Origin of the sequence: Gordoniibacillus kamchatkensis (assembly GCF_000829455.1) — a bacterium.
Lineage (GTDB): Bacteria > Bacillota > Bacilli > Paenibacillales > NBRC-103111 > Gordoniibacillus > Gordoniibacillus kamchatkensis.
The window spans coordinates 57,672-115,342 of the sequence record NZ_JXAK01000010.1; the positions used below are offsets into that span (position 1 = coordinate 57,672).

General features: G+C 54.5%; 51 protein-coding genes, 1 pseudogene and 1 riboswitch (2 of these 53 cut by a window edge). Of the genes and pseudogenes, 12 read left to right on the forward strand and 40 right to left on the reverse strand.

What is annotated here, in order from left to right:
* Both SD70_RS40245 and SD70_RS34625 read right to left on the reverse strand, forming a co-directional pair.
* On the reverse strand, positions 1-186 hold the 5' portion of the coding sequence (locus SD70_RS40245; protein WP_394297945.1) for an FIMAH domain-containing protein. 183 nt of this gene lie to the left of the window's left edge; only the first 186 of its 369 coding nucleotides appear in the window; the start codon lies at positions 184-186; its stop codon lies beyond the left edge, outside the window.
* Positions 187-273: 87 nt separating this feature from the next.
* A pseudogene (locus SD70_RS34625) lies at positions 274-2,776 on the reverse strand (OmpL47-type beta-barrel domain-containing protein); the annotation flags it as partial.
* Between the two features lie 246 nt (positions 2,777-3,022).
* Here SD70_RS34625 and SD70_RS07715 point away from each other — a divergent pair.
* The 3 genes from SD70_RS07715 (at position 3,023) to SD70_RS07725 (ending at position 5,069) form a co-directional block, all read left to right on the forward strand.
* Entirely contained in the window at positions 3,023-3,898 is an 876-nt protein-coding gene (locus tag SD70_RS07715; RefSeq protein ID WP_052487157.1) for a hypothetical protein, read from the forward strand.
* 149 nt (positions 3,899-4,047) lie between these two features.
* Positions 4,048-4,554: a GNAT family N-acetyltransferase gene (locus SD70_RS07720; RefSeq protein ID WP_041047039.1), complete on the forward strand. Its 507-nt coding sequence runs from the start codon at positions 4,048-4,050 to the stop codon at positions 4,552-4,554.
* Positions 4,555-4,721: 167 nt separating this feature from the next.
* Positions 4,722-5,069, forward strand: a complete 348-nt coding sequence (locus SD70_RS07725) for a GNAT family N-acetyltransferase (protein WP_331436737.1) — start codon at positions 4,722-4,724, stop codon at positions 5,067-5,069.
* Positions 5,070-5,748: 679 nt separating this feature from the next.
* On the opposite strand, the gene SD70_RS07730 is transcribed toward SD70_RS07725, so the two are convergent.
* The 11 genes from SD70_RS07730 to SD70_RS07775 all read right to left on the reverse strand — a co-directional run bounded on the left by SD70_RS07730 (position 5,749) and on the right by SD70_RS07775 (position 19,136).
* Positions 5,749-7,509, reverse strand: coding sequence for a glycoside hydrolase family 35 protein (locus SD70_RS07730; protein WP_041047040.1), 1,761 nt, complete (start codon positions 7,507-7,509; stop codon positions 5,749-5,751).
* A gap of 23 nt (positions 7,510-7,532) precedes the next feature.
* Positions 7,533-9,008, reverse strand: coding sequence for an arylsulfatase (locus tag SD70_RS07735; protein WP_041047041.1), 1,476 nt, complete (start codon positions 9,006-9,008; stop codon positions 7,533-7,535).
* Between the two features lie 5 nt (positions 9,009-9,013).
* Positions 9,014-10,351 carry an alpha-L-fucosidase gene (locus SD70_RS07740; protein ID WP_082053203.1) on the reverse strand — a complete coding sequence of 446 codons (1,338 nt, stop codon included), beginning with the start codon at positions 10,349-10,351 and terminating at the stop codon, positions 9,014-9,016.
* A gap of 63 nt (positions 10,352-10,414) precedes the next feature.
* On the reverse strand, positions 10,415-11,254 hold the full coding sequence (locus SD70_RS07745) for a carbohydrate ABC transporter permease (protein ID WP_052487158.1): 840 nt from the start codon (positions 11,252-11,254) through the stop codon (positions 10,415-10,417).
* A gap of 16 nt (positions 11,255-11,270) precedes the next feature.
* The gene (locus SD70_RS07750) at positions 11,271-12,155 is read right to left on the reverse strand and encodes a carbohydrate ABC transporter permease (protein ID WP_041047042.1); all 885 of its coding nucleotides are present in this window, start codon (positions 12,153-12,155) and stop codon (positions 11,271-11,273) included.
* A 219-nt stretch (positions 12,156-12,374) separates the two neighbouring features.
* Positions 12,375-13,598, reverse strand: a complete 1,224-nt coding sequence (locus SD70_RS07755) for a carbohydrate ABC transporter substrate-binding protein (RefSeq protein WP_052487159.1) — start codon at positions 13,596-13,598, stop codon at positions 12,375-12,377.
* Positions 13,599-13,743: 145 nt separating this feature from the next.
* Positions 13,744-15,351, reverse strand: a complete 1,608-nt coding sequence (locus SD70_RS07760) for a response regulator (protein WP_041047043.1) — start codon at positions 15,349-15,351, stop codon at positions 13,744-13,746.
* A complete protein-coding gene (locus SD70_RS07765; protein WP_041047044.1) occupies positions 15,329-17,155 on the reverse strand; it encodes a cache domain-containing sensor histidine kinase in 1,827 nt (608 codons plus the stop codon). Before SD70_RS07765 ends, SD70_RS07760 begins: the two co-directional genes overlap by 23 nt.
* 114 nt (positions 17,156-17,269) lie before the next feature.
* Positions 17,270-17,428 (reverse strand): hypothetical protein, encoded by a 159-nt coding sequence (locus SD70_RS39710; protein WP_331436738.1) that lies wholly within the window; start codon positions 17,426-17,428, stop codon positions 17,270-17,272.
* On the reverse strand, positions 17,407-18,288 hold the full coding sequence (locus SD70_RS07770; protein WP_331436739.1) for a Gfo/Idh/MocA family protein: 882 nt from the start codon (positions 18,286-18,288) through the stop codon (positions 17,407-17,409). The genes SD70_RS39710 and SD70_RS07770 overlap by 22 nt, the downstream gene beginning before the upstream one ends.
* On the reverse strand, positions 18,288-19,136 hold the full coding sequence (locus SD70_RS07775) for a sugar phosphate isomerase/epimerase family protein (RefSeq protein WP_041047045.1): 849 nt from the start codon (positions 19,134-19,136) through the stop codon (positions 18,288-18,290). Before SD70_RS07775 ends, SD70_RS07770 begins: the two co-directional genes overlap by 1 nt.
* Before the next feature lie 197 nt (positions 19,137-19,333).
* Here SD70_RS07775 and SD70_RS07780 point away from each other — a divergent pair, with 197 nt between their 5' ends.
* Positions 19,334-20,248: a helix-turn-helix domain-containing protein gene (locus SD70_RS07780; RefSeq protein ID WP_041047046.1), complete on the forward strand. Its 915-nt coding sequence runs from the start codon at positions 19,334-19,336 to the stop codon at positions 20,246-20,248.
* A gap of 2 nt (positions 20,249-20,250) precedes the next feature.
* On the opposite strand, the gene SD70_RS07785 is transcribed toward SD70_RS07780, so the two are convergent.
* The 8 genes from SD70_RS07785 to ftsW all read right to left on the reverse strand — a co-directional run bounded on the left by SD70_RS07785 (position 20,251) and on the right by ftsW (position 29,855).
* A complete protein-coding gene (locus SD70_RS07785) occupies positions 20,251-22,164 on the reverse strand; it encodes an APC family permease (RefSeq protein WP_052487173.1) in 1,914 nt (637 codons plus the stop codon).
* Positions 22,165-22,358: 194 nt separating this feature from the next.
* Complete coding sequence (locus SD70_RS07790) at positions 22,359-23,657, reverse strand: ABC transporter ATP-binding protein (protein WP_041047047.1); 1,299 nt, start codon at positions 23,655-23,657, stop codon at positions 22,359-22,361.
* Between the two features lie 11 nt (positions 23,658-23,668).
* On the reverse strand, positions 23,669-25,417 hold the full coding sequence (locus SD70_RS07795) for an ABC transporter permease (protein WP_231571100.1): 1,749 nt from the start codon (positions 25,415-25,417) through the stop codon (positions 23,669-23,671).
* Between the two features lie 286 nt (positions 25,418-25,703).
* Positions 25,704-25,872, reverse strand: a riboswitch (M-box (ykoK) riboswitch).
* A 50-nt stretch (positions 25,873-25,922) separates the two neighbouring features.
* On the reverse strand, positions 25,923-26,564 hold the full coding sequence (locus tag SD70_RS07800) for a DUF1345 domain-containing protein (RefSeq protein WP_231571101.1): 642 nt from the start codon (positions 26,562-26,564) through the stop codon (positions 25,923-25,925).
* 52 nt (positions 26,565-26,616) lie between these two features.
* On the reverse strand, positions 26,617-27,510 hold the full coding sequence (locus SD70_RS07805) for a polysaccharide deacetylase family protein (protein WP_231571102.1): 894 nt from the start codon (positions 27,508-27,510) through the stop codon (positions 26,617-26,619).
* A gap of 98 nt (positions 27,511-27,608) precedes the next feature.
* Positions 27,609-28,145: an FtsW/RodA/SpoVE family cell cycle protein gene (locus SD70_RS39170; protein ID WP_269432434.1), complete on the reverse strand. Its 537-nt coding sequence runs from the start codon at positions 28,143-28,145 to the stop codon at positions 27,609-27,611.
* Entirely contained in the window at positions 28,115-28,756 is a 642-nt protein-coding gene (locus SD70_RS39175; protein ID WP_269432435.1) for an FtsW/RodA/SpoVE family cell cycle protein, read from the reverse strand. The genes SD70_RS39170 and SD70_RS39175 overlap by 31 nt, the downstream gene beginning before the upstream one ends.
* The gene (gene ftsW / locus SD70_RS07815) at positions 28,749-29,855 is read right to left on the reverse strand and encodes a putative lipid II flippase FtsW (protein WP_041047048.1); all 1,107 of its coding nucleotides are present in this window, start codon (positions 29,853-29,855) and stop codon (positions 28,749-28,751) included. Before ftsW ends, SD70_RS39175 begins: the two co-directional genes overlap by 8 nt.
* A gap of 165 nt (positions 29,856-30,020) precedes the next feature.
* On the opposite strand from ftsW, the gene ytaF reads away from it, so the two are divergent.
* The 6 genes from ytaF (at position 30,021) to dltD (ending at position 35,231) form a co-directional block, all read left to right on the forward strand.
* Positions 30,021-30,632, forward strand: a complete 612-nt coding sequence (ytaF, locus tag SD70_RS07820; RefSeq protein WP_041047049.1) for a sporulation membrane protein YtaF — start codon at positions 30,021-30,023, stop codon at positions 30,630-30,632.
* A 295-nt stretch (positions 30,633-30,927) separates the two neighbouring features.
* Positions 30,928-31,089, forward strand: a complete 162-nt coding sequence (gene dltX, locus SD70_RS35845; RefSeq protein WP_156157928.1) for a teichoic acid D-Ala incorporation-associated protein DltX — start codon at positions 30,928-30,930, stop codon at positions 31,087-31,089.
* A gap of 12 nt (positions 31,090-31,101) precedes the next feature.
* On the forward strand, positions 31,102-32,619 hold the full coding sequence (dltA, locus tag SD70_RS07825; RefSeq protein WP_041047050.1) for a D-alanine--poly(phosphoribitol) ligase subunit DltA: 1,518 nt from the start codon (positions 31,102-31,104) through the stop codon (positions 32,617-32,619).
* 1 nt (position 32,620) lies between these two features.
* Positions 32,621-33,772 (forward strand): D-alanyl-lipoteichoic acid biosynthesis protein DltB, encoded by a 1,152-nt coding sequence (dltB, locus tag SD70_RS07830; RefSeq protein ID WP_041047051.1) that lies wholly within the window; start codon positions 32,621-32,623, stop codon positions 33,770-33,772.
* Between the two features lie 26 nt (positions 33,773-33,798).
* Positions 33,799-34,038 (forward strand): D-alanine--poly(phosphoribitol) ligase subunit DltC, encoded by a 240-nt coding sequence (gene dltC, locus SD70_RS07835; RefSeq protein ID WP_041047052.1) that lies wholly within the window; start codon positions 33,799-33,801, stop codon positions 34,036-34,038.
* Positions 34,035-35,231, forward strand: a complete 1,197-nt coding sequence (gene dltD / locus SD70_RS07840) for a D-alanyl-lipoteichoic acid biosynthesis protein DltD (RefSeq protein WP_041047053.1) — start codon at positions 34,035-34,037, stop codon at positions 35,229-35,231. The genes dltC and dltD overlap by 4 nt, the downstream gene beginning before the upstream one ends.
* Positions 35,232-35,278: 47 nt before the next feature.
* Here the strand turns inward: dltD and SD70_RS07845 are convergent, their stop codons facing one another.
* The 9 genes from SD70_RS07845 to SD70_RS07885 form a co-directional block, all read right to left on the reverse strand.
* Positions 35,279-35,776 carry a Chromate resistance protein ChrB gene (locus SD70_RS07845; protein ID WP_082053206.1) on the reverse strand — a complete coding sequence of 166 codons (498 nt, stop codon included), beginning with the start codon at positions 35,774-35,776 and terminating at the stop codon, positions 35,279-35,281.
* Between the two features lie 128 nt (positions 35,777-35,904).
* The gene (locus SD70_RS07850) at positions 35,905-37,209 is read right to left on the reverse strand and encodes a VTT domain-containing protein (protein WP_041047055.1); all 1,305 of its coding nucleotides are present in this window, start codon (positions 37,207-37,209) and stop codon (positions 35,905-35,907) included.
* A 95-nt stretch (positions 37,210-37,304) separates the two neighbouring features.
* Positions 37,305-40,013 (reverse strand): cation-translocating P-type ATPase, encoded by a 2,709-nt coding sequence (locus SD70_RS07855; RefSeq protein ID WP_156157929.1) that lies wholly within the window; start codon positions 40,011-40,013, stop codon positions 37,305-37,307.
* Between the two features lie 181 nt (positions 40,014-40,194).
* Entirely contained in the window at positions 40,195-42,879 is a 2,685-nt protein-coding gene (locus tag SD70_RS07860) for a phosphoenolpyruvate synthase (RefSeq protein WP_041047056.1), read from the reverse strand.
* 18 nt (positions 42,880-42,897) lie between these two features.
* Entirely contained in the window at positions 42,898-43,479 is a 582-nt protein-coding gene (locus SD70_RS07865) for a TetR/AcrR family transcriptional regulator (protein ID WP_041047057.1), read from the reverse strand.
* 138 nt (positions 43,480-43,617) lie between these two features.
* Positions 43,618-44,331 (reverse strand): 2OG-Fe(II) oxygenase, encoded by a 714-nt coding sequence (locus SD70_RS07870; protein ID WP_041047058.1) that lies wholly within the window; start codon positions 44,329-44,331, stop codon positions 43,618-43,620.
* Between the two features lie 266 nt (positions 44,332-44,597).
* Complete coding sequence (locus SD70_RS07875; protein WP_041047059.1) at positions 44,598-45,407, reverse strand: MBL fold metallo-hydrolase; 810 nt, start codon at positions 45,405-45,407, stop codon at positions 44,598-44,600.
* Positions 45,408-45,451: 44 nt separating this feature from the next.
* Complete coding sequence (locus SD70_RS07880; protein ID WP_041047060.1) at positions 45,452-46,075, reverse strand: hypothetical protein; 624 nt, start codon at positions 46,073-46,075, stop codon at positions 45,452-45,454.
* 15 nt (positions 46,076-46,090) lie between these two features.
* Entirely contained in the window at positions 46,091-46,399 is a 309-nt protein-coding gene (locus SD70_RS07885) for a DUF2653 family protein (RefSeq protein WP_041047061.1), read from the reverse strand.
* A 298-nt stretch (positions 46,400-46,697) separates the two neighbouring features.
* On the opposite strand from SD70_RS07885, the gene SD70_RS07890 reads away from it, so the two are divergent.
* On the forward strand, positions 46,698-47,528 hold the full coding sequence (locus tag SD70_RS07890) for an S-layer homology domain-containing protein (protein ID WP_052487161.1): 831 nt from the start codon (positions 46,698-46,700) through the stop codon (positions 47,526-47,528).
* Positions 47,529-47,603: 75 nt separating this feature from the next.
* Here the strand turns inward: SD70_RS07890 and SD70_RS32970 are convergent, their stop codons facing one another.
* From SD70_RS32970 to SD70_RS07920, 8 genes are all read right to left on the reverse strand, one after another.
* Positions 47,604-48,362, reverse strand: a complete 759-nt coding sequence (locus tag SD70_RS32970; protein WP_052487162.1) for a M1 family aminopeptidase — start codon at positions 48,360-48,362, stop codon at positions 47,604-47,606.
* A gap of 68 nt (positions 48,363-48,430) precedes the next feature.
* Entirely contained in the window at positions 48,431-49,102 is a 672-nt protein-coding gene (locus tag SD70_RS37720) for a hypothetical protein (protein WP_052487163.1), read from the reverse strand.
* A gap of 222 nt (positions 49,103-49,324) precedes the next feature.
* On the reverse strand, positions 49,325-50,131 hold the full coding sequence (locus SD70_RS07900; protein ID WP_041047062.1) for a pyruvate, water dikinase regulatory protein: 807 nt from the start codon (positions 50,129-50,131) through the stop codon (positions 49,325-49,327).
* A 3-nt stretch (positions 50,132-50,134) separates the two neighbouring features.
* Entirely contained in the window at positions 50,135-50,767 is a 633-nt protein-coding gene (locus SD70_RS07905; RefSeq protein WP_041047063.1) for a helix-turn-helix transcriptional regulator, read from the reverse strand.
* A 113-nt stretch (positions 50,768-50,880) separates the two neighbouring features.
* Complete coding sequence (locus tag SD70_RS34630; protein WP_197080961.1) at positions 50,881-51,060, reverse strand: GapA-binding peptide SR1P; 180 nt, start codon at positions 51,058-51,060, stop codon at positions 50,881-50,883.
* Entirely contained in the window at positions 51,039-52,085 is a 1,047-nt protein-coding gene (gene gap, locus SD70_RS07910) for a type I glyceraldehyde-3-phosphate dehydrogenase (protein WP_041047064.1), read from the reverse strand. Before gap ends, SD70_RS34630 begins: the two co-directional genes overlap by 22 nt.
* 14 nt (positions 52,086-52,099) lie before the next feature.
* The gene (gene pckA, locus SD70_RS07915; RefSeq protein ID WP_041047065.1) at positions 52,100-53,662 is read right to left on the reverse strand and encodes a phosphoenolpyruvate carboxykinase (ATP); all 1,563 of its coding nucleotides are present in this window, start codon (positions 53,660-53,662) and stop codon (positions 52,100-52,102) included.
* 206 nt (positions 53,663-53,868) lie between these two features.
* The gene (locus tag SD70_RS07920; protein ID WP_041047066.1) at positions 53,869-54,450 is read right to left on the reverse strand and encodes a TetR/AcrR family transcriptional regulator; all 582 of its coding nucleotides are present in this window, start codon (positions 54,448-54,450) and stop codon (positions 53,869-53,871) included.
* 227 nt (positions 54,451-54,677) lie between these two features.
* On the opposite strand from SD70_RS07920, the gene SD70_RS07925 reads away from it, so the two are divergent.
* Positions 54,678-55,880 carry an MFS transporter gene (locus SD70_RS07925; protein WP_041047067.1) on the forward strand — a complete coding sequence of 401 codons (1,203 nt, stop codon included), beginning with the start codon at positions 54,678-54,680 and terminating at the stop codon, positions 55,878-55,880.
* A gap of 52 nt (positions 55,881-55,932) precedes the next feature.
* On the opposite strand, the gene SD70_RS07930 is transcribed toward SD70_RS07925, so the two are convergent.
* On the reverse strand, positions 55,933-57,312 hold the full coding sequence (locus tag SD70_RS07930; protein WP_041047068.1) for a neutral/alkaline non-lysosomal ceramidase N-terminal domain-containing protein: 1,380 nt from the start codon (positions 57,310-57,312) through the stop codon (positions 55,933-55,935).
* Between the two features lie 20 nt (positions 57,313-57,332).
* A protein-coding gene (locus tag SD70_RS07935) for an AGE family epimerase/isomerase (protein WP_041047069.1) crosses the window boundary here: on the reverse strand, positions 57,333-57,671 show its final stretch. 915 nt of this gene lie beyond the right edge of the window; 339 of the gene's 1,254 nt are visible here — the last part of the coding sequence; its start codon lies beyond the right edge, outside the window; its stop codon occupies positions 57,333-57,335.

Here is a 57,671-nt window from a genome sequence, read left to right on the forward strand (position 1 = left end):
GAGCGAAGTTTGGATGCCCTGGTTTTTGAATTGGCCATTCGCGCCGAACTGCGCAATAAAGCTGTGCAGCGCAGCGAAGCTGGTGCCGATACGGAACTCGAAGCTCTGCTCCGTCTTGTTGCCGGCCGCATCCACGATCAGGAAGCTCACCGTATGTGTCCCCAAGCCGATAGCTTCGGCCTGCATCGTTTGGCCGGAAGCAATCTCGACGCCGTCCAGCTTCAGCGACTGTGAAGCTACGCCCGACAGCGCGTCTTGCGCGACAAGGGTAAATTGCACCGCAGCGTCCGCCGTCACGTCGTGCACCGGCTGCCCGGATTGCGTCAGCACTGCCGTCGGCGCCGTTTTGTCGAGTCGTACCTGTACCGTTTGCGGCGCTTCCGCGTTGCCGGCGACGTCCGTCGAATAAAACCGGATGGCGTTCGCACCTTCTTGCGAGATTGCGACCGGACCGGTATAAGCCGTCCAATCCCCATCGTTCACTGCGTACATAGTGGAAGCGACACCGGTGCCCGAATCCGTGGCCGTCAGCGTCAGCGTCACATCCTGATTGTACCAGCCTTGCTCGTTAGCCGCCCCGGAGAGCTGCGCCGCAGTGACGGGAGGCGTCGTATCGGCATAGAAGTCGGCAAGCCCTCTCGGTTTAAGCTGAAACACTCCTTTGAAAATCGAGGCGACGCCGCTGACGTTCACCACTTGCCCTGCGCGGTACGGGAACGCGTCCAGCGTCAGCCCGGTGCGTCCGTCGACGCGCACGTGATTGGTGACCGATCCGGCAACGGCATCGAACTCGAAAGAACCGGCCGGTGCAGCGCTGACGATATTGGCTATTTTCACGTTGTCGAGCTCAATCAGCTGGCCCTGGTTCGCGTCAGACACCGCAGCCGCCTTTTGCACAGCCGGCAGCGGCGCCGTCCCCGTCTTCGCGATCGCGACGGGATTCGCAAGCTCCAGCTCGGTGTTATAGTGCGTCAGCGATGCCGTTACCTTAACCGTATCGCCTTGGTGAAAGCCGCTCTGGCTTTGGAAGACGTAAATGCCGCCCGTCTCGTCCTGCAAGTAGAACGCCTGCCCGCCGAACGCTCCGGCTCCGTCGTAACGACGCCTTCCACTGTAACGAGCGTGTTGTCCGCTTTCGTCCGCGCGTCGCCGATCGCGATTCGGGCCGGCACCGGCGGCTGATCCGGGGGCAGCTGCTCGGCCGGGACGTTCGCCAGCGTGACCGCTTCCGTCTTCACGTTGTTGCTGCCTTGTCTCAGCCGCAAATTGGCGGCGCCGCTCGTGCCCGGCTTGATGCGGACGGTCAAATTTTTGTAAGCGTGGCCGAGTCCGTCCGCCGTCAAGCTGAACGACGAGCTGTAGCCGTACGACGCCGGCCACGTGCCATCGCTGTTCTGCACCATTGCCACTTGCGTCCCGCCGGACAAGTAAATGCCTACGGCCAAATCCGGTAACGGTCGCGCCTGCAGGCAAATTATCGGCAACGACGCGAAGCTGGAAGTCTTGCGCGTTCGGCAGCTGCGCTTGATGCACGAAGCTGTAAGAGACGTTCGCCGTCGCCGCAGGGCCGCCGTAGGAGCCCGGCTTGAACGTCGACGGATCGTACCATTTGTAGCCCGGATCGGGGGCTGCCCACGGCTCCGGCTGCGGTTCGGTCGAGGCCGCCGGGGCTTCGAACGGCAGCAGCGCCGTCGGCTGGTCAAGCTGCAGACCGTTTACTTGATCCAGGCTCGTGTAGCTTTCCTTCTTGGCCAGCCAGTTCACGATATTGACGAGCAGCGTACCGTCGTTCTGTTCCTTGAAGCCGTCGTACGTCGTTTTTTTTCTGGCCGTTGTCCTCGCGCAAATATTTCGGTGTCGCATCCTCGACCGGCGACGAATCGCCGATGAACGCCGCTTTGCCAGCGCCGGGCTTCGAGACCGCCACATAGGGGCCTTCGGCTGTGCCCCCGCCGTCGTAGACGCCTTGGTCGACGGCGTTGGCCCACGCCACGTTGGTCTGGGGCAAATACACGATCCCTTTCGCTTTCTTCGGGTCAAGCACCGCGAGCGTCGAGCCCGCATGCATGGCAACGGTAGATACGCCCGTCGTAATGCCGAACGCCTGCTCCGGTGCCACGACTTTGTCCGTTATAATGTCCCCGAGCGCATTGTACCGGAACCGGACGCCGAAGTTCTCTGCCAACCAGTCGGAGCTGGCTACGCCTTGCATCGCTGCTGAAGCCCGCTCTTCTGCGCTCATCCCTTTCGCCGGATCGTCCCACCCGCCGCGCCGATACCCGTTCATGACCTCGGAAGCGTCCCAACGGTTTTTGTTCCGGTCGGCGTTATAATGGTCGGCAATGAAGAAAATGCTGCCGCCGCCTTGTATGTACTGCTGCATCGCCGCTTGCTCGCTTTGCTTGTAAGGCACGTTAGCCTCGCCGATAACGAAGACGTCGTAATCTTTCAAATCGTCGTACGTGATCGGCGCCGTTTTGCGCAGCTCTTTCACGTAATAACCATTGTCGGCCAGAGCGTTCGCAAAATCCGAAAAGCCGCCGTCGATGACCCAATCGGCCGCTCCAGCCGTCTGGCCGTGCGTATTGTCGAACAGCACCTTTTTGCCGGCGTTCTCGTTCACCACCCGCGCATTGATGTACGGCGCCGGATCGCTCGGCCCTTCCGCCCAAGCTTGGTTCAAGCTTCCGGTAACCGCCGTTTGCAGCGGCAGGGCAAGCGTCAGCGCCAGCGCCGTTTTCCACAGCGCAGGTTTCCAGCCTTGCAGTTTTCCCATCATATCCCTCCATGGCATTGTTATGGAAATTATTATTCCGATCCTATTCTAGCATGAACCTGGGAGCGAAAATGATAGATTTTTGTAAAGACTGACGGACTATTTTCAGGGCGGCGCCTGAATAATATAAATCAGCAGCCTCGCTCCGCTACCGGGCAGATTTGAGCAGTAAATCCCAGGATATTCCACATTAATATCGAATATTGATTCTATATTGGATTTAACGATAAGGGGGTATCGACTAAAATGAGCCTAAATCAAATATTCTTACCCGCTGAATTCAAGCAGGATCGAATTTTTGTTCTGCCGCGTACGAAGGACGGTATAAAGCTCAATTTTATTATAGATACCGGTGGGGATATGTTTGTTACCCCAGATGGTGTAAATAGGGCTAACCTGGTTGTTTCTAAGATTGAATTAGACGGGCAATATTACGATGTAACTGCTTTACCGGAATTTGATGATAACGAATGGATTCCTCCGTTATTGATTGACGGAAAATCACCCAATTTGGCAGTGATTGAAAGTGAAATCTGCAACGACGGTTTACTAGGTCAAGCATGGTTTGCCGATCGTGTATGGACGTTTGATTATTTAAATCAGCGCCTTATATATCATCGTTATTGGGCTGGCCCCCTGATAAAAGGGGAACACTGTGTAACTCTTGGATTTATTAAAGATAATAAGGGATCCCGCAAACTGAATTTTCCCCGGATTCAAGCTGTTATTGATAATGAAACGATAAATTTTTTATTTGATACGGGTGCGACACTTAAACTATCTGCACAAGCATTGAATGAATTGGGTGATGGCCTACCCGATATTCGTGCAACTAGTTTTATAACGAAGCATTTATTCGAAAAGTGGAGAGAACTTCATCCCGATTGGAAGGTTATTAAGAACGCTGATGGGAAGTTCTCATTAATTGAAGTTCCGGAAATAATATTAGCGGGTTTCAAAGTTGGCCCAGTGTGGTTTACTGAAAGACCAGACGAAAATTTTCATCAATTTATGTCTCAATGGATGGATCAACAGATTGATGGTGCATTAGGTGGATCTGCATTCAAATTTTTTAGAATTACTGTAGACTATTCAAATGCAATCGCTTATTTTGAATGCTAACAAACGGTATTGAGCGAACGGGAACAATAGCGCAGCAATGGAAGATCCATCGCACTTTTTTTTACCGTACTCTTTGCGTAACAAACAGGCATCTGTTAAATGATGGTTTATTGGTATAAGTCCACAATTTTATTGTGAGGAGGGACCTAATGTATATACGAGAAGCGTGCATTGAAGATGCTGAAAAAATCGCAAAAGTTCATGTCGACAGCTGGAAAAGCACTTATCAAGGCATTATTTCCGAATATTATTTATCCAGTCTTTCTGTTGAAAAGAGATTAAAGAGTTGGTTATGGACATTTGAGAACTTAGAGATACATCAAAAAATATTCGTTGCAGAGGACACACCGGGTAATATCGTTGGATTTTCAAGTGGAGGCCGAAGTCGAAACAATGAATTTAAACACGATGGGGAGCTTTATGCAATTTATCTATTAAAGGATTATCAACGATTAGGGTTAGGAAAAATGCTATTTACTTCAATTGTAAGGTCATTAAAAGATAGTGGTTATTCAGCAATGATGTTGTGGGTTCTTAAGGACAACCCTTCTGTTGAATTTTATAAATTACAAGGCGGACAGATAATTGGGCAGAAGGAAATAACAATAGGAAGCGACAGACTAATTGAGTTGGCGATTGGATGGGATAGAATGTAACCGGTTTTTTTAAGCTGAACTAAGATTTATTCACAATTTGAATGTAGATTTGCCCCCATTAATTCCATTACTCAGATAACGGGTACTTGAGAGGAATGAGACCAATTGCTATATTCTACATCGCTTGATGGTATTTCCCCATCTATGTTAGATGGATTTTTTGTAGGTTGGCCAAAGCTCCATCCGTTCAAAGCCATTATGAACTTTTACGGAACAGCTATAAATTTGTACTTGCCATAGACAAACAGACAAATAGGGTCGTTGGTTTTATAACTGCAATTAGCGACGGGGTATTATCAGCGTATATCCCACTATTGGAAGTATTGCCCTCTTATCAGAAACAAGGTATTGGAGGCAAGTTAGTTCAGCTAATGCTTGAGGAGTTATCTAATATTTACATGGTGGACTTAATTTGTGACGAACATTTACAGGACTATTACGTACGGTTTGGATTACTTAAAGCAAAGGGAATGATAACTCGGAACTTTGCTTATCAAGCAGGTCGACTAAGCTAACGGATACGATAGTAAAATGATCATGTAGGAGAAGGCGACACGGCGAACTACTCCAGATCGTTGAAGTACTGATTAAATAGCTAGGACTCCCTATATACAAGGAGTCCCGGTCTATTACTATATTATCGCTGGACGGCTGTGCGGCACGGCGGCACGACGGTGCGTCGGTGCTGCCAGCAGCCAGCCACATTCAGCCCCCTCGGAATTGCAGAGTCTTGCGCACAAAGTCGCTAAATTGGGTCTCTGGTGGCGCTATCAAGGAATCACCATTCGCAAACAGCTGCTTGCGACCAGTTGTTCCGTCTTGAGCGAACAATCGTCGTTAACAGAGTCAACGCAGTCTCTACCACGTTATATTTCTCTTTTGGCCGCGGTAACAGCGTCACCATGTTCTCCAATTAGCGACTTTCGGCTGTATTTCCCCGACATTCAAACGGCAACATGGCTCTGCGGCCCAGTATTGACGTCTGACGACGCTTTTCTTGGGATGCTGCATAAGAGGCGCTATTACTGACACGCCGACGCACATGGCACGATAAGAGGAGACGTCTTACTCCGACTAAAGGATTAGCGCGTTTCCCGAACCGACGGAAGAGAAGCACCGTTATAGAGCTCAGCGACACGAAAAAACGGCCCGCGAGCCGGATCGTCGTCGATCCGCTGCAGGCCGTTTTGCCTGTTATTGCTCGGGGGCGCCCAAATCGGGCGAAGCTTCCAGCGAGACTTCCGCTTTCCCAGTGCCGTGCAGCTCCAGCACGACGATTTCGTTCGCGCCTTTGCGCAGCAAAGGTCCAGGCACGTACAGCGTACGCTGCGGGCCGCGCTCCCAATATCTTCCCAGGTTGAAGCCGTTGATCCAGACGACGCCCTTGGTCCATCCGTCCAGACGGAGGAACGTGTCGGCGATGTCATCCGCTTCAAACGTTCCGCGGTAAAAGACCGGTGTGCCGGAGCTCTGCTGTTGTCCCCCCGCCGCGAACTGCAGAGACTCCGTCGTCTTCAGCGGCAAAGGATGCATCGTCCACCCGAACAGGAACTGGTTGTCGAGGCGCACTCCTTCGGTGATGCCTTTGCTGTCTTTCAGCCGCGGGCCGTAATTGACGCGCCCCATATTTTCGACCAGGATATCCAGGCTCGCCCCGCCCGCGGGAATGTCGAGCGTTAAAGGCTGCGGCGCCCAGCGTTCGACGGTGCCGGCGAAGACGCCGTCCACATACACTTGCGCCCGGTCATGGACGTCCTGAAGATGCAGCTTTGCGCCTTTCCGCGGCCCGGATACGCGGGTGGAATACAGAATGAAGCCGTAATCCTGCCCCAGCTTCTCCATCGTCTCCGGACAGACGGCCTGCACCGGCCTGGCCAACCGTTCCAGGCTCGCAAACAAGTCCGCCGTCTCGCCGAGGGCGACAGTCCCGTAGCTTCGCTTCGCAATCGGCTCGGGCAGCGCGCAAGGCCCAATGTCCATATACTTCTCCAATACGCTCCGCACCCGGTAAAACTTGTCCGTCGGCTCCCCGGACTCGTCCAGCAGCACGTCGTAATCGTAACTGGTGATCGTAGGCTCGTATTTGTCGCTGTAATTGGCCCCGTTGTAAAATCCGAAATTCGTGCCGCCGTGGAACATGTAGAAGTTGACGGACGCCCCGGCCTGCAGCATTTGCTCCAGCGTGTCGGCCACGTCTTGCGCGTCGCGGGTGTGATGATGCTCGCCCCAATGGTCGAACCAGCCGTTCCAAAATTCCATGCACATAACGGGTTTGTCCGGTTGATATTCCTTCAGCTTGTCGAACGCTTCCGCCACCCGCGAGCCGAAGTTGACGGTAGCCAGCACGCCCGGCACCGTGCCTCCCTGCAGCATCGAATCGGTCGGCCCGTCCGAAGTAAAGAGCAGCACGTCGATTCCTCTGCGGATCATGCCCTGCTGCAAATATTCCAAATAGCCGGTGTCGTTCCCGTAGCTGCCGTACTCGTTCTCGATTTGCATGGCGATAATGGGGCCGCCGTTCGTGCACAGCAAGGGTGCAAGCCTCGGCAGCAGCTCGTCGTAATACGCGTCAACCTTGCGCAAATACGGCTCGTGATAGCAGCGCAGCTTGATGTCGGAGTCGGCGAGCAGCCAGGCCGGCAAACCGCCGAACTCCCATTCCGCGCATATGTACGGGCTCGGGCGGACGATGACGTACAAGCCGAGCTTGCCCGCGATCTCAATGAAGCGGCATACGTCCGCCAGCCCCTCGAAGCAAAACCGCCCTTCCTCCGGTTCGTGCAAGTTCCACGGCACATACGATTCCACCGTGTTGAACCCGCACGCTTTCAGCTTCGTCAAGCGGTCTTCCCAATACTCCGGGACGACGCGAAAATAATGAATCGCTCCCGAGATCAGCGTTACCGGTCGCCCGTCGTACGTAAAACGATTTCCTTCTACCGCGAATATGCTCATTATTTGTCTCTCCTCCGATTCGTTCACATCATATGGCTGAGGCATGCCTGCGGCCGCCTGCCGGCCGTCAGCTTTCCTTGCTGCACGTAGCCTTCCTCCCGGCCGTCCAGCTCTTCTGTTAAGCGCTTTCGCCAGCGCTCCAGCCTGGGCGCATGCCCGGGATGCGGCGCCAGATTGACTGTCTCCTGCCGGTCTTGCACGAGATCGAACAGCTGCTCTTCGCCCGTCTGCGAATACCAAATATATTTGTCGCGGCCATCGGTCATGTAGTGCACGGAGCGTTCGCCCGCTTCGTGCTCGCCGTGCAGCGCGTCGCGCCACCCGGCCGGAGCCTCCCCGCGCGCCAGCGGCAGCAAGCTGCTTCCGTCCACGGACTCCGGGATTGCCGCTCCGGCGGCGTCCAGCAGCGTCGGCATCACGTCGCGCAGCTCCGCCACCTCATATCGCGTCGAGCGCCGGGCCAGACCGAGCTTTCCGCCCGGATCGGCTACGATGAGCGGCACGTTGGCGCTGCCTTCGTACGGCAACGTTTTGCGGAACAGCCGATGGTCGCCGAGCAGCTCCCCATGGTCGGATGTGAACACGATGAGCGTGTTGTGCAGCACGCCGTACTCCTCCATCGCCTGGAACAAGCGGCCGAGCTGATGATCCACGTGCGTGATGAGCGCGTAGTAGGCCGCCCGGGCCCGCCGCAGTCTTGCCGCCGGGACGATGCCTTTCGCCGTCACCGGATTGAGCCCGTGGCGCTCCGGATCGCCCGCCGCCGCCCAGTCGCCGACAGGCGGTTCCGGCAGCTCCAAGTTATCGTACAGGTCCAGATACGCCTCCGGCGGGTCGAACGGCGGGTGCGGCCGCACGAACGACGTATACAGGAAGAACGGCTTGCGCGGGTCGCGCCTGCGCAGAAAATCGATCGACTGCGTCACGGTCCAATTCGTCGGATGGAGGCGCTCCTCCAAATGCCACGGGCGAGCCATCGTAGACGCGTTGCAATCGAGGCCGAGGTCGGTCAAATCCGCGTGTGCCCCGGCCTGCTGCCGCAGCCAAGGGAGATAGTCGTCCACTTGGTCGAACCATTCCGTCACGGTGTTCCGATGCTTGAACCGGTTATGGTGCAAATAGCCGTCGTGCAGCACTACGTTATGGAAGCCGCACAAGTTGCGCGCCGGGTAGACGTGCATTTTGCCGACGCATTGCGTATGGTAGCCTGCCGCCGCCAGCTCGCCCGCTATCGTATGAGGATAATTCCAGGGTACGCCTTCCTTGTAGCCGACCCGTCCGTGCGACGTCTGGCTCATCCCCGTCAAAAGCGCCGCCCGTGCAGGTATGCAGCTCGGCGTCGCCGAGTAGGCGTTGCGAAATGTGGCGCCGTTTCTCGCCAGCTGGTCGAGGTTCGGCGTCTCGACGACCGGATGGCCCAGACCGCTCAGGCAATCGCCGCGCATTTGATCCACGGTAATGAGCAGCAAATTGGGCCGATTATCTGCACCGCCGTTCATAACGATCAGGCCTCCTTCCCGGCGCCCGAAGCAACCGCCGCATCCAGCGCAGCCGTTTTCTCCGCCTCCGCAACAGCTTCCGCTGCAGCCGCTCTCGCCTCGAACAGCAGCAATTCGCGCAAGCTCGGCTCCGCCTCCCCGTCGCCCGCCAGTTCGACGGTGACTCCGCGCGCCTTGACCGGGGGCAGCGTGACAATCCGCTTATGGCCGATGGCCCGCCCCTCATGCATGAGAACCGAAGCTGCCGACTTCTCCGTCACGATCGTCACGGTAAAGCCTGTCACCAGCTCGCCGTCCTCCAGCGCCTCCTGCAAAACGACGCGCTCCAGCAAAAACGGCGCATCCGCCTCGTACACCCAGCGCCGCCCTTCGCGCCGCCAATCCGCAAGCCGTGCCCGCGGGCGCCCGTACCGCTGCCGGATCGCCGCGCCGAACTCGAGCAGCCGCGAAGCGTCCGGCTCCGGCAGCCGGCCGCTGCGGTCCGGCCCAATGTTCAGCAGCAAGTTCGCGCCCCTCCCGACCGACAGCTCGTAAAGCCCCATCAGCTCCGTTACGCTCTTCGTATCGGCGGCATTGCCGTCGCTGTAAAACCAGGTCGAGCGCATCTGGACGTCGCATTCGGCCGGCAGCCAAACGGATGCGACGAGCGACTCCCGGCGCTCGGTCAAAATCGAAACGCGGGTCGAATCGACGACGTTGCGGCAGTTCGACGGCGCGATGCCGTCCTCGTTGCCGACCCAGCGGAAGTTCGGATCGCCCATATTGAAAATGAGCAGATCCGGCGCCAGCCGCCGGATTTCGCCGATAATGCGCGGCCAGTCGTACTCATGGTTTTCCGAACCGCAGCCGTCGAACCACAAAATGTCGATCGGGCCGTACCCCGTCAGCAGCTCCGTAATCTGATGAATGAAATAGTCGTCGTACGCTCGCGCATCTTGGCTGTAAAAATCGGCCGAGCCGTCGTACGGCGAATAATACAAGCCGGGCTTCACCCCGTGCCGACGGCATGCCGCGACGAACTCGCCCACGACGTCGCCGCGCCCTTCCCGCCATGGCGACTGCGCCACCGTAAACGACGAATATCGGCTCGGCCAATTGGAGAAGCCGTCATGATGCTTCGCCGTCAGCACGGCATACTTCATGCCCGCCGCCGCAGCCGTGCGGATCCAGTCGTCGCAATCCAGCTCCGCCGGATTGAACTTGTCCGGAGACATCGGCCTCGAATCGAAATCTTCGTACCCTTCGTAAAAAGTCCGCAAGCCAAAATGGAGAAACAACCCGAATTCCCAATCCTGGAATTCGAGCTGCCTCGCCGTCGGCTTCGGACGGCTGCCGACTGCCATCGCCGCCATCAACTCCTTTGTTTTGTCGGGGTCAACTGTTATATATATTCGCTTCGGCACAGCTTATCCCTTCAACCCGCCGACGTTAAGTCCGGACGTGATTTGCTTTTGCAATAGCGCGTACAGCACCATCGTCGGCACCATCACGATCACGAGCCCGGCAAAGAGCGCGCCCCAATCCGTTGCGTACCGCTGCACTTCCATCAAGTAGGCGAGGCCGAGCGTCAGCGTGCGCTTGCTTTCGGTGGAAATAAACGAAAGCGCCATAATGTATTCGTTCCAGTACGACATAAAATTGAACACGATGACGGTTACGAGCCCCGCCCGCGCCATCGGCGCGATGATACGGAACAAAATGCCGAACCGCGAGCAGCCGTCCATCATCGCCGCTTCCTCGTATTCCTTCGATATGCTGCCGAGAAACCCGGTCATCAGAAATACGGTAAACGGAATCGAACTCGCCGCATAGACGATGACGAGTCCCCACAAGCTGTCGAGCAAATGAATCTGGTTCAGGAGCAGAAACAGCGGCACAATTTTGAACGCCACAGGAAAGAAAAGCGCGACCATGTACAGCTTGCGGATCCATTGAAACACCGGAAAATCGTACCGGGCGATGACGTAAGCCGCCATAAAAGCCAGCGTCGTGCTGATCGCCAGCGCCGCCGCCGTCACGAATACGGAATTCAAAAAATAGGCGCCGATGTTCGCCTTGTTGAAGGCGTTGATATAATTGCCCCAATGGAGCGCCTTCGGCAACGCCCACGGGTTTTTGTAAAACTCGGTCGTCGTCTTGAACGAAGCGGTAACGGTCCAAAACAACGGATACAGCACGATCACGCTGTACGCCAGAAGCACGATGCGCGCCGGCAAATTCGCCATAAAGCTTTTGAAGTTCGTCATGTTTGCCGCCTCCGGATCAGTATTGGATCGCCTCTCGCTTCATGAACGCTTCGCTGAGGAACGTCAGCACGACGGTGATGAGCAGCATGAAGACGCCGATCGCCATCGCGTAGCCGAAATTGCCGTTGCTGAATGCCTGGCCGTACAAATACGTCATCAGCACCTCGGAAGCATGGTCGGGTCCTCCGTCCGACATAATGCGGACGAATACGAAGGTGAAATTGAACACGCCGATAAGGAAAAAGACGACCGTAATGCGCAGCACGCTCCAGATAAGAGGCAGCGTAATGAGCTGAAACTGCTTGAATTGCGAAGCGCCTTCCAAATGCGCCACTTCGTACATATCCGGCGGAATGCCCTCGATGGCAGCCATATAAATCACCATATAGTAGCCGACCGCCTGCCATACCATCGGCGCGGCCAGCGCCCACAGCACCGTGCCCGACTCGCCGAGCCAGGCGTGCGTTAAGCCTGACAAACCGATGCCCTTCAGCATCGAATTCAATATGCCGAACGTCGGATGGAAAATGAACGACCACAGAATCGAAATGACGACAAGCGCCAACACGTTCGGAAAAAAGAACGTCGTGCGGTAAAACAGCCGCTCCTTGAGCTTGCTGCGCATCAGCATAACGGCGAACAGCATCGCCAGCCCCATTGTGACGACGGGCACGACGAGCAGGAAAAACAGGTTGTTCTTAAAAGACTTCCAGACGATCGGGTCGTGCAGCAGCGTGCGGTAATTGTCGAAGCCGATAAACGTTTTGACATCGCTGACCCCGCTCCAGCTGTAGAACGACATCAGTATGGCCCGGACGAACGGATACAGGTCGAACACGAGAAACAGCACAAGTGCGGGCAGCGTACACGTCCAAAGAAATGTTTTCAAGTTGCGGTTCATGTTCGTTCACATCCCGGTCGGAATCCAAGAAGCCGGCGAAGGACCCTCCACCGGCTTCTCCGTTTCCGTATTATTTTCCCGCTTTCGCTGCGGCGTCGCGCATTTTGGCAAGCGCTTGCTCCTCGCGGTCGATCCATTGATCCACCGTCAGCTCCTTGTTGATGAGCCCGCCGATCGGGGAAAACGTATCTTTATTGATTTTGATTTCCGTCGGCGGCGTTACTTTCCATTGGAAGGAAATTGCTTGACGCCGTTATCGAACACCTTCATCGCTTCGTACGTCGACTTCGGAATCGAGTCCTTCACCATGTCGGCTCCGCTTTTCACCGGCATGACGCTGCCCGACAGCTGCGCATTGAGGATGATGCTTTCTTTCTTGTACTGGTATTTGATAAATTCTTTGGCCAAATCTTTGTTTTTCGCTTTGGCCGGTACGACCATAATTTCGTTCGACGTCAGTGCATAGCGCTGGTCGCCTTTGTTAAATACAGGCGGCGCCATGAAGCCGAACTGGAAGCCTTCTTCGCGCGGAGCGTCCTTCATTTCGCCTTCGAACCAGCTGCCGTTCGGAATGAACAGCGCTTTGCCTTGCAAAAATTCCGTCTGCGCTTGCGTATGGTTCATGGCCACCGTCCCCGGCATCACATAGCCTTTTTTCGCCATCTGATCGTAGACCGAGAGCACTTTTTTGACCGGCTCGGAGCGGAACGAGCCTTCTTCGTAATCGGCAATTTTCTTCAGCAGATCGGGACCGCCCACGGAAGCGAGCGTTGGCCAGAACACCGACTCGTTGTACGACGGATACATGCCCTGGTACGTAAAGAGCGAACGGCCTTCCTTCTTGGCGGCTTCGCCGAGGGCGAGGAATTCGTCCCACGTTTCCGGCACTTTCCAGCCCTTTTGCTGGAACAGCGTTTTGTTGTACCATAAGCCGAGCACCGTCAAATTGGTCGGCGCGAGGTAAACTTTGCCGTCGCCGTACGGCTTGCCATTCTCGAGCACGCCGTCGATCAATTTGTCTTTGATTTTCTCGCTTTCGCCCGGCGCGGTAGCGTCGAACACGTCGGTGATGTCGGCGAACGCCTTGTCCGAAATCATCGCCTTGACGTCGTCCGTCACGTTAATGTACATGAAATCGGGCGGGTTGCCTGCGATCATTTGCGGCTTGATGACGTCAAGTATTTTCGGGTTGGAGGTGATGTTGACCTTCGTGCCCGGGTGATCGGCCTCGAATTTTTTGGATATGTCTTCCCAGTACTTTTTGCCGAAGCCGCCTTCGAATACGGCGATGTTCAGCTCCTGCTGCTTTTTCGCTTCCTGGCCGCCCGTCCCGGCTCCCTGCTTTGCGCCGGCTGCGCCGCTGTTGCCGCAGCCTGCGGCAAAGAGAGAGACGGCTGTCAGAACGCCGATGCCGGACAACCATGTTTTCGCCTGTTTGCTCATTTGTCTCGTGTGACCTCCGTTATGAAACCATGTTGATTTTGTACGCTTCAAGCTTATCCCATAACAAGCGGCCGGGACATTGACAGATTTGACGAAAAACTGGACGATTCCGACAACGCGGCCCGGTCGTGCCGCATAATGGCGGTTACCGTTTGCCCAGCGCTTTTTTGCGAAAATCGGACGGGCTGACCCCGATATATTTCCGGAACAGCCGGTTGAAATAAAACGGGTCGTCTACCCCTACCGCATCCGCCACGGCGCCGACCGTCATGTCCGGATCGCGCAGCAGCTCGACGGCCCGGTCCATCTTCCGCCGGTGAATGTGCTCGACGATCGTTCTGCCTGTCTCCTGCTTGAACAGGCGAGACAAGTACGTCTCGTTCAAATTGACGACGGCGGCAATGTCCGCCAGCGATATTTTCCCGGCGAGCCGCTGCTCGACCAGTTCCATGACGGCCAGCACTTCCTTGCGGTAACGGCGCTCCGACGCTTCGGCGAGCATCCGTCCGGCGGCTTGCAGCGCTTGTGCCCATGCTTCCTGCAGCCGCTCGAGCTTCACCGCACCCAGCAGCCCTGCTTCGAGCTCCCTGAGCGTCGGCTCGTGCCCAGCGGGAATGCGTTCCAGCAGCCGGTTGGTGAGCTCTCCCCACAGCAGCGTGCCGAACCGATTGAGCGCTTCGGGGTCAACCCGTCTTGCCGCCGCTTCCGCCAGCACGGCGCGAAGCGGATCGCCAACTTCCGACAACAGGCCCCGCTCCACCGCTTGCCCGATCAGCGGGATCAGCTCCGGCAGCCGATCCATCATCGTTTCCTGCGAGAAAACCGCGTCTTCGATATGAACAATTTGTCGCTCATCGTAAAAACGCATGTCCAGCGCTTTGGCCGTACGGCGTAACGCTGCCGGCACGTCGCCCCAGCCGCCAAACGCGCCGCCGACTCCGACGCTTACTTCCAGATTGAGGTACATCGTCAGCAAACCGGCCAAATGCGCGGCCAGATGCATTTGCTTGTCCTTGTTTATACCGTCCTCGGGAGGGGAGGCGAGGATGACGTACTCGCGAGGCGTCCATACCGCTGCACGCGCCGCCGCCTGTTCCCGCAGCGCCTCTTCGGCGATGTTGCATACGGAGAACGACAGCAGCTTCTGATCTTTGATTTTTCCTGTCGCGATCACTTCCTCGAACCGCTCGATGCGCAGAAACATGACGTACCCGGCGCCGAGCTCGGCGGACAGCCCGCATCTCTCGGCTTCGCGCCCGGCGCGGGCCGGCTCGAGCTCGCCCGCGAGCAGCTCCGCGTAAAACCGCTGCAGCTGCAGCTGGCGGCTGACGCTCCATTCCGAGCGAATGCGCAGCTGCTGCTGCCTTGCCTCCCGCTCGGCCAGCAGCTTGTCCCGGGCTTTGCCGAGCTTGTCCAGCAAATCTTCGGGCTGCAGCGTCACCTTCAGCAAATAATCGAATGCGCCGAGCTTCATCGCCTCCCGCACAAGCTCGAATTCGCCGTAATTGCTGAGCACGACGGCCATGCCGTCGTAACTGCGCTCCCGCATCCAGGCCAGCAAATCGAGCCCGCTGCGGCCCGGCATTTTGAGATCCGTAATGACAAGATCCGGCGCTTCCTTTTCCACCGTCTGCATCGCCGACTCCGCGTCGGACGCCGTGCCGATCAGCTCGAATCCGTGCGCCTCCCAGTTCACAATTGTCTTCAGAGCGATCCGGACGATAGCTTCATCATCGACGATCAATATGCGCATCGCCGCCATCTCTCCCTTCGCGTTCGCTCATCCACGGGACGATGAGGCGCACCTCGGTCCCTTCGCCGACGCGGCTGTCGATCTCGATGCCGCAAGGCTCGCCGAAATTGAGCCTGATCCGCTCCGCCACATTGTGCACGCCGATGCCGGCCAGCTGCGAGCGGTTCGCGCTGCGCGTCAGCGCTTCCATCGCCGCTTCGTCCATGCCTTGGCCGTCGTCCTTGACGGCGATGCGCAGCAAAGCGCGGTCGCGTGCCGCCGAGATGATGATGCGCCCTCCCGTTTCCCGGTCCCCGATGCCGTGAAGGATCGCATTTTCCACGATAGGCTGCAGCAGAAACTTGAGGATGAGGCCGTCCAGCAGCGCTTCGGGAATATCGTACTCGACGGCGAGCGACGACCCGTACCGCGCTTTCTGTATCGTCACGTAGTTGTCGATGTTGCGCATTTCCCGGCGCAGCGTCACGAGCTCGTTTTTCTCCACAATCGTGCTGCGCAGCAGCTCGGCGAGCGCTCCCAGGCCGCGGCTGACGCTGTCCGCCTGGCTCAGCATCGCGGTCCAGCGCAGCGAATTGAGCGTATTGAACAAAAAGTGCGGATTGATTTGCGCCTGCAGCATTTGCAGCTCGGTTTCCCGCTTCTGCTTTTGTTCGTCCTTCACTTGCTCGATCAAACGGCCGATTTGCCGGATCATGCTGTTGAAGGTTCGGGACAAATAGCCTAGCTCGTCGCGGTACGGATCGTCGACTTCGGACTCGATGTCGCCCTGCTTGACCCGTTCCATCCGCTTGACCAGCTTATCGAGCGGATTCGAGATGCTTCTCGCGATGAGCAGCGCCAGCAGCAGGCAAGCGGCGGCGAGCACGGCCAGCACGACGAGCAGGGCGCGCAAAAACTGATCCGACTCCCGCCCCAAATAAGAGAACGGCACCAGGCTGACGACGTACCAGTCCGCAATGTTGTTGTAATCCGAAGCGACGAGATACCGGCCCCCGGGCATATCCATCACGATGGTCGGTTCGCCTTGATGTCTGCTGGCGGTCAATTTGTTCATGAGCCCGTATCGCTCGCGTTCCCCGACTTTGTACAGAGGAGTCTCCAGACTGGACAGCACGGTTCCGCTGCCGTCGAGCACGGAGAGAACCGTGCCGGCCCCCATGTCGATATTCCTCATCAGGTTGTAGAACATGCGCTCGTCGACGGCGATCAAAATAAAGCCGATCGGCGTTCCCGATTGCGTCTGCGAATAGATGAGCCGGCCGTACAAAATGCAATCGGTGCCTTTGACCGTAGCGGCATACGTCCAAATGTCCTTTGTGATATTGCCGTCAATCTGTTTCATCCAGCGCTTTACGTCCTGTTGCTTTAGCGCTTCGTAACCGAAATCGTAGAGCACCTCGCCGTCGTACGTGTATATGCTCATCGTCCGCATGTTTTCCAGCAGCGACGACTTGTCCGACAGCATCAGATTGACCGTCGTGGCGAGAGACGCCTTATCCGCTTCCGTTAACGTCCGGTAGCTGGTCAGCGCTTGCTGGACCGCCCCCTGATAAATGATCTGGTTGCTCAGCAGCTCAACTTTTTGTTCCTCTGCGCGCATCGTCGTTTTGAGCAGCTTCATAATCTCGACGGAATACGTGCCGATCTTGGACTCGAGCGCCTCGGAAGATTGGCGGTAGGCGAAATAACCGATGATGCCGATAGGAACTAGCGACAGCAGCAAAAAAGAAGCGAGCAGCCGTCTCGGAATCCGGGTGCCGCGCAGCAAATTCGTCATTGGCCGGATCGGATGTTGTCGAATCATGATGAAAGGCCTCCTTGTTGGCTTCTATGGCACCCATCATATCACGAATCTTTTTGCGCGCGAAACGGACAAAAAAGCAGCCCGGCTCCGGCGCCGGGCTGCTTGCCATAATTCTTACTTCACCTTCACCCATTCTCCCAGCTTGTCGGCCGATTCGATCTCCGCCTCCATAATCTCGATGCTGCCCTTCGTGCTGGCCGGCGTCGCGGTAGCGACAGGCGTACCGCGGAGCAGCGATTCCACGAAATATTTCAGCTCGAAGTAATAGCCCATATCCGGGGAAAGCTCCGGAGCGAATCCTGGCGCGCGGCCGGGTTCACCCTCAGCCCGCTGCCGCCGAACACGATGTTGCCGCGCTCGAAATTGACGCGGAAGCTCATCTCGAAGCCGAAGTCGCCTTGCAGCGTCCAATCCGCCTGGGCACCCACCACTTTGCCGTCCGCGTATTTGTAATGAGCCGAGACGATATCGTAGCCGCTGCCCGGGATGACGTTACGCGCTTGGGCGGAAACCGCCTCGGGCTTGCCGAACAGCCAGTGAATCATGTCGATATCGTGGACGTGCATGTCCACCAAGGCGCCGCCGCTCTTCTCTTTCTCCAACAGCCACGGCCCCCACGTCGGCGTGCTGCCGCCGCGGAAAAAGTACCCGCCCGTCACTTTGCCATACGTGCCTTCGTCAACGGCCGCCTTCAAATATTCGTACGCCGGCCAGAAGCGCAAACATTGCCCGATCATGAGCTGCTTGCCATTCTTTTCCGCAGCGTGGATCATCGCGTCGCATTCGTCGGACGATAAAGCCATCGGCTTCTCGCAAAGCACGTGCACGCCGCTGTTCAAGCATTGTACGGTCACATCTTTGTGCAAATAAGTCGGCAGCGCAATGTCGACCATATCCAGCTGTTCGTTCTGCAGCATGTCCTCAACCGACACATATTTGGCGAAGCGGTCGTAATCGATCGCCGCGCCGCCCGTATCGATATTGCCGCCGGCAGACCGCCCTTCCAGCTTCTCTGCGTCGATGTCGCACAGCGCCGCGACGCGGATCGGCAGCCCTTCCCGCTCGAGGCGAAGATACGTTTCCAAGTGGGTTTTGCCCATAAAGCCAAGTCCGATTAATCCGATCGTGAGCATTAGCGCACCGTCCTTTCCAAAATAGCGTCCATCGCGCCCGACGTATTGTACACGATTTGCGTCGCGTGATGCTTATAAGGCGGAATCATCTCGGCGATCACATAGCCGTCGTAGCCGATTTCCCGCAGCGCCTTGACGACTTCCGGATAGTTCACGTCGCCTGCCAGCAAATCGACGAACCCGGACAAGCCCCCCGACTCGCGGCGGTAGTCCTTGAAATGGACTTTCTTGATCCGCTTGTTCAAGATGCGGATCCAGTGCTCCGGGTAGCCCGCGAACACCACGTTGCCGACGTCGAAATAAGCGCCGACGTAGTCGGAACCGATTTTATCGATAAAATCCCTCATCTCCAGCGGCGACAGCAAAAACTTGTTCCATACGTTCTCGACGCCGATCGCGACGCGATGCGCTTCGGCTTCGCGGGCCAGCTCCGACAGCGCCGAAAGCGCATAGTCGTAAGCGGCGTCGTAGGGGACGACTTCCGCATCCGGAATAAAGTCGACGCCGACCGCGCCGGGAACGACAAGAATCGTATCGACCCCGAGCAGCTCCGCAAACTCCAGCTGTTTCTTCACGATGTCCTTTGCCTTGCTGCGAACGTCCGCCCGGGTGCTTGTAAGCGGATAGCTCCAGTACAAGCCGCTCGCCAAGCTCGATAGCTCGATCCCGATATCGTCCGCCAGCTTGCGGTAACCGCGAATTTCGTCCGCGGTGCTTTCCAGGCTAAGCGGCCCGCTCTCGTTCAGCGCCAGCTCGATGCCTTCGAATCCTGCGTCCTTGGCGCACTTCATGCAAGCGGACACATCCATATTGCCGGGAAACGACCACATATTGATCCCTTTTTTCATCTCTAGCGCCTCCTTGGCGTTTAGCTGGCGGTGTTACGTCGCTTCATGTGCTCGACGTCATTCCTCCAGCTAAACGCCTCTTTACTCCTCATTATAGAAGAGGCGCGCCTGCTAGCCTTTATCCAAAAAGCCGATTTTTTTGCACTGTTGTTGTGCTAATATAATCATGTAGCCATGCGTTTGAAAGGATGGTCCGGATGCAAGGGGAATTCCAGAGGCTGCCGCTCACCGAATCGCTTTCCATTCCGAGGCTCGTTTCGTTCCATTATTTCGAATATGCGAAAGGATTCGCGTTCGAAGGCGAGCAGCACGACTTTTGGGAATTTTTATACGTCGATAAAGGCGAAGTGCGAGTCCGTGCGGACGACCGCACGTTCGATTTGAAGCAAGGCATGATCGTCTTTCATAAACCGGAAGAATTTCATACCGTTCATGTCGGCCACGACCATAAGCCGCCCAATTTGATCGTCATTTCGTTCGAGTGCGGCTCGCCGCTTATGCGTCATTTGGAAAACCGGATACTCTCGCTAGGCGACCAGGAGCGCAACTTGCTTTCGCTCATTTTGCAGGAAGGGTTCACCGCTTTTCAGCCCCCTTTCGACGACCCGGCCGTTCATACGCTGACGCGTAATCCGCAGGCGCCGCTGGCGAGCGAACAAGTGTTCAAGTCGTATTTGGAAATTTTAATGATTCGCCTGATCCGTCTTCGGCAAGAAGCTCCGGCGGCGCAGCCGGCGCGGCGGCCGTCTTCGCTGCAGCGGGACAAAGCCGAGCATCGCATCGTGCAGCAGGCCGTTTCCTACATGAAGAGCCGCCTGTCGGGCTCTTTGTCGCTCGAAGAGCTGTGCGGGGAAGTGCATCTGGGCAAAAGCCGGCTGAAAGAAATTTTTCAGGCCCATACCGGCTCAGGGGCGCTCGACTATTTCAAGCAGCTCAAAATCGAAGAGGCCAAAACGCTCATTCGCGAAAAACAGTACAATTTTACCGAAATCGCCGCCATGCTCGGCTACGCAACCATTCATTACTTTTCCCGCGACTTCAAAAAAGCGACGGGCATGTCACCGTCCGAATACGCCCGTTCGACGCTTGCGCGAACCGGCGCCGTCCGCTGAATTTACTTTTGAAGGTGATAGGGCACTGTCGTAATGATGACGTCTTTGTGCCTGAAGAGCCAGGCGCGAAGAAGCAGCGCGCTTTGATTATGAAGAATGTTGTGCCACCATTTTTTCGGTATAAATTGCGGGACAATAATATGGATATGGTCGGGCTTGCCGCCCTCCCACCGCTCCAGCGTCTGAATGAAGCGCGAGATCGGTTCGAGGATGGAACGGTACGAGCTTTTGAGCGTAACTAATCGGCAAGGGCTCCCCCACTCGTTCCATTTCGTTTCCATTTTGGCGATCGACTCGTCATCGAAACCTACGTATACAGCTATGACCTCGGTACCCAGGCTGTTGGCGAAAGTCACCGTATTGTTCACAACGCGATGTATCCCGGATACCAAAACAATGGAAATGACGCGATGCCGGGTCGGATGCGTTTCTTTGGGATCGATCCTTAGTTCCAATGCGACCTGGGTGTAATGCCGCTTCACAATGTACGAGAAGGTAATGATCAGAGGCAAAACAATCAGCACGACCCATGCGCCGTCAACGAATTTGGTAAAGGCAAATATGATCGCCACAACCGCAGTTAATCCCGAGCCTGCAAGGTTGATGGCAAATTTCAGGGGCCAATTCGGCCCCTTTACCCTTTTCCAGCGGCGAAGCAGTCCGATTTGGGCCACGGTAAACGAGAGAAAGACGCCAATCGCATAGAGCGGGATCAGGGCATTCGTTTGAGCGCGAAAAGATATAATCAATATGCTTGCCAGCGCGGCTAACACCAAAATTCCGTTCGAATACCCTAAACGGTCTCCCCGGTTCGTCAAGGCGCGCGGCAAATATCCGTCCGCCGCGACGATCGCCGACAGCTGCGGAAACCCGGTAAAAGTAGAGTTTGCCGCCAGGATCAAGACGACGAACGTTGACCAAATGATGATTTGATAAATTCCCCCGTGTCCGAAATAGCCTCCTGCCAACTGCGATAGCATCGTGTTTTTCGGGTCGGGAGCAATCCCCTTGACGTACAGATGGTACGCAAAGCCGAGCAATGTAACGGCTGTAATAACGCCTAGAGCGATGTACGTTTTGATCGCGCTTTTTTGTTTCGGCTCGCGAAAAATCGGCACTGCATTGGAGATCGTTTCGATGCCGGTCAGCGCCGAACAAGCCGAACTGAACGCCTTTAAAATCAGCAAAGTCGTCAAGCCTTGCGGAAATGTGCCGAAAGCGGGGGTAGTGCTCTGAACGAAACCGTGCCGGACTTCATCCAGCAAGCCGGTCGCGATCAAGACAACCATGCATGCCATGAAGATAAATGTCGGCCAGGCAAAAATAACGGCCGATTCGGCGACGCCGCGCAAATTGATGAGCACCAAGAGCAGCACGACGACCATCGCTAACGTCGTTTCAAACGGCTGGACGGCCGGATATGCGGAAGATACGGCTTCCACCGCCGCCGATACCGATACGGCAACCGTCAGCACATAATCCACCAATAAGGAACTGGAAGCTATTAACGAGGGCCATGCCCGCTTGAAATTGTCTTTGGCGATCGCGTAGGCTCCTCCGCCGCCCGGATACGCGATAACCCCCATAATATAGGACAAAATAAGAATTCCCAGCAATACTACTGAGGCAATGGTTATCGGAAGTATGAACCATTTTGCTGCAGGTCCCAAGCCGATAAGCTCGGTAACGCCGGCTTCCGGCCCGTATGCGACCGACGAATACAAATCGGCGGATAAAATGGGGAGCGCCAGCATCCAGAAAAGCTTCGTATGCTGCGCATTCAGCTCCTTGGTCCGCATCGGTCTGCCGATAAATATCCTTTTGATATTGGTGAAATTCGCAAATGAATACCAGATGGCGAGCAGCGCCAATATGCTAAAGATTACTTCCAGCATTCGGATCAGATGCACATGCATATGCACGAAAACCGCGCTCCCTTACGATTGCTTTTCGGTTGCTTCAACATCAGTCGAGCCGAGAATGACGAGTTCATACACGTATAGTTCTCCTTGGCATTGTTTAACATACACAAGGAATGGTTGTCGCCTCGTTCCAACCTTGTACCTTCATGAAAGGCCGGCAATCCGGCTAAAGGACGAACCGATGCGCCTCATTCCATTGCCGCTGCGTGCTCGTGTTCCAAATATAAAACTTTAGCCTTCTCGTCGTAAGCAATCAGCTCCGCGTATCTCCCCCAATCGATTAAAATATCGAGTTGGTGCGCCGCTTCTTCCGCGCCAAAGTGCTTTTCAAAAATTTCCGCGAAAAATTCCCGTTCCATTTTGTTGTTGGACTTCGACTGCAAAATCCAAATGATTTTTTCCATCATCGGCACATGCTGCAGCACCTGAGCTTTGAAAATGTCTTTCCGCATCAGGACGCTCGCGTCCGCAAACTGATGGCCGATGTCCGTCAATTCGATATCGCCTTGATGAATCGCGGCAAAACCGAGCATTTGGGCAGCCTCGACGATCGGGAGAAAATCTTCCAGATTGAGGCTCAATTGATCGGCTAATTTGTACAAATCGACCTTTTGCCCCAGATCGTCGATCAGCTCGATAAACCCGGTGAGCGCGCCTGCCGGAACCTCCTGGATTTTTTCTATTTTCCTTTTCTGTTCTCCCGGCGTGTCGACGGATTTCATTTCGCGTTTCGTCAAAATGGAATAGATCCGGTCGACGAGCGCCGTGAACTGCGGCTCTTGTTTATCCCGCCAATGCGGCATCGTAATGGCGATGTCGGAAATGACCCGCGCCGGATCCCGCGACAAAACGATCGCCCGATCCGACATGTAGACCGCTTCCTCGATGCTGTGCGTAACCATAATTATGCTTTTGGTCGGGATTTTTTTCTCCGTCCACAATTCGAGCAAGTCGCGCTTCAAGTTTTCCGCCGTCAGCACGTCAAGCGCCGAAAACGGTTCGTCCATCAAGAGAATGTCCGGCTCCATCACCAAAGCGCGCCCAATCCCTACTCTCTGCCGCATCCCTCCCGACAATTCTTTCGGATATGCCCCTTCAAACCCGTCAAGCCCGATCATATCGATCACGGAGAGCGCTTTGCGCAGCTTTTCCTCTTCCCGCAAAGGCCTGTTCTCAAGTCCCAGTTTTACGTTTTCCAGAACGGTTAGCCAAGGGAACAGCGCAAACGACTGAAACACCATGCCTACGCCCGGGTTCGTGCCGACAATGGGCTTGCCGTTATATACAACGGAGCCTTGGGACGGGGAAACAAGGCCGGCGATGATGCGAAGCAGCGTCGATTTGCCCGACCCCGACGGGCCGAGAATCGAAACAAGCTCCCCTTCCTTAACGTTGATATGGATGTCTTCCAAGATGCTTACGTTCGCTTGGCTCGGCAAATCGTACCGTTTGCTGATTTGTTTCAATTCTAACAGCGTTTTGCTCATGGCAGGCACCTCTATTCAAGATGATATTTCTTCTCGGCCAATGCATAAAGCCTGCGCCATATTAAGCGATTCACAATGACAACCAGCAAGCACATGACGATAATGCCCCAGATGATTTCGGGCCAGTTGCCGTTCGTCGTCGCTTGCGCGATAAATGAGCCCAATCCGGAAGCCCGCAGGTCGTTATTTTTCCACGATACGATTTCGGATACGATGCTCGCGTTCCACGCCCCCCCGCTGGCCGTGATGCACCCTGTCACAAGAAACGGAAACACTGCGGGAAGAATTAGCTTCGTCCATGTTTGAAAGCGTGTAAGCTTTAAAATGACAGTTGCTTCCTTGAGGTCGGAAGGAATCGCCATCGCACCGGCAATGACGTTGAACAATACGTACCATTGCGTGCCCAGCATCATGAGCGGAATGGCGCCGATCTCCAGTGAAATTCCCAGCTTGACGTACACGATTGCAATAATTGGAAACGCCATATTGGCGGGAAACGAGGCCAAAATCTGCACGATCGGCTGGGCAATGCGGGAAAGCCGCGGGTTCGTGCCGATCACGACGCCGACAGGCAGCGTCCAGATTACGGCCAGAATGGTAGAAACAAATACGCGCAATGCGGTTAGCAGCCCCAGCACCACGACGTGAACGATTTCGTTCCAGCTGAGCTTGACAATTTCAAGAACGCCTTCCGCCACATATTTCAAAACGAGCGCAGCGGCTATAAGCCCGATTGCCCATTGGGCAACGCTCCTGACTGGGGAACGCCGCTGCGATTGCGCGGTTCGCGCCCCTTTTGCAAAAGGACGTAACACCCAATCATGAAAGAGCGTTCGGAAGTACCGATTGAGAAAGCGTACGAATTGCGCTCTTTTTAAAATGTCGAATACCCACGAAGTCGGAGCTTCGCCTGCTTCCGTCTGTTCGTTTTTAAATTTCTGGCTCCAGGCGATGATTGGGCGCCAAAACAACTGATCGACAACGACGATTAGAACGATCATCGTCGCAATCGCGTACACGATCGCTTTAATATTGCCTTCGTCCGCCGCCAACGCCATGTACGAGCCGATTCCCGGCAAACGGATGTCCTGGTTCAGAACGCTGATGGATTCGCTGGCCGCAAGAAAAAACCAGCCTCCGCCAAAGGACATCATGCTGTTCCACACGAGTCCGATCATGGAGTACGAAACTTCCAGCTTGCTGAAGCGGTGCCACGCTCCGAGCCGGTTCATTTTGGCCGCCTCGTTCAAATCGCGGGGAATCGTGGCAAGGGAATGATAAAAGCTGAACGTCATATTCCATACCTGGCCGGTAAAAATGGCGAAAATCGAAGCGCACTCCACCCCGAGCAAGCTCCCCGGAAACAACGCCATAAACGCAAGCACGGTAGCCGAAAGAAAACCGAGCACAGGCACGGATTGCAAAATGTCGATAGCCGGGATCATCACTCTTTCGGCTATGCGGTTATAAGCCGCAATGCGGCCGTACACGAAAGTAAAGAGCAACGATGCGGCGAAAGCGATAAACATGCGAAGCAGCGATCGCCCCGCATAATAAGGGAGCCATATCGGATCGAGGCTTAAAGCAGGGTGCCGCTCCGGGGAAAAGGGCACTCGCATGCCGGAACCGAGCTTTGCCGCGGCATAGAGAATCGATAGCAGCAAACAAATGACAAGAACATCCGCCCAGCCGAATTTATTTCTCATGTTCACATTGTTGAGAATATTTCTTAACACGGTTAGCAGCCCCAATCTAGGCAAAATAAAAACTCCCTGCTTTTCAAGACAGGGAGGGTTGCGCATTCCTTCTGTGATGACAATCATGGGGTCCGCATTCAGTCATATGGGAGCAAAGGGCAGACTGAAAATAGGCAGACTCGACCTGCAACAGAGGAATTGCGAGCTTCCTTGCTTGAAAAATAACGCACAGCTTAATCTTTTGCACATTCGACTGCTACTGTCCATTTTCCAGTGTCCCCCTTCCTTACATAAATATGAAAAGCCCCGAGGTTTGGTCCCAAGGGGCATAAGGTCGCATCGAAATAAACCGTCTCCCCCAAGTCCAGCTTTGGCACTATACGACGTAAAGGACTGTTCCCTTAGCCACCTTATGAAAAGCCTTAATCCGGCAATTCCTGTTATACCCATTGGCATCTTTCGATGTTTCCGGGCAGTGGCCTATGTTCGTATAGGAGCCTCACCTAACGAGGACATATTTTATTACATGGGAATCGTACTCCTCCAAGCGAATGCTGTCAACAGTTTTTTATGCGATGTTGATGGCCCGGGCAGCCAGCACCGCCACAATGAGAAGCGAAATGGAGGACTGCATCATCATGAGCAGCTTCGCTCTTTTCGATAAAACCATCGTGTCCGTGGGGCTGAACGCCGTATTCGTGTTAAATGCCAAGTACAAATAATCCAAAAACGCAGGGGTCCAGCGTTCCCATTGCGGCGAACCGGACATGACTTGGGGAAATAAAAAATCGGACCGCTCCGGATGCCCGGAATATCTGCGAGCGGGGCCCCCTTGGTCCACTTCCCAATACCAGACGGCAAATACAGCGATGTTCACGGCCCACAGTACCCCCGCATCGCGAAATAAACCGGCGGCGGTAGCCGTATGGGCAAATAAGGCATAGATCAGAAACGACACGCTGCTGACCAGCCCCAACGTGATAATGCCCATGATCGTGAACGCAAATAAGCGCGTCCACCTGTGATGGCCGCGCAGAACCGCAACGATCATAGGAACCATCAGCACGATGACGATAGCAAGCACTGTCCAACTCGGACCTATAGTCAGGCTCTCCGACAGTACGCTCAGTAAAATGCCGATAACCAATACGACCGTCAAAAACGACAGGCGCGGCGGCGCTTTGACATTGGGCAGGTCCGAATGCTTCATGAAGCTTCCCCTCATCCCTCGGCAACGGATAACGTCCCATCCCGGCAAAGTTTTAAATACGCGAAGGCACTTTCAGGAGATCGGGTACGGTAGCAAACGTAAAACCGTTGCTTTTGAGATAAAAAATGATCTGCGGAAGCGCAGCAACGGTATTGGACAAGTTCTCGTTGCGCCCGCCTGCGCAATGCTGCAAAATAATGCCTCCCGGGGTCATCTCTTTCCTCACGAAATCCATGATTTGCGGAGTCGGAGTGCCGGCCCAATCCCGGGTGTCCACAGACCAATCGATAATTTTAAATCCGAGCCCCGCTATTTGTTGCAGCACAGCTGCATTCGCGTTTCCGTACGGAGGACGAAACAAGTCGGTACGGTAGCCGAGCGTTTGCATCAGCTGCTCTTCGGTCCGAAGCACTTCATCTTGCACCTGCTGCGGCGTCAGCTTGACCAAATTCGGATGATCCCATGTATGGTTGCCGACGGCATGCCCCTCCTGAACAATTCTCCGCACCATGTCCGGATGCTGTAAAGCCCGTTCGCCCACAATGAAAAAAGTGGCTTTAATCCCTTGCTGCTTTAGAATGTCCAAAATTTGACCGGTAAATGTAACGTCCGGGCCATCGTCGAAAGTCAGCGCAGCTACTTTGGCGCCGGAAGCGCCGGAATAAAACAGCACATTCGAGAATTGCTTGCCTAACGGAGTGCGGTGAAGCGGGACGCCGCTTCTGGAGTTCCTCTCGTTCCCGCCTGTCAGCTCGGGATTTTCCGGGTTGACAGGCTCCTTGACGGGAACCGGGGCAGGCGCCTTCACCGTCGTTCCAGGTGCCGCAGGGGCACCGGCGTTCGGGCTCCCGGCCGGCCCCGGCATGCCTTCCTGCCGGTTTGCCCGGCAAGATACAAGCAGTATGCCGATGGCGATCGCGGCGCAATGCAGGCCCCATTTTTTCATAAAAACGCTCCCCCCGTACATTACGTCAATATTAACGTGTACGGAAGGAGCGTTTTTATGAATGCGATCTCTTGTAAATGAATGGAAAGCTGTTCTGCCTACTCGTCCCCAAAAAACAACGGTTTCGACTGATGAATCTTGACGCTGAGCACCAGTCCCATGGAAATCATATTCGTGAGCAACGAGCTGCCGCCATAGCTGACAAACGGAAGCGCGATCCCCGTCAGCGGCATTAGCCCTGTATGCATCGCGATATTCTCGAAGATTTGCAGGGTAAACATCGATATGACGCCGGTAACGAGGTAAGAGCCGGCCAGATCCTCGCTTTCCATCACAATCCGGATCATGCGATAAATCAAGACAAAGTAGAGCAACAACAGCAACGAGGAACCGACAAAGCCAAACTCCTCGCCGATTACGACATAGATCGAGTCGGCGTAATCGTACGGTATGCGCCCCCCTTGCACCAGCAGGCCTTGAAGGTACCCTTCTCCCATTAATTGTCCCGCGCTTACGGCAGTAATCGAATTTACGACTTGATAGCTCATATCCGGATCGCTGGCCGGGTCCAGGAACGTTTGAATACGGTGCAGCTGATAAGGCTTTACAATTTTGTCGAATATAGGCTTATCCACAAATAAAGAGCGGTGACACAGCCGACAATCGCCGTGATGGTGATCAATCCGAGCAGCCCATGCTTGATTTTGATATTTCCGACCCATAGCATGCCGATAAAAATGCAAACGAACACGATCGCGGTTCCCAGATCGGGCTGCTTCATCACCAGAAAAAAGGGCAGGGCCACAACCCCAAGCATCGGAACAATATCCCGAACGATGTGAAGAGACTCTCCGCCACGCTTTTCCAGCATTCTGGCAAGCAGCAAAATGACAAATACTTTGACCAGCTCCGACGGCTGAAATTGCATAAAGTGCAAATTGATCCAGCGCTGCGAGCCGTTAATGTCCATACCCTTAAACATAACGAAAAGCAGCAGCAAAACGCCGAAAATATAGAGGCCCCACGATAAATGACGCACGATGAGGCGATAATCCACCAAGGTTAATCCGAGCATAGGCACAAACATGCATGCAAACATGACCAAATTGTTCATGTGCAGCCCTGCGAACTTCGTATTATGCGTAGCGCTGTAAATGACAAAAGTACTGATCGCCATAAAACACAACAAAATGACGATAATAAGAGGATCGATTTTCTGCGCTCGAGTGATTATCGTTTTAAACACGTTCGATCCTACCTTCTCTCGATATGTTCAATAAAATGCCGATGCTCGCCATACTGATTAACAACGATGATCCGCCGTAGCTGATTAGCGGCAGCGGGACTCCCGTAATCGGGATGCTCCCTGTCACTCCGCCCAGATTAATGAGAGCTTGAACGCCAAGAGTAGATATGATGCCTATGCCCAAATACATCCCGAAAGGCTCCGGGCATCGAGTCGCCGCCAGAAGCCCCCGCCATATCAAGATGAGATACAGAAGCAGAAAGACCGAGCACCCGATGAAGCCCAATTCTTCTCCGATCGTCGAGAAAATAAAATCGGTGTGCGCCTCGGGCAAATAAAACATTTTCTCCACGCCTTTCCCGAATCCCGCCCCCGTCAAACCCCCATGACCAAAGGCAGTTAACGACTGAGCCAATTGATATGAGGAATCTTGAGCATCGCTCCACGGATGAAGAAAAGAGGTGAATCTTTCAAGTCTGTAGGCTTTATTGAAAACGATGACGACTGCCAGAGGGACGGCGCATAAACCTATCCCTATGATTTGAAGAATGCTGGCTCCGCTGGATACAACAACGATGCCGGTAGAAATAAGAATTACGAGGTCGGAGCCGATATCCGGCTGCAGCATAATCAGTCCGGCCACGGTACCAATGATGAGGAGGACGGGAAGAAGCCCGTTTCTGAACTCGCGGATCCGCTCCCCTTTCTTGCTTAGCAAAGAGGCGACATATGTCAATAAACCTAACTTAGCAAATTCCGTTGGCTGGATTCCGAAAGACCCTACCCCAAACCAACTCCGGTGTCCGTTGATCTTGATTCCGACCAGAAGCACTAACAACAGCAAAATAAGCGCCGCCGCAAAGATGGTTCGAGCCCTCTTGTGAAGCTTTTGAAAAGGGACATTCATGAAGAATAGCATAGTTATAGTACCGGCTACACTCCACAAAATTTGTCTGTTCACAAAGTAAAAAGAAGAGTGATATTTTACTGAGGCAGATACCGCGCTAGTGCTAAAGACCATGAGCAAACCAAATCCAACAAGGGTAAAGGTGATCAACAACATAAGAAAATCGGGTCGGCCGCGCGTCGGTTTCTCCAAAGTGGTTGCCCCCAGATCATCATTTGATATCTTGATATAATCATAGGCTGTCGAATAAATTTATTCAATCATGTTCACAAAGCTTACTTTTTTAGACATCTCACTCAACGTAGGCAGGCCTTCTTCATATGCTATGGCACTAAGGCTTTACGGGAGGGATTTCGGATGAATGGGCAACAATTATTGGCTGTTCTTCTCATCGGTCTTGCATCCAATCTGGACAACGCCGGTGTCGGATTATCGTATGGGGTCAGGAACATTAAAATTCCGTGGTTCTCCAACCTCATCATAGCAGCGGTATCCGGGTTCTTTACACTGCTCTCCGGTATGGCGGGAAGCGTGTTAACCGCATGGCTTTCTCCTGTTGCCGCCCATTTGATCGGAACAGCAGTTATTGTCTTCGTCGGTGTCATGGTGCTGATCCAGCCGTTTATCGGAAAAGGTTCAACCAAGTCTCGGAATTCGTCTCATCTTCTGACCCGCATTTTGCGCAACCCGGAAGAAGCGGATTTCGACGGTTCACGATCGCTCAATTTGACGGAGTCGGTTGTCCTTGGCGTTGCGCTCGCCATTAACGCGTTAGCCGGCGGATTTGATGCGGGCATTACGAATATCAGCGTCGTCTTGACTTCGTTAACGGTAGGCTTGTTCAGCTTCGGACTTCTGGGCATCAGCGAATTTGTCGGAAAACGCTACGTGGCTAAACGCCTCGGTTCAAAAGCAACCGTCCTGGCAGGGCTTTTGCTGATTTTGATCGGAATTCACCAGCTTTTTTAATGTAATGTAACATCACACATGATATAGCAGACACGGTTCCGCAAGCATGAATTTCAAGCGATGCGGCCTTTTTCGATATATTGCTGGGTTGTTGGCGTTCTCGTGCTTCTGACCTTGGTTATATAAGATCGTATAAACGAACCTATCGAGGGACCCCTCGGTAGGTTCGTTTGCTTTATCGGCATTTGGGCATTCCGGTTAGGCTCCATGCGGCAGTTTGAAACATCCTTGCAACAATATCGTGCTTTAATTGAACCAACAGGAGCAAATGCGCGAAAGTTCAGGAGGAAAAGACATGAAGCTTTTTCTTCATTTGCGAAACATATGCTGGAGCAATTTTTATGCCCAGTCGATTTGGCGATTTCTTTACTATGTGCTTGTTTTGCTCGGCTTGTTATGGATTTACGGCCTGAACGACGGTCCGCCGCCAAGCCATTTTATTTATACCGAATTTTGAGGGGAACGCCGTATGGATATTTTGCAAAAAGTAGCGCATTGGGCAAAGCATAGCCCGGATCACCCCGCCTATCTGCATCGCAGCAAAGCCGTAACTTATCGTCAGCTTGAGGAATATTCCGACGCTTTGGCCTTTTGGCTGGAATCAAACGGCTCCTCCGGCCGGCCGGTCATTGTTTACGGCCATATGCAGCCCGAGATGCCGATAGCTTTCCTCGCCTGCGCGAAGGCGGGGCGCGCCTATATTCCCGTGGACGACTCTACGCCTCCGGCACGGCTTTCCTCCATTTTGAAACATGCGGACGCTGAATTGCTGCTCTCCGTTTCCGGCTTGCCGGGCGAAATCGACCTTCTTTCTACGTCCGTTGTTACGGACATTCCCGGCCTGATTCGTTCCAATCTGGGCCGCTGCCCGGACCCGAAATCCCGGGTCGCTCCTGACGACAACTTTTACATCATTTATACGTCGGGCAGCACCGGCGAGCCGAAAGGCGTACAAATTCCGCTGCGCTGTCTGCAAGCTTTTCTCGGCTGGATCGAAGCCGAATTCGGCGAACGGCGCGGCGACATTTTTATCAATCAGGCTCCGTATTCGTTCGATCTGTCCGTGATGGACCTGTATCCGGCGTTATCGAGCGGAGGCACCGTAAATGCGCTGGACCGGAATCATGTGGCAAAGCCAGCCGAGCTGTTCGCGGCACTGAATGAATCGGGCGCAACGGTGTGGACGTCGACGCCGTCTTTTGCCGAGTTTTGTTTGAACCATCCGGAATTCGGCCAGACGATGCTTCCCCGGCTGCATACGTTCCGGTTTTGCGGAGAAGTACTCACCCCGTCATGCGCGAAGCGTCTTCAGGAACGTTTTCCCGCCGCCGCGATCTACAACACTTACGGACCTACGGAAGCAACCGTAGCGGTCACTTCGGTCCGAATCGATCCCGAGATGGCAAGCCGTTACCCGGAGCTGCCCGTCGGGCGCTGCAAGCCGGACTGCCAAATCCGCATTGCGGATGAGCGCGGAACCCCCGTGCCCGAAGGAGAGAATGGCGAAATCGTCATCCTCGGGGCAAGCGTCAGTCCCGGTTATTACCGCAATCCGGAGCAGACGAAAGCGGCCTTTTTCGTTGAAAAAGACAAAGAGCAGCGTGCCGTTCAAGGGTACCGAACGGGGGACTCCGGATACGTTCGCAATGGCATCCTGTTTTATGGCGGAAGGCTCGATTATCAGGTAAAGCTGCACGGATACCGGGTCGAGCCGGAGGAAATCGAACACCAATTGCGGAGGCTTACAGGAATCAAGACAGCGGTCGTCGTTCCGAAAATGAACGGTCGCGTCTGCGAATATTTGACCGCATTCGTAGTGCCGGAAGCGATGCCCGACTCGGAATTCGCCTGGAGCATGGAGATCAAAAAGAAGCTGTCGCAATCGCTTCCCGCTTATATGGTCCCCCGCCGCTTCGTTGCCAAGGAACTGCTGCCGGTTACCGCAAACGGTAAAGCGGACCGCAAGAAGCTTGCCGAAGAGGTGTAGCATGGTTCCCTATACCAGCTTCGCTTACTTGGGCCTGTCTTTCCTTCTTCTGCTTCCTTCCATCGTCGCCGGACTGCTGGGCAAGCGGGTGCGGTGGTACGATTTTGCGCTAACTGTTGCCTTTGTCGGTATCATGTTCGCGGGCAACAGGGAGCAGCTGTTGTTCCTGATCGGGTATACCGTATGGCAATGGCTGCTTATCAAGGGAGCTTTGGCGGCTGCGAAAAAGCCCGGCAAAACGTATCTGCACTATTTGCTCGTCGGCCTTTCCGTTGCGCCGCTCGCCGCAGCCAAAATGATGGCTGTCAGCAACCCGCTCCAAACGTTCGCCTTTCTGGGCATCTCCTATTTGACCTTCAAATGCGTGCAAATGATTTTCGAGATTCGCGACGGCCAAATCCAAGAGGTCTCGGTTTGGAGCTTCTTATCGTTCCTCTGGTTTTTTCCGACACTGACGTCAGGCCCTATCGACAGATACAGGCGATACCGGAAAGATCTGCAAGAGCGGCTGAGCCCGGCGAGCTATCGTCTGCTGCTCTATGAGGGCATTCATCACATTTTTCGCGGCTTACTGTATAAGTTCCTTATCGGCTACTTGATCAAGACGTACTTGCTTTCGCTGCCGCTCTTGAAAGCTGCTACGTTTTACGGGATATGCTCGTATATGTACGCCTACAGCTTTTATTTGTTTTTTGATTTCGCGGGCTACAGCGCCTTTGCGGTCGGCTTCAGCTGCTTGCTCGGCATTCGAACGCCGGACAACTTTCGCTATCCGTTTCTGAGCCGCAACATGAAGGACTTTTGGAACAGATGGCATATCACTTTGTCGCATTGGTTTCGCGATTTCGTGTATATGAGAATCACGATGCTGCTCGCGCGGCGCAAGCTGATCAAGAACCGTTATGCCGTCTCTTCTGCCGGATACGGGGCGCTGTTTATCCTGATGGGCTTCTGGCACGGGCTGGAGCTGCATTATATCGTTTACGGCCTGTATCATGCCGTTTTGATGATCGGCTATGACGGATTTGAACGGCTGAACAAACGTTACAAGTTTTGGCCGGGCGATCGTGCGGCTGCGAGAGCCGTTTCGACCTTGCTCACGTTTCACGTCGCTTGCTTCGGATTTCTTATTTTTTCGGGAAGGCTGTTTTGATACGGATGGCGGGAGGAAGAAGGGGAATGGACCCATTTCGCGAGAAAGCGCTGAACATTATAGCTGACGTATGCAAGACGGACGAAGTAATCCGAAATCCGGATGTGCCTTTGTTCGAGAGCGGTCTTCTCGATTCGTTCGGCGTTGTCGAGCTGCTTGTTTTGTTCGAATCCGAGCTTCAGAAGAAAATTCCGATAACCGACTTCGACCGGGAAACATGGAATACGCCTAATCGAATCGTTGCCGAATTAGAGGGATCGAGATGAAGCGGACTTACTTTGCTTCTCTAGGTCTGGCATTCGCCTTTTTTTTGACCGTTCTCTTTTTGCCCGAATCGTGCTTTGTCGGCATCATTTCCCGGGAAAAGGTTCAGGCAGCCGCCGCTTGGCAAGACATCGGCCGCTTCCGCAACGTTTTGTTTCAAAAAGCCTCCTTTCATTACGACGGAATTTTGCCTTTTTACGGCTCCTCGACGATCGGCATTTTCAGCAAGTACCATCCGTCGAATGCGATCACGGTACCTTTTACGCCATATTTGCAGGGGGAATCCGCTTGCACGGCGATCATTCATGTGCTCGATATGGCGGCAGCCGGGGACTCGTTAGCGCACAAAAAACTCGTATTCATGCTTGATCCGGCCGATTTCATGAATCCGAAAGGAATGTCCGACCAGCGGTTCACCGATCTTTATTCCAGGCTATCCGCCTACGAATTCATGTTCGATGGCGATGTGGACCCCGAAACCAAGGCGAAAGTCGCCGATGTCCTTTTGCGCTATACGGAGCCGAAAAAAGACGCACTGCTCCGCACGATGCTTGCAGGTATGACCAGCGCCGACCGCATCAAGCGCCTGGAAGGCATGCTCGTGCGACCTGTCGCCTTTTTGTCCATGAAAATCATGGAAAAACAGGACGTGCTGCAAGCGATTCGATTGCTCGGCAAAATCAAGCCTTACCACAGGCAGCCCGTAGACGCGCATTTGAATTGGGACCAGCTTCAGGCTCAAGCGGCCAAAGAAGCCAAGGCGGCAACGAGCAACAATCCGTACGGGCTATTGAACGATTACTATGCCAAGAACGTCAAGCCCGGCTTGGAGCGCTCCAAAAATTCCTGGAAGCCGGGAAATTACCTCGTTTCCCCGGAATATGACAACTTTCAAGCCATTCTCGATATGTGCAAAGCCGAGCACGCGGATCCGATCTTTATCCTCATTCCGAGAAAAGGCAGCTGGAGCGATTACATCGGATTTACCCGTCCTTACCGGGATCAGCTATATGCCAAAATCAAGCAGGAAACAGGTCGCGCCGGCTTCCGGGTGCTCGACTATTCCGACCGCGAATACGATCCGTATTTCATGAGAGATTTAAGCCATCTGGGCTGGACGGGATGGGTGCAAGTAGACAAAGACTTGCTGCAGCGCTATGGCTGGCAGTCTCTTTCCAACAGCATGGACGGCTAGACGGAAAAAGAAGGGGCCTTCCCCCTTCTTTTGCGTCCATGACAATCTTACTCGATTTGCCCTTCGATATGCCCTTCAGATCGGTAAACTTGTTCCGTAAATTCGGCCAGCTTGCGTTCGCATAAATCAAGCCGATTTTTCGCATTCAACATGAGGGGACTATGAAAAAAATCCCGCTTCATAATTTTTCTGTACCATTTCTTCAGCTTCCCTAAATCCGTTTCATTTTCTTCCACCTCATGGAAGGTGAAGTTTTTCCGCTTCGTTTCATTTTCAATTTCTTTGAGGAAAAGATCGCAGCCGCCGAAAAACTCTTCGTATTCTCTCGTTCGTTGGTCGTTGAACAATTGAACCATATGCTCTTCCGTACGATCCGCAAACTGGACGACTTCCATGAGAAAGGTTTCTCCGCCGCCGGATTGAATGAATTTCTCCATTTGCTGGATTTTCCTGCGAACTTCCGGCGTATCCGGGGCTACACAAACCGATTGCTGAATATAGACAACTCCCAAAGCTTTGAGATTTCTCCAAACCCGGACGCGCATTGTGGAAGGTTCCGATGGGACTTTATAGGACAAGACGATCCAAGAATGATTTGATTTCAATAATTATCCCTCATTGTCGGCATTAGTCTAGGGATATCATAACAAAAAAGATCAAATGAGGTAACTTGTCACCTATGCACCTCTTCTGACCGGGCATGGTGACGAAGAAGCCGAAATATTTCAAGCAGTACGATATTCAGCGTCACCCACACGCCGCCGAATACGTACCCCGCCGCTACATCGCTCGGATACTGTATTTCGAAATAAATTCTGCTGACGCCTACAAGAAAAGCAACTGCCAATACCATTAACGTTGCGATGAAACGAACCCATGTCCGCGCATGGTGACGAACCAGTAAAAATGCTGTAAATCCGCACACAATAAGGGTAATTAATGTGTGCTCGCTTGGAAATGTATAGGGTACGTGCGCATGGGAAGGCATTGGGCCCGATCGATGAAACAGCATTCGCAATCCTTCATCCCAAGCCTCTCCCCCAATAACGACAAAAAACAAAAAGGAAAGCTCCAGCAGCCGATCTTTGCCTTTGAACATAATCCATATACAGGTACATGCCAGCAAAGGGGTGAACACCCAGTAAGTACCTAATAATGCAAAACGGTTCATCAACGGGGACCAGCTCTCGTCAAACAACGTATGAACGATAAACAACGTCACGGTGTCAAAATCCGTAAATTCGTGTGCCAGCATATCCTGAATGAGTCCCAGCATGAGCGAAAAGAGCCCCAAAAAAGCCAGCGAGGCGAAAACGAGCAAAAACCTGACGCGTCCCCAAGAATGAAAAGTTTCGACGGATCGATTCAATATAGTGGACGACTTTTCATACAAATTTGGCTTGAATCTCTTATACAGATAGACACACGACAAGATCACCGCAGCAATTATGCCGCCGATAATCAGATATTTGTTCATAGAGCTATGGAATTGTTCCCATTTGGGCCCCAGCACTTTTCCTAAAGTAATAAACGTCGCCGTCCATAGGAACGCTCCGATGTATGCATATAAGGCGAACGCAGGAAAGGGGAGTTTGGTAATGCCCGAAAAATATCCGGTGATGTGCCTGATGCCTGGAATAAAATAGGCCACGATCAGCAGCTTATTTCCATATTTGCCGAACCACTTGGAAGTCTTTTCGATCCTTTCCGGCCCCATATGAAGTTTATGCCCGTATTTATGAAAAAAAGGCGTGCCCAGCTTGAAGCCTATCCAATAGGAAATTGTAATCCCGGTCACGCTCCCGAGTCCCGAAACGAGAATAGAGGGAAGCCAGCCAAGCTTTCCCTGATATACAAGAAATCCGGCATAGCTCATAAGCACTTCCGTAGGAATCCCAAAAGCGATGAGCTCCAGCATTAGTGATAAAAATAAAACGATGTATCCATAATGCTCCAGCCAAGCCGTGATGTGGCCCAACTTGATCACCCCTTCTTATCATGGGTTTGTTCATGGGGAAAAATACCTTATAGAAAGAGGGAACAAGGAGAGCATCCCGTTCCCTCAATCCCTTTTCACGCTTTCCATCGCAACCACTTGCCAACTTCGATCCATAACGGAACTGCAAACGAGCAAAGCACAACCGTAACCCAATCGATGAATGTCAAAGTCGTGAGATGGAGCAGATCTCGGAGGTAAGGAACATACATTGCGATAACGAGAAATCCGATTGCTGCCGCGAACCATAGCAGCATAGCCCGATTTGTAAACAACCCTAATTTCAAGAGCGGCTCTCTCTCCGAACGCATGAGCAAAGCCAAGATCAAGTGCCCTACAATCCATGCGGCAAACGCAACCGATTGCGCATGCACCGTACCGGATTGCCGGCGCAAGGCCCATAAATATGCAGCCAATACCGCGATAGCCAAAGAAAATCCTCCCGAAAAAATGCCTCGGATCATCGCCCGGTCCATAAACCGCCGATCGGATCTTCTCGGCTTGCGTTTCATACCGTCGGATTCCTGACGTTCGGCCGTAAAGCTTGTCGCGGCCCCTAAATCCATGAACAATTCCATCATGATGATTTGGACCGGCGCAAACGGAAGGGAAAGTCCCGCGGCAACAGTTATAAATGTACAGGTGACCAAGGCGACCTTTGCTGCCAAGTAATAGCGTACAGCCTTGTATAGATTGGCGAACAGCTTGCGCCCTTCGCTCACAGCCAAGGCGACTGTGGCAAAATGATCGTTGCCCAGCACCATGTCGGCGGATTCTTTGGCTGCGTCAGTTCCTGATTTTCCCATCGCAATGCCCACCGCGGCTTCTTTTAAGGCAGGACCGTCATTTACTCCATCGCCGGTGACGGCAACAACCTCGCCCTGCTCCTGCAGTGCCCGAACGATGCGAAGCTTGTGTTCGGGTGTCGTTCTGGCGCAAACGGATACGGTACGAACTTTTTGGGCAAGTTCATCGTCTGTCATGCCCTCGATTTCACGTCCCAACAAAACTCCGGAAACGTCCAAGTTGACCTTTTCTGCAATGGAACGAGCCGTTTCCGCATGGTCGCCCGTCACCATCAAGATTCGGACTCCGGCTTGCCGCAACGTATTTACAGCTGCCGCAACATCTTGCCGCGGCGGGTCGTACAAAGCGGCTAGTCCAACAAAGATGAGCCCTTCCTCTGCCGGCTCCGTATTCCGGTAAGCCAACCCGATTACCCTATATCCTTGTTGGGCCAATGCAAAAGCATGTTCCAGCGTTCGTTCATGCAAATCGGCGTTCATGGGAACAAGCCGGTCGAACCAAACGATGCGGGAACAACTATCGAGAAGCTGTTCCGGTGCACCTTTACTCAAAAGGAATCGATTGCCATGATGCGAGACGACAACGGAAACCCTTTGATTCGCATCGTCGAACGGATATTGTTCCATGACGTGATATTCCGATTTCAGCTGCGCCACATCGTAACCCAGCTTTTCCGCCGCATACAAAAAGGCCGTATCTGTAGGATCACCTTCAAAAGAAGCTTGCTCCCCCGCATTCATGATCAACCCGTCGTTAGCAAGACAACCGATTTGGACCGCAATATCGGTATTAGAGTTTTTTTGCCAGTTGGCCTGCGCATATTCCTGGCCGTTAACGAACCATTTATCGACAACCATTTGATTTTCCGTTAATGTTCCGGTTTTATCGGTTGCTATAACGGTTACGCTTCCTAATATCTCGGCGGTTCGCAATCGGCGTACAATCGCTTGCTGTTTGGAAAGCCGATAAGCTCCCAGACCGAGCACCATCGCAATCAGAATAGGGAGTTCCTCGGGAATGGTCGCAAAAGCGAGCGTAAGTCCGGCAAGAACGGTTTCCCTCCACCCTGCTCCCTGGATCCGCAGAGCAATGGCGACCAGGGCGCTTGCCCCGAGAGCAATCCACACCAGCGACTTCGACAGTTCTTTCATATGGAGCTGCAGAGGGGTTCTCGGTTCACGAGCTTCTTTCACCAAGCCGGCAATTTTCCCCAGCTCGGCGGACATCCCGGTGGCAACGACCACTCCAATGCCTTTCCCTGAAGTGACCAAGGTGCCGGAAAAAGCAAGATTGAGCCGGTCGCCAAGATCTGTCTTTTCAGGAAATACAGCTTCCGCATCTTTCTGCACCGGAACCGATTCCCCGGTCAGACTGGACTCGTCAACTCTTAGGCTCGAGCTCTCCAGCAACCGCAAATCGGCAGGTATCCGTTCCCCCGGCCGCAAAATCACTACGTCCCCCGGAACCAGCTCGGAAGGACGTATTTCTTGATATGCGCCGTCACGGATGACAGGAGTGCGAATGGCAGTAAATCGGGACAACGCTTTGATTGCTCCTTTGGCTCTGCTTTCGTTTGCCATTTCGATCGCAAGCACGGCGATTATGATGACAAAAATCGTGACGGCATCGCGAAGCTCGCCGAGGAATCCGTAAACAAGCCCGACTAACAGCAGCAGCAAAATCATCGGTTCTGTTAATTCTTCCGCAATCTCTTTCCACCAAGGCTTTCCCGGCGGAGAGGCCAATTGGTTCGGTCCAACGAGCGTTTTTCTATGTTCAGCCTCCTGCGTCGATAATCCGTTTTCCTTGCCGGATTCGAGCTTCTCCAGCACGCGAATGTAAGGCAAATTGTGCCATGGGGCATCGTATTTCGAGCAGTTTGCTTTCATTGTTTCCGCACTCCTTCCGATTCCTCCATCATGAACGGATGCCACTGATAGGCTAACACGGGATGACGGAAAACGCAACAACTGTTTCATTTTAATATATAAACGTTTGTTTTGATAATACCGTTCTAGCACCGTAGAAAATCAAGAGCACCCTGCCCCGTTTCCGGGAACAGCGTGCTCTTAACAGCGGCTGCGTCCTGCTCGCAATCGTCTAAGCGTTCATCTGCCATAACGGCTCGTTTTGCTGCGATCGTGACATCGGCCCGGGGAGTCAGTTCCCGCCCGGCTGCGATGGCTTCAAGATCAGCACGTAGCCGCGGGTTCCGTCCAGCCGGATATAGTCGCCATCTTTGATTTTCCCGGTCGCGCCGTCGATGCCGACTACGGCCGGTATCCCATATTCGCGGGCGACGACGGCGCCGTGCGTCATCAGCCCTCCGACCTCCATGACGAGGCCGACGGCCGAATGGAACAGCGGCGTCCAGCCCGGGTCGGTAAACGGCGCGATCAGGATTTCCCCTTTGTTCAGCTTGGCGTCTTCCGGACGCAGCACGACGCGGGCGGGCCCTTCCACAATGCCGGCCGATACCGGCGTTCCGAGCAGTGCGCCCTCCGGCGCGTCATGCTGCTCGCGGCGGCCAGTAACGATCTCTCCTTCGCTCGTCATAAGGCGCGGCGGCTTAAGCGTGCAAAACCGCTCGTAGTCGCGTTTGCGCCGATCCAGCAGCGTCTCGAGGTCAGCCGTCAGCTTCCCTTCGGCCAGCGCCAGCAGTTCGTCCAGCGTCAAGTAAAACACGTCGTCCTCCCGCTTAAGCACCCCATCGCCGGTGAGCTTGCTAGCTTCCGCCAATAGCGCTTCGCGAATGAGCGCGAACTGCTGCATCATCGCATATTTCGGATGCTCCCGCAGCGCCATCGCATTCCGGAACACGTGCAGCAAACGGAACATCAGCTTCGCCTTGATCAGGCCGAACCGCTGGGCGCGAAGGCGGGCCACCAGACCGCGCGCGGCTGCCTCCGCTTCTTGCGCCCCTTGCGCAAACTTCTCCCGGTGCTCGCCGGGCCGCATAGTGCGCATATGGCTATCGATCGACGGCAGCAAAGCGCTCGCGTCTTCCCGCCACCTCGGGCGAGTGATATCGATTTCGCCCGGGCAGCGCATACCGTACAGCCGCATGAACCGGTCCCACTCGCGGCCAAACGCATCGCCGCCTTCCACCTGCTGCAGCCGTTCGCGGAAACGGGCCGGATCGCCACTGCGAATGAGCTCTGCAACTTGCGGATAACGTCTTGCCGTGTCCGCCAAATCGCCGATCATGAGCCCCATTTCGCTTGTTACATTGCCGGGCAGCGATTTGTTCAGCACATGAAGCGAGTCGGGGTCGCCGAGCCATTTGTTCGCGAGCGCGTGTACCAGTCTGGATGCGATAAGGCCGGGCAGCGGGTACGGGAGCAGCTGGCGAAAGAAAAAACGAAGCAACGCCCCGGCCTGCTCCTGTACGCGCACGATGCGTTCCGGTCCGGATACGCCGGACAGCTTCATTTCGCACGACTTCGTCCAAGCCTCGATCTTGGCGCCCATCTCCCCGGCCATTCGTTCCGTACGAGTAAACAGCAACCTTCGGACTAAGCGGGCTGCGATAGGCGCCAGGAATTGAACGATGCCTTTCCTCAGTCCGGGTGCGGCAGGCAAATTGCGCAGGAACGAATCTCTCGCGACAAACTCCGCGACCCCGCTGCTCATCCTTTCGTCGATAATGCCCAGCGCTTTCGGAAACAGCTTGCGCGCCGGCTTCAGCGAAAACAGCTTCGTGATATCGACATACATTCTGCCTCCGGCGGCGTACGCCAGCTTGCTCTCCGCGCGGAGCGACGGCTTTCCGAACGGAAACATCGTCCGCCATACGGACAAGGCCATCGGCTTCATCGCGTCGGTCATCATTTGCTGGTGGCCGAACGACAAGAGCAGGTGCGGATACTCTCCGGGCTCCGCCGGAACGTGCGGCAGCGGGTACAGCGACGTAATCGGCCTGCTCTGCACGACGAAGAAACGGCCATCGGCATAGCACCACTCGATATCTTGCTCCGCACCGTAATGGTTCTCGATCGCTGCGCCTAACGCAGCCAGCCGGACGATTTGGCCGTCGTCAAGCGCCTGCCGCTCCTGCATATCCGGAGGCAAGCTTTGCGTCTCGGTGCCTCCTTCGGGCAAAGCAAAGATCGCGATTTTTTTCCTGGCCACCTTCTTGCCGGTAATCGCTCCCGCCCGCACCTGGTACAGATCGGCCGAAACGAGCCCGGATACGAGCGCCTCCCCGAGCCCGAAGCTGGCGTCGATCGATACGGTGCCGCGGCGGCCGCTGACCGGGTCGGCGGTAAACATGATGCCCGACACTTCGGGAAACACCATTTGCTGCACGACGACGGACAAGAGCACCGCGCGATGATCGAAGTTGTTTTTGGCCCGGTAAGAAATCGCTCGATCGGTAAAAAGCGACGCCCAGCACTTGCGGATCGCCTGCAGCAGCTGCTCCTCGCCGCGCACGTTCAAATACGTATCCTGCTGGCCGGCGAACGATGCCGTCGGCAAATCTTCTGCGGTGGCGCTGGAGCGGACGGCGTACGCCTTATCCGCGCCCGACCGGCGCCAGCTGTCCACGATCGCGCTGCGAACCGGAGCGGGAATCGGCATCGTCAGCAGATGGCCGCGAATGCTGCTCCCCAGCTCGGCGATTTCGTCGAGACGGTTCGCCTTAACGTTCGCGAGCTGCCCGAAAAAGCCCGGCATCTCGCTGCTTTGCTCAATAAATGCGCGATAAGCGGCGGTCGTGACGCAAAATCCGGACGGAACCGGAAACCCCGCCCGCGTCATTTCGCCCAGGTTGGCGCCTTTGCCGCCTACGAGCGGCAAGCTGCTTTTGTCGATCTGCCCAAAACCGAGCACATACCCGATCATGCGCAAAACCTCCTCGTCTCAGTCCGCATCGGTGTGCGGCATGCGGATGCTTGCGGTAAACAGCATGAACAAAGTGTCGGCGATGTCGATCATGGCAAACCCGTGCTTAGCCGCAAAATCGGGACGAACGAAATGCTGAATGCTCTCCGTCAGCATAACCGCCAAAAGGCGCACGTTGACATCCCGGACGATTCCGGCTTGCTGCGCTTTCTTGAGAAGCCCCTCGATAAACGTCAGCTGGCGGGCGCGGAACGCCTCCACTTTTTTCCACAAACCGGGGACATACTTCTGCACATCTTCCAGGAAAAGCGGATTGAGCTTGATAATCTCCTGTTTTATGGCTGTGAACGTTTCTTCAAAAATATGAACGGGATTTTCTTCTCGGCTGCCCGCCTCGGCGATTTTGCCGGCGATGGCTGCCATCGTCCGGTCCAATACCGCCTCGGCAATGTCTTCCTTGCCGCTGAAATGCAAGTATAGCGTCTTCTTGCTCATGCCGAGCCGCGCCGCCAGTTCGCCGAGCGTAACGCTGCGGTACCCTTTGGCGTTGAACAGCTCCGTTGCCGCCTGCAAAATGCGCGCTCTGCCCGCTTCATCCATTAAAATAACCTCCAACGTGGCGGCCAAGCCGGAAACCACGGAAACCAACTATGTCCCCTTTGGTTTCCATGGTACAAAAAAATGCCAGTTGCGTCAATATTCAAACGCCTCATCTATGATTCGGCCTCTCTGCCCGGTTCATTTGGCGTCGTGGAAAATGATACCCAGACTATATCTCGTCCCCGAAGTAATCGTACTGACGCCGTGCCGTATCGCAGTTTTGTAATATCCCCGCGATCCTAGTACAGGCCGGTAATTCGTCGGGAATATAAGTGCGGCACCTTGATCCAGCGAAATGGCATGTCCCCTGCTTTGCGCCCTGGGCCGTTGTTCCACCAGAAGAAACTCGCCTCCCGCGTAGTCCATTTCCCTCTGATTTAAAACAAAGACGACTTGGAACGGAAAGAAGACTTCGCCATACAGGTCCTGGTGCAGACAGTTATACCCTCCGGCTTCGTATTTCAGAATCAGCGGAGTGGAGCGCGACTGCCCATTTTCACGGCACTGTTCGAGAAATTGCGCAAGCGAAGCCGGATACGCGGGATCGCGGCCTAACTGTTCAAGCCAGCGGTTCGCCATTTTTGCAAGCTCCGGGTAAAACCCGGAACGAAGCTGCTCAAGCAGCTGCGGAAGCGGCGCCTGATAATATTTGTACTCTCCGATGCCAAACCGATATCTGGCCATTTGAATTGTGGTCCGAAAGCGGGCTTCTTCTTCATAAGTGCCGATGATTTCCTGACATTGGCTGTTGTCCAGCAACGCCGGAACGATAGCGTATCCCCGATCGTCCAGCATTCGCTGCAAGGAAATCCAATCTAAAGCGGTTATTCGTTTTACAAGGTCATTAGACATGCCAACCATCCCCCTTTTGCTTCATCGTCCCATCCAGCTCCTCTCACAGTATAACCTCGCGCATGAGCTTCCGTACGCGTTTGTGAGTAGGTCAGCAAGATATCGAAATCACTAGCCCGGCGAGCAAAAATAAAACGAGGCGGAAGTCCGGCTCCCGCCCCGAAGGTGATGATAATCCTCCATGTTCAATGAGTTTGATGCCGCCCTATTTTCGGCAGCGTTCGACATGAGTCCTCCGGCAACAAATCCGGTCGCATAACAGTCGATCACAAATGCACGACCATGCCGTCGTAAGCAACCTCAATACCGTGCGGCTCAAATATTTCCGTCAAATCTTCGTGCAGCAAACCGGCATTATGGGAAAAATGCGTGACCGCCATTCGGGCTCCCGGCTTCAGCACGTCATTCGCAACCATCCACTCGCGCGTCTCCAAAACGGCTTCGGCATTCATATGATTGGTCTTATACGGCAAACGGCCGCTCGTACATTCCAGAATGGCCATATCCAGCTGTATATTTTTGAGGTAATCCCACGTTTCGTCCGGGAACCAGCCGCTGTCATGGCCGTAGAGGATCGTTTTCCCGTCTTTTTCAATGCAGTAGATCAAGCAGGTCTCCATCCGGTCGTGGGCGGCGGGCAGAGGTACGATCGTCGCCGTCTGCGTCTTGACCGTCTCGAACGGGCGGACGCGATGGAAATGATATTGGTGCGGGTGGCCGCCAAGCTGCTGGAGACATTGCCGCAAAGGCAGATCATGGCCGTATACGTGAATTGGCGTGCCCGCCGATTGGGCATAACCTTCCGAGCGAATGAGCAAATCATCCGCATACAGGTGGTCCGAATGCGAATGGGTGAGGAGCAGATCCTGAATGTTATCCATGTCCAGGCCGTACCGCAACGAGTGATGGAGCGTATCGGGCGGGAAATCGATTTTCAGCGCCTCATCGATCATAACGGAAGTTCGGGTGCGGATGTTTTTGCCGCCGAGTGTCCGAGCCTGTTTGCAAGTAGCGCATTGGCAAAACAAGGAAGGTATGCCTTCGAAAGCGGCCGTTCCGAGAAACTGGATTTTCATCGAGATCCCTCACTTTACAGATATGCCGGCCCCGTCAACGCATCTTAATAGCGCGGCCGAAAAACCAAGCGCCTAATAATGGCAATAACGAGCACAATAAGGATCAAATCGATAATGATGGCCAGCGGCGAAATAACGTGCCCGCCTAAAGAATAGCCCCACCATGGCCCCCAGCCGAAGCCGTACCCTCCGAACGGATGCAGCATAGACCCGAGAAGCACTCCCGTCAAGAAGTGGCTGTGGTAAGGGTAATATGTCGATCCGACGTACCCCCCGCTATAGCCTCTGCTGGGAGTTACATAAGTCCCTCCGCGGTACCCCGTCGAATACGATCCCGTTGTGCCGCCCGAATAGCTGCCCGACGTTGAATAGCCTGACGGTTTGGATGAAGTCGAGTAGCCGCTGGAAGACGAAGACGACGGCGGCGTTGTCGCGCTCGTATTAGGGCTGGTCTTGCCCATTCCGCCCGGAGTCGTAAACGAACCGCTGCGGGTGGAGGTTGAAGGCGTCGACGAGAAGGAGCTGCTGCCGGAGTAACCGCCGCTGCGGCTGCTCGAAACGCTGCTGCCTCCGGAATACCCTTTGGCGAAAGCGTCGTTTGCTCCGGACAGGGCAAATGTGAGCATCAAGGCCAAAAAAAGCGAACCGATCGATACAAAACGTTTCATACGATTTCCTCTCCTTTATTCCCCAACGCGGACGTTCGCCGAAAAGCCTTCCCCGTGCGAAAAGGCCAATTCGACGTCCATCAAATTGATATTGAAGTTATGAACGTCTGCCAAAAACTCGCAAACCGCATCGATTACGTTTTGTTCATTCATGAAATGCTCCTTGTCGCGAAACATTCCCGTTTCCAATACATCGGCCGAGATTCCCCGCCCTTGGTCGAAGCGAAGATTGACTTGGAAATGATGCGGCGCCCTTCCTTCCCTTTTGCTGCAAAAGTGACAGGCGGAGTCGATGATTTCTTGCGTGTTTAACCTGATGAACATAGCTGGTTCCTCTCCTTTGCGGCGTAACTTCTCTTTTTACGAAGCTCGTTGAACAGACGGTGCAATCAACACGCCATCATTTTATATCGTTTTGTTCAAATTGAAAACAGACCAAAGGCTAGTACGGACATTCGGCTCGTGACGGATAACGCTCATTTTTATACTATAAACTTGTTTCAAATGTATGTCATTTTATCTCGAAAAAAAATAAATATTGTATCCAACGAACTACCCCTACAAAGCTTTTTAGTTCTTCCGAAGTAGATGGTGAAGTTAAAAAAAACCAGGAAAAGGACTGATGAAGATGAAAAAGCTTTTGACCGCCACAACCGTACTTGTCGCCGCACTGACTGTATCCGCAGCGCCGACTCTCGCTGCACAAAACAACGGAAGTATCCACATCAAAGGCAACAAAGACAATATCCGAATCAACAACAACACGGAAGTGAATAACATCAATATCCGCTTGGACGATATCGGCGGGCACTGGGCCGAGAAATACATAAAAGATTTGGTTGCCAAAGGAGTATTGGAAGGGGATGACAATCACCATTTTAACCCGGATCAACACGTAACCCGCGAACAATTCGCCGCAATGGTGGCAAGAATGTTCCATTTGACAAGCACCTCCACGACGCAGGATTTTGTCGACGTGCCGCAAAAACATTGGTCGTTTAAAGTCGTTGAAGCGACGAAAGATTATTTCGATGCTTTTAAAGACCTGAATGGCGGTTACGACTTTCGGCCCGCAGAAGGCGCGAAAAGACAAGATGTGGCGGAGACTCTCGTTAAAGTTCTTATGAAACTGAATCCCTCTATTCAATTGACGGACGCTGCCACTGCCGATCAACTGCTGCATAGCAAGTTTAAAGATGCGGACAATATCGCAGTCGTCCTGCTCCCATATGTAGCGACTGCCGTTCAGAATAACCTGATCCAAGGGGACGATCAAGGCCGCTTCCATCCGGATCGCACTCTCACGCGCGCAGAGGCGGCAACGCTGCTCGACCGCATTTCCGATTTGAACATCGTTGTCGACGTTCCGTCCGGTTCCACGACCGTAACCGGAACCACTTATGGCAACTCTGGAACAACCGTTACCGGCAGCACATACGGCGGTACAAATTGAGTTCGCATACGCTTAAAACGAAACGAGAGGGCCTTCAGGCCCTCTCTTTCATGATTCGCGAACCTATTGAAAGCCCTATGTTTTCCCGTAAACGTGCGAATTGAAATAGTCCTGCCAGCTGCGGCCCGTCTCCTTCTCCAAAACGTCCATAAAATCTTTCGTGCCCGGATGCCTGAATTTCCAAGTCTCGAAGTATGCTTTCATCACTTCTTGCATTTTGCCGCTTCCAATTTGCTGCTCGATATCTTCCAGGACGTGCTTGCCGCCGATATATACGTTGTTCACATAATCGGCCCGGTTCTTATACCGCCACGAGTATTCCGCCAACCGGTTATACGCCGGGGAGTAAGGCCTGTAAAACGGTTTCGTGTCGAGTCCAAGCTGCTTGTGCAAAAATTTCTCATCCGCGTACGTAGCGAAGCTTTCATCCAGCCACGCTTCTTCAAACTCGTTGTTCGCCACCATGCCGTACCAATATTGATGCGCGATTTCATGGGCAAGAACGAGTTCCAAATAATGATTCGGCTTCTCCTCGCTCGCCGCGGCAACCGTGACGAAAGTTGGGTATTCCATACTGCCGGCGGGTTTGCCTGCCTCCGGCGGGACTACAATCGATAGCGATGAGTATGGATATTTTCCGTACCATTCTTCGTATGCAGTCAGCGCCGCTGTAGACGTCCGGACATATCTGTCCTTCAAATGGGCGTGTTTCGGATCCAAGTACAGCTTGATCTTTGCCCCGGGGCTTCCCTGCTCTTCAGAAAATATAAAATCGGGAGATGCCGCCCAGGCAAAGTCATGAACATCGTCGGCGCGAAAATGATGCCTGACCATATTTCCCGCAAGGGGCTCGGCGGATAGTTCCGTGCCTAAAGCGGCCACGACGTCGTTCGAAGGGCAATCTATGAATACGTCATAGGAACCGAAATCGGCGTAAAACTCGGAGTTCGCATGATATTGATGCAGGTTCCAGCCTTCCTGCAACCGGCCTCTCGTGCCGCTCGGCTCGTATACGGCGATTTTCGGGAACCATTGGCCGGCCATAACGAAATCGCGGCGTAACCCATTCGTCTGTGCAGCGGCGGCAATTGCACGGTGAATTGCAAAAATAGTTTGATCGTGCCTGCGGGGGGAACGGGATCGGGAAGCTGCACTTTGAGCAAAGTCCGGTCTTGCGCGTTGCCGTCGTCAGGCTGCACGAACTGCATTTGATCCATGAGCGAACGCTCTTGCCCGGCTTCGATCCGCTCAATTTTCATAAAACCCGCCGCGTCATTTGGCAGCGCTTTCAAAAAACCTTCTTTGATTCGCTCTGTCATAAAAGTCGTGCGCTCGGACTCGAACGCATTCGGGTACAAATGGAAATACAACTCCGACACCGGAGCCTTGCCCGGATTTTTCCACTCCGCCGTTTCCGAACCGTGTAATATTTTATGCTGATTATCTAGCGATACTTGAATTTGATAATTGGCGATCCGGTCGCTCAGAGTTTGAACCGCAGGCTTGTCATCAGGCTTCCAGACGGCCGCGGCGAGACTTCCTATCAGAAATAGATGCACCAAGGCTTTGAACATATGTATATGGCTCCCCCCAAGCTTTTCCCATCGTATACCGTTGCGACCAGTCCACTCGTACTCGCCTTATCCAGCTATACTCCGAGATCATTCGTGTTGAAGGGGGGCACGAAAAAAAAGGGCAACGCCTGTCGGCAATGGCCGCCTTGTCACTTCAAGGCGGCCGTTTTTTCAGCTCTAGCACATCTTCGCAACTTGATAGAGTCTTACGCAGCAATTGTCTCAACGGACCGTAGCCAGTATAATCTCCGCGGTCTCTTCAATCGCCCTTTCCGTTACATCGATGACGAGACAGCCGAGCTGTTTGAATAAAGCTTGCGCATAGTCCAGCTCTTCCGTGACGCGCTCGAGCGAAGCATACTTGGCTCCGTCCGGCAGCCCCATCGCTTTGAGCCGCTTGGTGCGAATCCGAATGAGATTGTCCGCTTTCATCGTCAGCCCCACAAGCTTCCCTTTCGCCGCTTGAAAAACCGCTTCCGGCACTTTTACTTCGGGGACGATCGGGTAATTCGCTACTTTAAAGCCTTTGTGCGCCAAAAAAATGCTAAGCGGCGTCTTCGATGTTCTCGAAACGCCGAGCAGCACGATATGAGCGTGCTTCAGCGCCTCGGTATCCCGGCCGTCGTCGCATTTTACCGCAAATTCGACCGCCTCGACCCTTTGAAAATAATCCTCGTCCATCTGATGCAGCAAACCGGCCATCCGCTTCGGGGAATCGTTGAACGTATCGACGAACGCCTGCATCATCGGCCCCATAATATCGACGGCTTGCACCTGCAGGCGAATGGACTCCTGCCGCATCATTTCCCGGAGCTCCGGCAGGACGAGCGTATACGCGACAAAGCATCCGGTTTTCGCCGCCTCTTCCATTATGCCGCGGATTTCCTCTTCCGACTTGATGCGGCTGAATCGTTTAATATTGACCTGCTGCGCATGAAACTGCCGAATGGTGGCCCGTACGACCGCCTCCGCAGTTTCTCCCAGCGAATCGGAGCATACGAAAATCGTGTAATCGCTGCTGCCCCCCACCCTCTACTCCTCCTTACCCGCGCCCAGCGTGAAATCAAGCAGCAGCTTCGTCATTGACGTTTTCGTTATCCGTCCGACAACTTCGACTGCCTGGGAGCGCTCGGGAATTTGCAGAGGCTTTACGACCGGAAGGCTATCCACTTGATGCGCGATCATTTTCTGGGCGGCGTCGATTACGTTTTCCTCCGGCGATACGGATACGATATTCGGATACCGGGTCATCACCATGCTGAGCGGGACGGAAGAAGCATTGGCGTTGCCGAACGTGACCTTGAGCAAATCTTTGCGGGATACGATGCCGGCCAGCGCGCCCGCTCCGTCAATGACGATGAGACTCCCGACATTTTCAAGAAAAAGCGACACGACGGCATCGCCGACTGTAGCCGTCTCGCGGAGCACAACGGGGATTCCCATAATTTTTTGCACTTGAATATCTGCAAGAGCGGTGACGGGCTGCTGCTGCTTCGAACCCCACCGCCCCAAAAAATATCCGACTTTAGGCTTCGCATCGATGTATCCGAGCATGACAAGCAGCGCCAGATCGGAGCGAATCGTCGGGCGGCTGACGCCCAACAGTTCGGCGATGTGGTCCCCGGTAATCGGGGCGCGGCTTCGCACGACTTCGATAATTTCCATTTGGCGGGGTGTCAGTTCGATTGTGGTTCCCTCCCGGAACGAACGTTATCATTCCCCATTGTAACCGAACCGTTCTCCAAATGAAACAGCGATCTCCACCGTTTCTTGCCTGATTATTTGCTTCCTGCGGCAGGCCGATGCTCTTGGCACGTTTTTTTGTCGCAGACGCCGTATATTTTCGTAACGCCGTTCGTAGGCAGCGTTGCAATCAAGCTCCCGCATTTCTTGCAAAGGATCATCCCAAGCTCGTGTCCGCTTCTGCCTTCCTTGTTCATGCCAGATGCGTTAAGCATTGCGCTTTCTCCCCCTTGCCCGATAATTCGGCGCGCGCGGCATAAGCTGCGAAATCGTAAACCCGCGAAGCGTACGCCCATTCATTGTCATACCAAGCGAGAAGCTTAACCTGATCGCCCCGGGCGAGAACGGACAATCCGTCCACAATGGCCGACTTTTCATTGCCGACGTAATCCGCCGAGACGAGCGGCAGCTCGTTATAGCCGACGTAAGTTCCGATCGTTCCGGCAACCGCTTGCTGGAACGCCTTTCTGACGTCCGTCACGTCGACGGTTTGGCCGAGCTGCACTTGAAGATCAAGAAGCGATACGTCCTGGGTCGGGACGCGGACGGATATGCCCTGGATGACCGGTGCCAGATGCGGAAGCACATCCGCCAGCGCTTTTCCGACGCCGGTCGAGGTCGGAATGATCGAATTCGTGCATGCCCGCGCACGGCGCAAATCTTTATGCGGATTGTCCAGATGGTTCTGGTCGTTCGTGTACGCGTGAACGGTCGTCATCCATCCCTGCTTAACCCCGAACGCATCGTCCAAAATACGCAACACCGGCGCGATGCAGTTCGTTGTGCACGACGCCGTAGACAGCAGCCGGTGCCGAAGCGGGTCGTACTTGCGCTCGTTCACGCCCATCACTACCGTCAAATCCATATTTTTGCCCGGGGCCGTCACCAGCACCTTCTTCGCCCCGGCAAACAGATGTTTCTCGGCGCCATGCCGGTCGCAAAATTTTCCCGTAGCATCGATAACGAGGTCGACGCCGTACTCTTCCCACGGGAGCAAGTCCGGAGAACGTTCGGAGACGACCGGAATTCGTTTGCCGTTCACGACCAAGTCCCCGTCCTCCGTCTGCACGTTCGCATCCCATACGCCATGGACGGAGTCATACTTCAGCAAATGCGCGAGCGTAGGGGCCGGCGTCGTGGAATTGATCGCTCGCAGCTCTACACCCGGCTTGCCCGCCGAAAGCGCCTTGCGGATAAAAAGCCTGCCGATTCTGCCAGTGCCGCTTAGTCCGATTCGCATAGTATCCTCCTGTCCTATAAACGCGGTCCTGCTTGAATCAGCTTTGCGCCGGCATCGCCGAATTTGGCAAAGTTCCGGATGAAGCGGCTTGCCAGCTCGCGCGCTTGGTGTTCGTATTCGCTTTGGTCAGCCCATGTATCTCTGGGGCGCAAAACTTCGCTCGGAACCCCCTGGACCCGGTCCGGGCAGAAGACGCCGAAAATCGGATCCGGCGCAAATTCCGCCTGCTCGATCGTTCCGTCCAGCGCTGCCGCCACCATGGCTCTTGTGTAAGAAAGCCGGATGCGCTCCCCCACTCCGTACGGTCCGCCGGACCATCCCGTATTGATCAAGTATATTCTCGTTTGATGCTTGTCGATTTTGTCCGCGAGCATGTCGGCGTACACGGTCGGATGAAGCGGCAGGAAAGGCGAGCCGAAGCACGTCGAGAATGTCGCTTCCGGTTCCGTGACGCCTCGTTCGGTTCCCGCCAGCTTCGACGTGTACCCCGACAAAAAGTGGTAGATCGCCTGCTCCTTCGTCAATTTCGCAATCGGAGGAAGCACTCCGAACGCATCCGCCGTTAAAAAAATAATGACGTTCGGATGGCCGGAGACGCCGGGAACGAGTGCGTTCGGAATATGCTCGATCGGATAAGCCGCGCGCGTATTTTCCGTGATCGAGGTATCGTCGTAGTCGGCGATGCCGGTCTCGGGATCGAGAGCGACATTTTCCAGAACGGCGCCTTCGCGGATAGCCTTCCAGATTTGCGGCTCCTTCGCTTCCGACAGCCCGGCGCACTTCGCGTAGCAGCCGCCTTCGAAATTAAACACGCCCCGCTCCGACCAACCGTGCTCGTCGTCCCCGATTAAACGGCGGTTCGGATCGGCGGACAGCGTCGTTTTCCCCGTGCCCGACAAGCCGAAAAACAGCGCCACATCGCCCTTCTCTCCGACGTTAGCGGAACAGTGCATAGGAAGGACGCCCTGTTGCGGCAGCGTGTAATTCAGTACCGTAAAGATCGATTTCTTCATCTCGCCGGCGTATTCGGTGCCGCCGATAAGCACGATCTTCCGCTCGAGGGACAGGCAGATGAACGTTTCGGACCGGGTTCCGTCCGCGGCGGGGTCCGCTTTCAGCCCCGGCAAAGCGATTACGGTGAACTCCGCCCGATGCGTCTTCAGTTCCTGTTCGGAAGGGCGGATAAACAGCTGGCGGACGAACAAATTGTGCCACGCGTACTCGGTTACGACCCGGATCGGCAATCTGTGGGCTTCATCCGCCCCGGCGAAACCGTCGAATACGAATAATTCCCGCTGCTCCATATAACGCAGCGCTTTCTGATAGAGCCGCTCGAATTGCTGCTGCGACATCGGCTGATTCACCGAGCCCCAAGCGATATCCTTCTCCACGGACGGCTCCGTCACAATATATTTGTCTTTCGGAGAACGTCCGGTATACGCTCCCGTTAACACCCGAAGCGCTCCTTCCCGGGTCAAAACACCTTCGCTGCGCTTAAGCGCAAGCTCCAATAGACGTGCTGCCGGCAAATTTTCATGCGTGATGATTGTGTTTGAAAGCTGACCCTGTACCTTCATGTTCTCCCACCTTCTTATTAAGTAAAATGACGACTGTTTCTATTTATTGCGTACTACTTGCCATTTAGTATACGTTATATATGCGAAATTGTTAACAAGATATTTTTTATTACGTATTAAATAATTGTTTATCACAAAGAAAAAGCCATTTCGGGATCATAACCGATCCGAATGGCTGCATTTTTGATGCATCAATGATATTTTCCCTATTGAAGCAAAGCAAGTATTTGCGATACGGAGTTGTGAACAAACGATCTTTCGGGCCGAGACTTCAATAATACGGTTAGCCCGATTAACGAAACGACCATGGTCTGGGCCAAAGCTTTGGCGTTTTTATCAGGCGCGAGCTCCCCGGCTCGTATCCCCCGTTCGATCGATTCCTGAAATAAGACGGAAAGATACATCTGGTGCTCTCTTGTCAAAATTTCAAATTTTTCATCGTGTGGCGCGAGCTCCGCCATCGTATTGACGCAGAAGCAGCCGCGGCACGGGCTGGCGCCATACTCCTCTTCGACCAATTCCGCAAAAAAAGCGCGAAACGCTTCCTTTACGGACGGATGGCTTTGAAATTTTGCCCGGACGCGGGAAGCATGATCTTTCGTATATTTGCGCAGCGCGGCTTCGAACAGCTGTTTCTTGTCGCCAAAGGCCGAGTATAAACTGGGGCGCTGGATACCCATTCTGGAAGTCAAGTCGGAAAGCGAGGTAGCCTCGTAACCTTTCTCCCAAAATAGTTGCATGGCTGCATCCAACGCTTTTTCCTCGTCAAATTCGCGCGGTCGAACCACAGCAGACCCCCCCGTTTCGGAATGCGAATAGAAATCGTCTTATTTCATACCAAACAGTATGGTTAAATGTTACCTCGCAAACGGCAAATTGTCAAAAAGATGTTTGATCCGAATGTGACGATTGACAAAATTCGCTTCCCCAAGTTATATTCTTTGTAATCATTTTATACCGATCGGTAATTAATTTGATTGCGCAAACAATTCAAACGGAAATAGGTGAATGAACATTGGAGAAAACGAATGAACTCCCCGCATGCGAAGCTCCCGATTCATCCATTTCCCGCTATTTGGCGCTGCTCTTTGCTATTCCATGCGGCATGGCCGTCGCCAATATCTACTATGCCCAGCCGCTGCTCGATGCTTTGTCGAGCGGGTTCGACATCGATCGTTCAGCCATCGGCATTGTTGTAACGGTCACTCAGATTTGTTATGCACTGGGCTTGCTGCTGCTCGTGCCGCTCGGCGATTTGCTGAATCGGCGCAAGCTGATTGCCGGCCAAATGCTTTTATCCGTAGCGGCGCTGTTGACAGTCGGCTTCGCCCCTTCCGGCGCCGTGCTGCTCGCCGGCATGGCGGCGATCGGGCTGCTGGCCGTTGTGACACAGACGCTCGTAGCGTTCGCATCTACGCTTGCTGCGCCGGCAGAACGCGGGCGAATCGTCGGGTTGGTAACAAGCGGCGTCGTCATCGGCATTTTGTCCGCGCGAACCGTCGCCGGCCTCTTGACCGATCTCGCCGGATGGCGTGCGGTTTATCTCGCTTCCGCAGCGCTGACGCTAGTCTTGATCGGCGTATTATGGCGCGTGCTGCCGAATGCCGAGCGCGAAAGATCGTCCATGTCCTATCCGCAATTGCTCCGCTCGGTGCTGCGGCTATTTTGCGAAGAACGGATTCTGCGCGTTCGCGCCGTGCTGGCTTTGCTTATTTTTACCGACTTCAGCATTCTGTGGACTTCGTTGGTGCTCCCACTCAGCGAGCCGCCACTGTCCCTTTCCCATACCGCCATCGGGTCGCTCGGCCTTGCCGGCGTTGCAGGAGCGCTGGCCGCTGCCCGGGCGGGGAGGCTGGCCGACCGCGGATTAGGGCAACCGACGACCGGTGTCGCTCTCGCCTTATTGCTGGCATCGTGGTTGCCGATCAGCTATACCAAACATTCGCTACTCGCTTTGGTCTTCGGCGTTATTCTCCTTGACCTGGCGGTCCAAGCCGTACATGTCACCAACCAAAGCATGATTTTTACCGTGCGCCCCGAAGCGCGAAGCCGTCTTACCGCCGCTTACATGATGTTCTATTCGTTCGGCAGCGCCGCAGGCTCCATTGTTTCCACCAAAACGTACGCGCATTTCGGATGGCATGGCGTCTGTGCGGCGGGTGCCGCGGTTAGCGCACTGGCACTTCTGTTCTGGGCTCTGACACGCAAGGGCAAGTAAAACTGCCGCCTTTTGGACGCAAAAAGGGAGCCACTTTCGTGACTCCCCCCAATCAGCGGCCGTGCACGAGCTCCTCCATCGCCGTGCGGATCGCTTCCTCCGCTTCCGGCGCCAGAGGGGCCGGAAGCCCAAAGTAATAAATGTAATCCACCGCTTCGTAGCCGCCTTCGGCCAATTGCTCGGCCGTGCACACATAGCCGAGCATACCGTCGCAATAGCATACGGGCAACACCCGCCCGGCGAAACGTGATTTCAAATACGCACCGTACTCGCCCGACATTTCCGCGTTAGCGCACAGCAGCGCAAATCCTTCCGCCAGCTCCACATAGCCGAGCTTAAGCTCGACCGAGTCCATGGACAATTTATCCCGGTCAATAAGGTGCCGACTCCACGCTTTCAACACGTTCGCGTCGGGCGCGAGCTGCTTGACCGCGCCGCCCTGCACGGCTGCCCCGGGCGGGGCCGGCTGCGGCGAGTTCGGCACGCCGGCATCGCCTTCAATCGGATAAGCCCATTTCGCTGCTTGCTCCCGCGACGGCGGCTCCTGCAGCCGGAGGGGGACGAGCGCTGAGCGGGCAGCGAGGGACCCCGGCGCGAGCCGTGTCATCGGCTTCGCCAATATAGCAACCACCTCGTCAGCCAGCTTCCGGCCGATCGCTTCGACTTCCGCATAACCGCCCCTGTAAAATTCGCCGTCTCTTACGAGCGCAGGCCGTACGTCGGCGCAGGCGCCCTGCAAAAACACCGATACGGCTTCCCCGCCCAAGCTTTGCTCCACAGCCTCCATGGCGACGCCGGGGTATTCCGGCGACAAAGTGTTGTCACCGGACACCGTAGGATGGCACGCATAATGGACAAGGACGGCTTTCGCCCTTCCGTCCGCGGCCGCATAACGCACGACGGACACGTCATGATCGATCGGCACGTCCGGGTTGGGCGCCATGCGGATCAAGCCGTCCGCCCGCTTCCGGCGGTAAACGCCAAGCTCGCAACGTCCGCTGCCGCGCTCCGGATATACGTGCTCCGGCGCCGCCGCCGCCCGCTCCACTGCTTCCAGGATGCGTTGTTGCAGCAGCGCCACGTAACCGCTGTCCGGCTCACCGAGCAGTTCGGTGTAGCCTCCGGCCGTTTGCGGGCCCGAATGGCTGTGCGTGGCGTGCAGCACGATCTGGTTGTTCGTCAGTCCCCATCTCTTTCCGAGCGCGCTTTTGAGCTTATCCGTTATTTCGTCGCCCCAGCTGAGCAGATCGGCGGATACGATCAGCGCCTGCCTGTTTTCCCCCGGCGCGAAAAACAATATCCTCGCATAGAGAGGCTTATCTATCCTCTCGTAGTTGCCGCTTCGGTGCGCAAAGCCCGCCAGCGGCAGCGGATGCTGCGGCGTGATGTCCGCCTTCGCGCAGCCGAGCCGCACGAATCCGGATTCCGGCATACGATCAGCCTCCTTGCCTGTCAGCTTTCTTTTTTCAAGCCGTCCAGCAGCTCTATGGCCAGCAGCATATTGCGCAAAATGTGATACGGGTCTTTGACGGGCAGCGCGACCGTCTTGTCGACCGGCTTCCCGCTCCGATCGCGGATTTGGATCCATTCGCCGACCGCCGCGTCGGGGTTCGGAAAGGTGCGGAACACATAGTCGTGTGCCGTCCGGTATTTGTCCAGCAAGCTGCTGCGGCCGGTCAGGCTGTGCGCAAGCAGCAGCGAATAAAGGATCTCCGAATGGGGCCACCAGATTTTCATATCCCAGGTGTCGACAATGAGCGCCTCGTATCTGCCGCCGATAAGCCGTCCTTT

Excerpts from the sequence above, each read along its gene's own strand:
- SD70_RS07715 (WP_052487157.1), top strand. The coding sequence starts at position 3,023 with ATGAGCCTAAATCAAATATTCTTACCCGCTGAATTCAAGCAGGATCGA.
- SD70_RS07720 (WP_041047039.1), top strand. The coding sequence starts at position 4,048 with ATGTATATACGAGAAGCGTGCATTGAAGATGCTGAAAAAATCGCAAAA.
- SD70_RS07730 (WP_041047040.1), bottom strand. The coding sequence starts at position 7,509 with ATGAGCATATTCGCGGTAGAAGGAAATCGTTTTACGTACGACGGGCGA.
- SD70_RS07735 (WP_041047041.1), bottom strand. The coding sequence starts at position 9,008 with ATGAACGGCGGTGCAGATAATCGGCCCAATTTGCTGCTCATTACCGTG.
- SD70_RS07740 (WP_082053203.1), bottom strand. The coding sequence starts at position 10,351 with ATGGCAGTCGGCAGCCGTCCGAAGCCGACGGCGAGGCAGCTCGAATTC.
- SD70_RS07745 (WP_052487158.1), bottom strand. The coding sequence starts at position 11,254 with ATGACGAACTTCAAAAGCTTTATGGCGAATTTGCCGGCGCGCATCGTG.
- SD70_RS07750 (WP_041047042.1), bottom strand. The coding sequence starts at position 12,155 with ATGAACCGCAACTTGAAAACATTTCTTTGGACGTGTACGCTGCCCGCA.
- SD70_RS07755 (WP_052487159.1), bottom strand. The coding sequence starts at position 13,598 with ATGAGCAAACAGGCGAAAACATGGTTGTCCGGCATCGGCGTTCTGACA.
- SD70_RS07760 (WP_041047043.1), bottom strand. The coding sequence starts at position 15,351 with ATGCGCATATTGATCGTCGATGATGAAGCTATCGTCCGGATCGCTCTG.
- SD70_RS07765 (WP_041047044.1), bottom strand. The coding sequence starts at position 17,155 with ATGATTCGACAACATCCGATCCGGCCAATGACGAATTTGCTGCGCGGC.
- SD70_RS39710 (WP_331436738.1), bottom strand. The coding sequence starts at position 17,428 with ATGGGCTATTACTTCGAGCTGAAATATTTCGTGGAATCGCTGCTCCGC.
- SD70_RS07770 (WP_331436739.1), bottom strand. The coding sequence starts at position 18,288 with ATGCTCACGATCGGATTAATCGGACTTGGCTTTATGGGCAAAACCCAC.
- SD70_RS07775 (WP_041047045.1), bottom strand. The coding sequence starts at position 19,136 with ATGAAAAAAGGGATCAATATGTGGTCGTTTCCCGGCAATATGGATGTG.
- SD70_RS07780 (WP_041047046.1), top strand. The coding sequence starts at position 19,334 with ATGCAAGGGGAATTCCAGAGGCTGCCGCTCACCGAATCGCTTTCCATT.
- SD70_RS07785 (WP_052487173.1), bottom strand. The coding sequence starts at position 22,164 with ATGCATGTGCATCTGATCCGAATGCTGGAAGTAATCTTTAGCATATTG.
- SD70_RS07790 (WP_041047047.1), bottom strand. The coding sequence starts at position 23,657 with ATGAGCAAAACGCTGTTAGAATTGAAACAAATCAGCAAACGGTACGAT.
- SD70_RS07800 (WP_231571101.1), bottom strand. The coding sequence starts at position 26,564 with ATGAAGCATTCGGACCTGCCCAATGTCAAAGCGCCGCCGCGCCTGTCG.
- SD70_RS07805 (WP_231571102.1), bottom strand. The coding sequence starts at position 27,510 with ATGAAAAAATGGGGCCTGCATTGCGCCGCGATCGCCATCGGCATACTG.
- ytaF (WP_041047049.1), top strand. The coding sequence starts at position 30,021 with ATGAATGGGCAACAATTATTGGCTGTTCTTCTCATCGGTCTTGCATCC.
- dltX (WP_156157928.1), top strand. The coding sequence starts at position 30,928 with ATGAAGCTTTTTCTTCATTTGCGAAACATATGCTGGAGCAATTTTTAT.
- dltA (WP_041047050.1), top strand. The coding sequence starts at position 31,102 with ATGGATATTTTGCAAAAAGTAGCGCATTGGGCAAAGCATAGCCCGGAT.
- dltB (WP_041047051.1), top strand. The coding sequence starts at position 32,621 with ATGGTTCCCTATACCAGCTTCGCTTACTTGGGCCTGTCTTTCCTTCTT.
- dltC (WP_041047052.1), top strand. The coding sequence starts at position 33,799 with ATGGACCCATTTCGCGAGAAAGCGCTGAACATTATAGCTGACGTATGC.
- dltD (WP_041047053.1), top strand. The coding sequence starts at position 34,035 with ATGAAGCGGACTTACTTTGCTTCTCTAGGTCTGGCATTCGCCTTTTTT.
- SD70_RS07845 (WP_082053206.1), bottom strand. The coding sequence starts at position 35,776 with ATGCGCGTCCGGGTTTGGAGAAATCTCAAAGCTTTGGGAGTTGTCTAT.
- SD70_RS07855 (WP_156157929.1), bottom strand. The coding sequence starts at position 40,013 with ATGAAACAGTTGTTGCGTTTTCCGTCATCCCGTGTTAGCCTATCAGTG.
- SD70_RS07860 (WP_041047056.1), bottom strand. The coding sequence starts at position 42,879 with ATGATCGGGTATGTGCTCGGTTTTGGGCAGATCGACAAAAGCAGCTTG.
- SD70_RS07865 (WP_041047057.1), bottom strand. The coding sequence starts at position 43,479 with ATGGATGAAGCGGGCAGAGCGCGCATTTTGCAGGCGGCAACGGAGCTG.
- SD70_RS07870 (WP_041047058.1), bottom strand. The coding sequence starts at position 44,331 with ATGTCTAATGACCTTGTAAAACGAATAACCGCTTTAGATTGGATTTCC.
- SD70_RS07875 (WP_041047059.1), bottom strand. The coding sequence starts at position 45,407 with ATGAAAATCCAGTTTCTCGGAACGGCCGCTTTCGAAGGCATACCTTCC.
- SD70_RS07880 (WP_041047060.1), bottom strand. The coding sequence starts at position 46,075 with ATGAAACGTTTTGTATCGATCGGTTCGCTTTTTTTGGCCTTGATGCTC.
- SD70_RS07885 (WP_041047061.1), bottom strand. The coding sequence starts at position 46,399 with ATGTTCATCAGGTTAAACACGCAAGAAATCATCGACTCCGCCTGTCAC.
- SD70_RS07890 (WP_052487161.1), top strand. The coding sequence starts at position 46,698 with ATGAAGATGAAAAAGCTTTTGACCGCCACAACCGTACTTGTCGCCGCA.
- SD70_RS32970 (WP_052487162.1), bottom strand. The coding sequence starts at position 48,362 with ATGGTCAGGCATCATTTTCGCGCCGACGATGTTCATGACTTTGCCTGG.
- SD70_RS37720 (WP_052487163.1), bottom strand. The coding sequence starts at position 49,102 with ATGTTCAAAGCCTTGGTGCATCTATTTCTGATAGGAAGTCTCGCCGCG.
- SD70_RS07905 (WP_041047063.1), bottom strand. The coding sequence starts at position 50,767 with ATGGAAATTATCGAAGTCGTGCGAAGCCGCGCCCCGATTACCGGGGAC.
- SD70_RS34630 (WP_197080961.1), bottom strand. The coding sequence starts at position 51,060 with ATGCTTAACGCATCTGGCATGAACAAGGAAGGCAGAAGCGGACACGAG.
- gap (WP_041047064.1), bottom strand. The coding sequence starts at position 52,085 with ATGCGAATCGGACTAAGCGGCACTGGCAGAATCGGCAGGCTTTTTATC.
- pckA (WP_041047065.1), bottom strand. The coding sequence starts at position 53,662 with ATGAAGGTACAGGGTCAGCTTTCAAACACAATCATCACGCATGAAAAT.
- SD70_RS07930 (WP_041047068.1), bottom strand. The coding sequence starts at position 57,312 with ATGCCGGAATCCGGATTCGTGCGGCTCGGCTGCGCGAAGGCGGACATC.